This window comes from Mariniphaga sediminis (assembly GCF_003573545.1).
Classification (GTDB): Bacteria; Bacteroidota; Bacteroidia; order Bacteroidales; family Prolixibacteraceae; genus Mariniphaga; species Mariniphaga sediminis.
Map to the genome: position 1 here is coordinate 57,672 of NZ_QWET01000013.1, position 57,671 is coordinate 115,342.

Here is a 57,671-nt window from a genome sequence, read left to right on the forward strand (position 1 = left end):
TTATTTCGTCTTTACATGGTAATTCATGCTGACCACGAAGGAGGAAATGTTTCTGCACATACCGCCCACCTCGTAGGTTCGGCATTAAGTAATCCTTACTATGCTTACGCCGCTGCGATGACTGGTCTGGCCGGACCGTTACATGGCTTTGCCAACCAGGATGTTATTCACTGGATGTTCCAGATGATTGAAGACCTTGATACGGATACGCCTACCGACGAACAGGTAGCAGCCTATATTAAACAAACACTGGAAGAAGGCCGTGTGATACCGGGATACGGGCATGCCGTACTGCGCAAAACCGACCCGCGGTTTACAGCCCAGCAGGAATTCGCCGATAAATACATTAAAGACGATTTCATGATAAATCTTGTGAATCAGTTGTACCGCGTAGTACCACCCATTCTTTCGAGCATCGGCAAAATTAAAAACCCGTGGCCGAACGTGGATGCTTTCAGTGGTTCGCTGCTTTATCACTACGGAATTAAGGAATATACTTTCTACACTGTTTTATTTGGAGTTTCAAGGGCATTGGGTGTACTTGCGTCGCTTGTAAATGACCGTGTTTACGGAATGCCTATTGAGCGGCCTACCTCTCACCCACTCCAATGGTTTCGTGACCAGGTAGATAAAGAAAATGAAGGAACTGAAAAAAAATGCTGATGAATATATACCGTACTTAATTTATTAGCCTGTTGGCGGAATTATCTTTCAATACATTGAAATACATCTGACTTTGGCTGCGGAGATCAAAATCAGAATTTCAAGTAAAAAGAAATAATTCCGCCAACTCATTTAACTCCTTCTGTAAATATATCCTTCCTCCAAATTTGGAACATACCCCAAAATGCATTTCATCTAACATCAAAGATTAAACGCACCCTACAAAAAAATAATACAAGTGATTGTTTAATCTTAATCATCATTTGGAATTCATTTTCTTCTCTCTATCAATCATTTATCGATATCAAACCACTGGTTTTCCCTATAAATTAGCAGCCCGATAATATAAGAATCAAATCGCATTTTAACCAAAAGGTTAAACTTTTCAGTTAAAATGTTTGGCCAATAATTTTATTTACCATACTTTTGACCGCATGGTTAAATCGAATGGTTAAAATTTAATTTTCCACATCTTCCTGAGAGAAAGAATAAAATGAAGCACTAAATAATTTATTGGATAATGACTGAAATAAAGAAAGACAATACCGAGGAAAAAATTTTGAATGCCGCAAAAAAGGTTTTCACACACAAAGGAATGGATGGTGCACGGATGCAGGAAATTGCAAACGAAGCTGGGATCAACAAAGCGCTGCTTCACTACTATTTCCGGACAAAGGAAAAGTTGTTCGAAGCTATTTTCAGAAAAGTATTTCGCCAGGTTTTTCCCAACATCAACACATTGATAAACTCCGATCTTCCCTTCGAAGAAAAACTGGGGACTTTCATCGACAAATACATCGAACTGCTGATAAAAAATCCATTTCTACCTTCCTTCATTTTAAAAGAAATTCATCGCGATCCTGAATTCCTGGCTTCGGTAATAAAAAGTTCGGGGGTAAAACCACAGGAAATTTTCGGCATGTTTGAGAGGGAAATAGAAGCAGGCAAAATCCGCAAAGCCAACCCAAAAGATTTATTAATCAACATGCTTGCCCTGAGTATTTTCCCGGTTGCGGCCAAACCTCTCATGAAAATAATGTTTTTTGAAAATGACAATAAAGCCTACAACGATTTTCTTCTCGAAAGAAAAAAAACAGTGAAAGAATTCATTCTAAATTCAATTCTGATAAAATGAAAACAGTACTGCTGCTAATTTTACTTTTGAATGTCACAACCATTTTTGCCCAGCCTGCGGTTTCTCTTGATGACTGCTATACCTGGGCGCGTGAGAATTACCCCAACCTGAAACAGGTGGAAATTTGGCAGGAAATAACATCCCTAAAAATGGAAAACATTCAGACCAATTACCTGCCGCAGGTAATGCTAAATGGGCAGGCCACCTATCAGTCTGATGTTACCAAAGTGGACATTTCCATGCCGGGGATTTCAATTCCGTCGGTTTCAAATGATCAATATAAAGCATACGCCGAGCTGAAACAAAGTATTTGGGATGGCGGTATTACGGCAGCAAGCGCCAAAATGGAAGAGGCTGTTTTGCAAAGCACTCTCTGCCAGGTGGAGGTAGAATTGTATAAATTAAATGAACAGGTTTCCCAGGCTTTTTTTACCGCGCTTGCCATGGATAAACAAAAAGAGGTTTTAGCCGCCCAGAAAAAAGTATTGCTGGAAAAACTAAAAGCCGTTCAGTCGGGTGTCGAAAACCAGATGCTGGAAAAAACGTCTGTACTGGTACTGGAGGCAGAAATACTGAACCTGGAACAAAATGAACTGCAGTTGGAAGCGGGGAAAAGAACAGCCATCCAAATGCTCTCTATTCTGACCGGAATAACCATTGACAAAAGCACAGAATTAAAATATAATACAACACAAATAAACGCACAGAGTCAACTTTCGCGTCCTGAACTGGAGCTTTTTGAAGCTCAAAAAACAACATTGGAAAAGCAAAACGACTTACTGACCAAAAGTCGTAATCCAAAGATATTTGGCTTTGGGCAGGCAGGCTACGGACGCCCCGGTTTAAACATGTTAAATGAAAACTTTGACGCCTACTATGTGGTTGGGCTTGGGGTTTCATGGAATGCTTTCGACTGGAAAAAAACCAGCCGGCAAAAACAGGTACTCCGGCTGCAATCGGAAATGATTTCAAAACAGGAAGAAACATTCAATCAAAATATAAGCCTGTTGCTGGCACAACAAAACGAACAAATTGGAAAACTGGAAGAACTATTGAAAACAGATTCAAGAATGGTAACCCTACGTACTGAAATTGCCCAATCATCCGCCTCAAAGCTTGAAAACGAAACCATTACAACAACAGACTACATTCAGGATGTGCAGGCAGAAACCATTGCGAAACTCAATGCCGAACTACACCGGATTCAACTGAATGAAGCAAAAGAGAAATACAACCTCATTAAAGGAAAAGGTGTGCAGTAGGCAGTTTAAACGGACAGTCCATGTATTCAGAAAACAAAAAAACAAGAAACTATGAGAAAAAATTTATTTGTCGCAGCGCTGGCAGTTTTATTTTTTAGCTGTAATAACAACGATGAAAAATCGGATGCTTATGGAAATTTTGAAGCCGATCCGGTCATCGTTTCTTCCGAATCGTCGGGAAAAATCCTTCAGCTAAATATTGAAAAGGGGGGGAAAGTCGATGCAGGCTTTGTGGCGTTGATAACAGACACAGTTCAATGGAACCTGAAACTGAAGCAGATTGAAGCACAAAAAGCGGCAATTGTTGCCAAACGTCAGGCCATTCAGTCGCAGGTTGTGGTTTTCGAGGAACAGATAAAAAACCTGAGAACCAATGAAAAAAGAATAGCCCGAATGGTAAAGGATCAGGCGGCAACCCAAAAACAACTGGACGACATTACCGGGCAAATCAATGTTATTGAAAAACAGATTGAAAGTACCAAAACACAATTTACATCTGTGAACAGGGAACTGGATGTGCTGGAAACCCAAAAAGAAACCACTGAAGACTTACTGAGACGCTGTACGATAAAATCTCCCGCGAACGGAACTATTCTGGAAACATATATTGAACAGGGTGAACTGGCAACACCCGGTAAACCGCTCTTCAAAATGGCAAATCTGGAGGAACTGATACTCAAAGTTTACGTAAGCGGGGCACAACTTCCCCACATTAAAATCGGGCAGCAGGTGGACGTTCTTATCGACAAAACGGCCACTGAGAACCAGACACTCCGGGGAAAGGTAACCTGGATTTCGCCGGAAGCGGAGTTTACGCCCAAAATCATTCAAACAAAGGAAGAACGGGTAAAACTTGTGTATGCAGTGAAAGTAGCGGTTAAAAACGACGGCACACTGAAAATCGGAATGCCGGGTGAGATTAGCTGGTAGCAAGCCTACAGTATTTAGTAGACAGTATTCAGTAAACGGTAATCAGTGTATAGGTTGACAGTAACTTAATGGCAAAAGTATCACGATGGTTTTTAGAGATCTACATATCAACAAGAAAGGATTTCAATGGAGAATTATAACATCTCAGAAATACTCTCCCCTGAACCAAATCAAACGCTCATTGTATTCAACTTGCAGCAAAATAAATCACTAAATGATAGAAATTAGTCAAATATCAAAATCCTACGAGGATGTTCAGGCGCTAAAGGAAATCACACTTCAAGTAAATGAAGGGGAACTGTTTGGACTGATTGGCCCTGACGGGGCAGGAAAAACCACGCTGATGCGGATTCTGATGACCCTGCTCCTTCCGGACACTGGTGAGGCTAAAATGAACGGATTTGATGTGATAAAGGATTTCAAAAAGATAAGGCATATTGTGGGTTACATGCCCGGACGGTTTTCATTATACCAGGATTTGAGCGTGGAGGAAAACCTGAACTTCTTCGCCACAGTTTTCGGAACTACAGTAGAAAAAAACTACGACCTCATCCGCGACATTTATTACCAGATTGAACCGTTCAAAACGCGGCGTGCCGGGAAACTTTCAGGCGGGATGAAGCAAAAACTGGCGTTGTCTTGTGCACTCATTCACAAACCTAAAATCCTGGTGCTTGATGAGCCAACCACGGGTGTAGATGCAGTTTCAAGAAAAGAATTCTGGGAGATGCTGAAAAAACTGCAAAAAAAAGAAATTACCATCCTGGTTTCAACACCTTACATGGACGAAGCCACCCTTTGCGACCGGGTGGCCCTGATTCAGAAAGGGAAAATACTGGACGTGGATTCGCCCCGGCGGATTACCGAAAAATTCCCGCGAAAAATCATCCGGGCCCGTTCCGACGAAATGTACCGGTTAATTAATGATTTGCGGGCATTTAAAAAGGCAGAGTCTGTATTTGCATTCGGGCAGTATGCCCACTTCACAGGTATTGAGGATAATGTGGAAACGACAGAACTGGATATTTACCTCGAAAAACTAAATCACAAAAATGTATTGGTGGAAGAGATTCCGCCTGGAATTGAGGATGTGTTCATGAGTATGCAGGAGCAGGCAGTGAGCAGTGAGTAAGAAGAGTTGACAAAATAAAACGTAAAGACAAATTAATATGGATTATAGAGATTTGCATGTATACAGGAAAGCATTCAGCCTTGTAATGGAAGTTTATGAGATTTCAAAAAAATTTCTGAAAGAGGAAACATATTCACTCACGGGCCTGATGCGGAGATCGTCGTGGCCAACCTGTAGCAATGTGCAGAAGCGTATCGAAAGCGGAATTATCCAAAGTACTTTGCCATGCAAGCTGATACATTTTATGATTTTGAATCCGGAAAAATTCGGTAGCAGCAAGATTCTGTAAACTGATCACTGACTCATCATGGAAACTATTATTGCAGTAAAAAACCTGGTTAAAAAATTCGGAAACTTCATGGCCAACGACCACCTCACGTTTGATGTGCATAAAGGTGAAATTTTTGGGTTCCTTGGGGCAAATGGCGCCGGCAAAACAACGGCTATCCGCATTTTATGCGGACTCTCCTCTCCCACTTCGGGCGACGTGAATGTAGCTGGATTTGATATTTACCGAGAGACGGAAAAAATCAAAAAAAACATCGGGTATATGAGCCAGAAATTTTCATTGTATGAAGATTTGACCGTTTCGGAAAACATTCAGCTTTATGCAGGAATTTATGGGATTTCAGCAAAAAAAAGAAAAGAAAAAGAAGCCGAACTGCTGAAAAAACTGGGAATGGGAGAAGCCCGCGGAAAACTAATTGCAGGACTTCCATTGGGATGGAAACAGAAACTGGCTTTTTCGGTAGCTATTTTTCATGATCCCAAAATCGTATTTCTTGATGAACCCACCGGCGGTGTTGACCCTGTAACACGCCGAAAGTTTTGGGACCTCATTTACGAAGCAGCCAACAATGGTATTACGGTATTTGTAACGACCCATTATATGGACGAAGCCGAATACTGCGACCGCGTTTCGATTATGGATGCCGGAAAAATAGAAGCGCTTGATACCCCGGCAAAGCTGAAAGAAAAGTACCAGGCCAGCAATATGGACGAAGTGTTTTTACAAATAGCAAGATAGCTGCTAGTAACAAGTAGTGAGTAGTGAGTAGGAAAGATTCAGAAGTAAGATTCATCTCAAATAGCTGAAATGTTAAACTTAAATCAAGTATCATGAACAAATTTAAAGAATTAAAAGTATGGCAAAAAGCAATTCAACTTGTAACAAAGATTTATTCTCGCACATCAAATTTTCCAAAAGAAGAAATGTATGGAATTGTTTCACAAATCAGAAGATGTGCTGTTTCTATTCCTTCAAATATTGCAGAAGGTGCGGGTAGAGGAGGCAAAAAGGAATTTTCTCATTTTCTGGACATTGCCAGAGGATCTTCATTTGAATTGGAAACACAATTAATCATTTCTAAAGAACTTGGATTTTTAAATCAATTCAATTTTGACAACTTATATTCAGAACTGGATGAAATTCAAAAAATGATAACCGGATTGCAAAAAAGTATGATCTAACTACTAACGACTAATGACTCAGTTACTCTCTTTTATAAAAAAAGAATTCTTCCACATTTTTCGCGACCCGCGAACCATGCTGATTTTGTTCGGGATTCCCATTGCCCAGCTACTGATTTTCGGGACAGTGATAAAAAGTGAAATCCGGGACGTACACATTGCCATATACGACCAGTCGAAAGATGTTACAACACAGGAAATTACCAATAAACTGCTGTCGTCAGGATATTTTATACTTGATAAAAACCTGGAAAACACCAATGATATCGATGCGATTTTCAGAAAAGGGAAGGTAAAGGAAGTGGTCGTGTTTGGAAGTAATTTCAGCGAAAAACTAACCAAAGAAGGCAAAGCAGATGTGCAACTCATTGCAGACGCATCCGATCCAAATACCGCCCGGCTGGTGGTTTCATACACCAGCGGAATTATCAACGACTATGTAAAAAAGATGCACCCCAACCTGGAAATGCCCTTGCAAATTCAATCTGAAGTTCGCATGTACTTTAACGAAGAAATGAAAAGCGCCTATATGTTTGTGCCGGGGGTAATGGCGCTTATTTTAATGCTCATTTCCGCCATGATGACTTCCATTTCCATCACCCGGGAAAAAGAACTCGGAACCATGGAAATACTGCTGGTATCACCCCTCAAACCGGGACAAATTATTATCGGCAAAGTACTGCCTTATCTGCTGCTGTCTATCGCCAATGCTTTTGTAATTGTTCTTATCGGCAATCTTGTTTTTGGTGTACCCATTTCCGGTAGTTTTATCCTGCTGATGCTGGAAACCATTCTGTTTATTATGATGGCCCTCTGCCTGGGAATTCTCATTTCCACCGCTGCTAAAAACCAAATGACAGCCATGTTTATTTCGATGGTTGGACTGATGCTCCCCACTATCATTTTATCCGGATTCATTTTTCCTATTAAAAATATGCCGGAAGTTTTACAGTGGCTCAGCCACATTATGCCGGCCAGGTACTTTATCACCATCGTCCGCGGTATTATGCTCAAAGGTGTGGGAATTCTTTTTGTGTGGAAGGAGACCCTGATTCTGATTGGAATGACTCTATTTTTCATTGTGTTGAGTGTGAAAAAGTTTAAGATAAGATTGGAGTAGCCAATAGCTGTAAGTAATAAAATAAAATTGTGAAGAATTTAGCATTAAAGAATAGTCTCAAGCGACAAACGTCTGGTAAAAATAACTTGAAATAAAAGCGGGAAGCATTCGTCTATGAAAACGATAATATACATACTTCAAAAAGAATTCCGGCAGATATTCCGGAACAAAACCATGTTGCCTATGATTTTTGCGGTGCCATTGATACAAATGCTGGTCCTGGTTTTTGCTGCCACATTCGACATGAAAAAAATCGACATGGTGGTGGTTGACAAAGACCTGTCCGAAACATCACGGGAGCTGATTGCCAAATTCGATGCCATTCCGTTCTATCACCTCGCCTTTGCGGTACCCGATGAAACTCTTGGTGAAGAAATGCTTTTAAGCGACGACGCTGATGCTATTCTGGTAATTCCTGCCAACATGGAACGCAGCCTCATCCGCGATGACAAAGCCCGGTTGCAACTGCTGGTAAATGCTATCGATGGAAACACCGCACAACTGATTTATGCTTACTCATCGCGAATTATTGGTCACTTTAACAGAAACCTGGTGGCCGAATGGAAAGGGATTCCTGAATTTACACCGCCCACAGAAATAAAAATGGCAGAAAGCTACTGGTACAACACCGAACTCGACTATAAATGGTACATGGCCCCTGGCATTCTGGCTATTCTGGTTACCATCATCGGAATGTTTATGTCGGGAATGAACCTAGTACGCGAAAAAGAAATTGGCACCATCGAGCAGCTTAACGTTACGCCGGTAAAAAAATACCAGTTTATCATCGGTAAGCTGGTTCCGTTTTGGGTAATTGCCCTTTTTGACCTCGCTTTCGGACTGTTTATTGCCTGGCTGGTGTTTGATCTCCCCATCGTTGGTAGTCTGTGGTTGCTTTTCGGAATGGCTGGTGTTTATCTCGTAGGGGTTCTTGGACTGGGACTATTCATTTCTACCATTACTGATACCCAGCAGCAGGTAATGTTTGTAAGTTTCTTTTTTATGATTGTGTTTATTTTGATGGGCGGCATTTTTACACCGGTGGAAAGTATGCCGCACTGGGCACAAACGGCAAACTTGGTCAACCCTATTTCCTACTTCATGAGAATCATGCGGAATATCATTCTCAAAGGCTCAGGATTTATCGATTTAATGGAAGAATTTCTCTCGCTGACCGCTCTGGGAATTACCTTCCTGAGCCTGGCCATTTGGCGCTACCGGAAAACCACATAACAAGTGTTTCATTTTTCACAATACAGGAGAAACTACGAGTCACTTTTAAAATCCGGTGGACTTTTGATATTTTTAAAGTGCATTGAAATGGCGGCTCAATGGCCTTTTTTCATCGAAACCGGCATTAAGATAAAACCTTAGTGAGACCGGGAAGCTCCGAAGACATGAGGAGATCACCCGGCCGAAGTTAGGTTTTATGAAGATGAAGATCCCCGGTAGGGAAAATAGATCTATTCATGTAAATCAAGAATTGAACCCACTTCGGGGTTCTTTTCATACCCAATTCATTACCATGGGTTTTACCCGTGGCTATTATTGTTTAATCCCTTTCGGGATAAAGAAATGTCCGAAGGACATAAATAAAAATAGCCCCGTGCGAAGCTCGGGGAAGGCAATGCGGGGTAAAGACGCAACCCCGGAGTGGGTTGAATTTTTGATAATCAGCGAATGTCAACTTTTGATTCGTATTATTCCTTCATATTCTTATCCCACTAACATTTTTAATATGTTCTGACTTTAGAAATCAAATAGGAGTGTTAGAAATGTCACGTTCATTCTGTGGGAAGTGAAATACAGGATACAATATTCCGCTAAAAAAACTATTCAACATTGAATATCATTGATTTTCAACCCCCGGATTCTCTTGTATCATTTTAAGCGCTTCGTCAATATATATTTCACCGGTAAATTCACCCAACGAGGTGCGACTGATGTAGTTGTATCGTTCGAAACTGTTAAAATCTTCCTTCACAAGAATATAACCAAAGGCATCGTTGGTGAGGCCAAACAAAAAGGGCTGGCTGGTTTTCATATTCCGTTTCAGGTAAAAACCAATATTGGGTAACGCTTCACCGGGAATGGTAAGTACCTGCGCTTTCCCAATATTTAACAGGTTGAGCCGGGTAGAAATCTTGCTGAAGTCCCCGGTTGGAGCAGATTCTTTTAAAAGCAGGGAATTTTGCAATGCCCACTGCATGGCCTCCGATTCAACGGGAAATTCAATTCTTTTCGATGCGCAGAATAATTCGGGATTCTCCTGTATCCCCGCTGGGTTGATAATATCCAACGCTTCGTCGGCCAGCAGGTACCCGATACGGATGCACTCTTCCCAGTCGTTGGCTTCTTCTCCGTTTTCACGGCGATTATCAGCTGTGACCATCCCGCCCTGTGCGCTGTTCATAAAAATGGCCACCCCGCCTGCTTTCGATTCAATCCGCTCGTACAGAGGCCCGCACAAATCGGGACTAACAAGTTTACGTTTGGTCCCCAGTATTTCGGGGTGGGTAGCATAGTTTACCAGTGTAGCAATGGTTTTTCCTTTGTTATTTCCGGATGCTGAAATACACTGAATAACCCCGCAGCGCGGATCATATAACCGGGGAGCATAGTAGTTATACGCAATTTTACCTTTCGCTTCGCCTACCGCGGTTTTCAATACTGCCGGTTCCAGGTTTGCAATGGCTTCATTTACGGCATCTGCCATCTGACTGGCGCACCAGTCCAAATATTCCAAATCAGCACCAGTATTTCCTTTTTCATCGGTAAAGGCATATGCATCAGGAGCGCTGTGCGTATGAGTAGCCCCAATCAGAATATTTTCAGGCAGAATCCCCTTTATTAATTTCCGGGAACGATCGCCCAGCACTGCCGGCCAGCCCAGGTTGTCGATACTCACAATGGCAACTCTCGTTTCGCCTTTTTCCAATACCAATGCCCGGACAAAAAGGTCACCCTTTTTCCCGACAGGCATTTCTGGAACGCCCATACCACCTGAAATAGGGAGCAGTTCGTGCGGTGTAACTACCCGTTTGGCAGCACCGGCTTTAAAAACCTGGGCATGCAGGGCAGATACCGAAACAAAACCGGCTATAATAATTGCTATTAAAATTTTCATTTCCTGTAGATTAAATCAATAAATATAAATCGGGTTGGTATAAAGCCAGGGAGTAAGTGTACCGTTCACATCTACGTGTATCTCCATACGATACGCACCTCTCTCCAGTGGTTTATTCCAGGTATATTCATATGTTTCTGCGGAAGTATCCACTGTTTCCCCGTTTCGCAGCAGTCTGAACCGGCCGGGCAAGGGAGAGATTGCATGCAACGAAGCAGCCTGATTTATGGATACAGAATCGCCCAAAATTCCGCTGGTTTCATTCCCTGTGTTTTTCGACCAGTACAGAAAACCTTTGGCATCGCCAAGACTTTTGAAAGCGGCATAAAGGTGTCCGCGTTTTATGTTCGAAGAGATGGAAGAAACAGACAGAGTATCAGCTAACACATAATTGGTAATGTACCCAAAACCTTCGTTATACGTGTCAATCATAAACCGGAAAACCCAGCCGTTCTCATCCGGTTCGTGGAAAAGCCAGCTATTCCAGAAATTAACACTGACCGTATCGAACGGGTTAGCATTGGGGCCCACCCATTGGATGAATCCATTATCCATTTTCCGGGCGCGGATATTCATATTTTCATGCGTATCAACTGCAGAGTAGCCGAAAATCTTTCGGTGGTTATTGAGTGAATCCCAGCGTGCCAGAATGGTTTTCTGTTCATCAAATACCTCCCGCAAAGCCCAGTGCCGGTATCTTTTTCCGTTTACCAAAAAGTTGGCAATGTGAGGCAGCCACTTTTCATCTTTTACATCGGTATGAAAATTATATATCTCCATGCCCTGGTAAAAAGGATTGCCCCAATTATGTGCCTCCTCCGTATGAACGTAAACTACCATTCCGCCGGAAGAAACCACCTGTTTTATCAGGGTATCTTTATCCGTTCCCCAGTTAATAACGGCAGAGTCCAGTGGCCATACGCCCAGTTCCTTTTTTTCGCTGCCCGGTTCAATAAGCACACCATCGAACATCCCACTGTAACCGCGCGGAAAAGTATCAAGATTGCCGTGCGGATGGTCAGTCAGAAAGATAAATTCGATGCCGTTGTTTTTTGCAGCAGGAATAAGATCGTGGAGCGTTCCTTCGCTGTCATGCGACCAAAAGCTGTGAGCATGTAAGATGCCCCGGTAAGTATTAAGTTCGGTCATTCGGGGCGGTTCTTTCCGGAGTTTATTGAAGGCAGCTACCTTCTTTTCCAGCCCGGGATAAGTTACCAGATTACGCCAGATTGGAGGAATAAAAAGAACGATGAAAATAATTAGCAACATCCCAAAAAACAGGAATACAAAATATTTCACCCCTTTAAAAAAAGAACGGAGCACTTTCATTATAACATGATTATTCTTTTATGAAAAGTCAAAAGCAACAGAGGCAAAAAAAATGAAGCAGGCAGTATTATTTGCCTGCTTCATCTAAGTGGTTACATCTTATTTAGTAAGGTTTTCCCGTACCCTGTAATAACCACATTTTCGACCAGGCACTATTGTTGCTCGGGTCATTCCCTTTGTATTGAGTAGGTTCCAGCCGGGAAATAGCTTCTTCAGCATTTACTGTATTTTTAGCTATTTCATCTGCATAATGATAGTAGAAACGAAGTGGCAGCGCCTCTCTCCTGGCTGATTCTCCTGTTTGCAATTCCGGCAAACCCGTTCTCCGCCAGTCAAACCAGGACTCAGCCGCAGCTGTCCAGCTTGCTATCCACTTTTGTTCAATAATACTTTCCAGCCCCGAATAGGGAGCGCCAGCAATATACCCATCGAATGCATCGCCAAGGCCCCAGGCATTAAATGATTCCTGAATTCCAGAAGCATAATGCTCATCAGGACTTCCAGAAATCCAACCATACAAGGCCGCCTCTGAAAGAATAAAATGAACTTCGGCAGCTGACATAAGCCGCATCAGCAATAAATCTCCGTTGGTTTCTTTATACATGTCATTTAACTGCGAACAATGCGGATTATAGACGGCCTGATCGAGATTGGGATTTAGATTGTACTGAGGAGCCGCATAAATTGATGGAGGTATTCCTACATATTCCGTGTCGAAGTCAACACCAACCCCCCATGCTTCGGTATAATCATCAATAATATCCTGTGAAACCTCCCGGATACCATTTACAATCCTGTCAATTTCTTCTCCCTCAACTTTTTGAAGCGGAATCTCAATTTTATTGGCATAAACACCCAGACGTGGGTCGTTTAGTTCCTGCATGGCTTCTACCAATGTAGCGCACATTTTTACGCGAAAATAGGCTCCTCTGGGGTCTGTATCATAAACGGTATTTGTAGGCCAGGAGTCAGAAGGTGATGACCCGATATAGTCTATTGTTGCATCATCAGATGCACTCGTAATTACCGGGTATGTACCGGGATCTGAGGCGATTTTACTAATTCCTTCCTGGGCAATGCCAGATTCTTTTTCCGAAAGCCGCATGTAATAACGCAAAGCCAGGGAATTAGCCAGTTTTCTCCATTTTGATGCACTGCCGCTATATATTAAATCCTGTGTCGGGACAATATTCATATAAGCTTCCTCCCCTTTTGACAGAAGGGTGTTGGCATTTTCCAAATCAGCCAGAATTCCAAGATATATATCCTTTTGCGGATCAAATACAGGTTTAAAATATCCTTCACCCTCTTCAGCTTTCAAGGCTTCGGTGTAAGGTGCATCACCCCACAAATCGGCTATTAATCCAAAAGTATAAGCTTTCATGACCAAAGCAACTCCCTGGTGAAATTCATACTCTCCCTCAATTGCTTTCTTATGGAACTCATCAATATTTCTTAGAATTCCGTAGTATCCCGACCAGCTTTTACTACCAATACCCCAGTCATAATCATTATGCCCACCTGACCAACCGTCTTTCTGGGTATGCTGCATTACACCGGCAATATCGCCAACTCCCAGGCCGACAACCTGCTGGCCAATTCCTACAACAAAAGTGGGCATTAAAAGGTTAAGATCGGCAATGGCCGGATCTGCTCCGTTTGGATTGATATTCAGTTCATCGAGATCCTTGCAGGAGAAAAAAGAAGCAAGGATTATAGTCAATGCAACTACGAAACTGTTTTTTATTTTATTCATGATAATAAATTTTAGCGTTTAAAAAGAAAAACCCAGTTTAAACCCAATAGGAACAACCCAGGGTTCAGCATTGTATCTTTCAACTCCCTGGTTGAACCTGCCGTTTCCTTCTGCCTGATAAGCCCTTTCCGGATCAACTCCCATTTCAGAATCTTTCGTCCACAAAATAATATTGCGGCTGTATAATGAAAGATTTATATCCTGCATACCCAGTTTCTGCGAGAACTTTTGAGGTACCATATAAGTTAATGATACTTCCCTTAGCTTCACATAATCTGCATCAAACAGGTTGGCTTCACCTATATCCCATGGATAGCTCACCACATAAGGCAAAAACACAGTGCCTTCACCTCCCAGGTTTTCCTGTTCCAAAATAAATTTCCCGTTTTCATCGTGGTAGCCAATTACCCCCGGAGCAAAAGTTCCGTCGTAAACAGTCACTCCACTGAAACTTTCCGGAAATCCTCCAAACTCAGGGGTAGGTCCTCCAACTGGTCTTAAATCATCGCCCAGTAACAATTGTTCTTTGTTGGCAAGAACCCAGTCACGCAATGCACCGCTGGCAGCGCCGCCCAAATCTCCCGGATGAACCAGTCCGTCGAGCCATACTTTTGACATGGAATCTTCAGATAAATATCGGAATGACTGAGACACGTACTGACCTCCAGATCGCCAGTCAAAAGTCATGTTTAAAGTAAAATTTTTGTATGTCAGGGAAGATTGTAGTCCCATAATAAAATCGGGGTTATAGTTTCCTACTTTGGAATATTCATCTTCCCCCTGCCATTCGGCGTCAAGTCCACTTCCAAGTATTGGAAATCCATAATACTCTGAATCAGGGTCAGTTACCCGCATCACCTTCCGGGAGTATAAATTACCTACACGTCCGTCATGATAAATATCATCAGAAGTATTCATGAGACCATCAGGGCCAGCACTATTCCCTTTTACATAACCTATATTTCTAACTCTTGCCTGATCCCAGAATTCAACAAACTCCAATTCTTCTGATAATTCCAGTATCCTTGTGTCATTTTTCGTAAAATTAAGATTGAGGTCCCATTTCCAGTCCCTTGTTCTTACAGGAGTCAATCCTATCATAAATTCCAAGCCTTTGCTTTGCAACAATCCCGCATTTATATTAATACTGCTAAAACCTGTTGATCCTGCAAGAGGAACATAAAATATCTGGTTCCGGTTGTCGATGGTATAATATGTTCCTTCAAACCGTAGCCTATTTGAAAACAATCTGATATCTGTTCCAATTTCCCATGACGTTGCTATCTCCGGCTTAAGGTTAGGACTAAGCAGCCCACTAGCTTTTGCTAACCTGACTGCGTCACCCCACTGGCCTGCATCACCGTAGGTTGCTTCTAACCTGTATGGGTTTGTATCGTTTCCTGCCTGAGCCCATCCTCCTCTAATTTTTAACATATCAACCCGGTCTCCCAGATTTAAGATCTGATCGGCCATTAAACTTAGCGATGCTGAAGGATAAAAGAAAGAACGTTTACTTGCAACAAGAGTACTCGCCCAATCATTTCTGGCTGTCAGGTCTATATAAGCAATTTCTTTCCAGGCCAGGTTTGCCAAGGCATATAGACTATTCATTTGTCTTTGGCTTTTGTAACTGGAGTAAACCAAAGATCCTGAACTAATATTTCCTACAGTGAACAGGTTGGGTACACTCAACCCTGACCCCGACTTGGAAGAATTACTTACACTTTGCGATTTCGCATAACGGACATTTCCTCCGGCCGATGTTGTTAAAGCGAAGCCATTCCAGGAATCTTCATAAGTAAACAAAAAATCCATATTACGTTCCAGGCTAACCGAGCTAACAATTCCATAAGCACCGTTGTTGGGCTCTTTCGTATAGCCGGGAGCTATTTTGGTCTCACGTACGTCGTCTGTTTTATTCAGTACCATGCGTCCCATCAAGCTTAATTTGGACGATATCTCCCAGGTGGCCATTATATTGCCATATACCCTGTAACGGTCAAAACTATTGTTTACATCGTTAGCAAGAAAATACGGGTTTTCGTGTCCCCCCGAAACACGTTTTATATCGTTGCCCGAACCGTAGTCCTTTAATTTTGTGATATCAATATTGGAAGGATGAGAATAGACCCATTGCAGTGGATTTGTTCCCCGGTTGGAAGCGGGTCTGTTATCAGCCCAGCTATTGGTAAAGTTGATATCAGAGCTAATGGTAAGATTTTTTCGTGGGGTTGAAGAAGCAGACAACGACAAACTGTTTTTGTTGAGATCGGAATTGGGAATCAACCCATTGTGAACCATGTTTGTAACCCCCAACCGGTAATTAACAGCTGATGAACTGCTTGAAATTGAAGCCCCGTTGGTTGTGGTAAAAGCATAATCGTTAATAAAATTTCTGAAATTGTTGGGATAAGAAACAACTTCCGTAGGAACACGCACTCCATTAGCATCTAAAGGAGAATCCCATTGTACAGCCCAATAGCCTTTGTCATTTTCCGGCCCGGCCCCTGTTCCTTCAATAGGATTTATTTCCGGCAACACACCACCTCCCACATTTTCAGGGCGATACGAGAAAAAACCGGATGCAAATTGGGTATGTACTCCCAGAAATCGAACCGGGAAGTCCATAACGGTATTGGAAGTAACTGATACCTTTAATCCTCCCTCTTGTGCTTTTTTAGTAGTAATGAGCACGACCCCGTTCCCCGCACGGGAGCCGTATAAGGCGGTAGCATTCGGGCCTTTAAGGACAGAAACACTTTCAATACTTTCCGGATCGAGGTCGGCAATCGCGTTTCCATAATCCACACGGTTATCAGATCCAAAACCACCCACATTGTTTACGGTATTAGACATGGGCACACCATCCACCACAAAAAGGGGCTGGTTATCATTACTTATTGAGGTAGCTCCCCGAATAACCATATTTACAGAAGAACCAGCTCCCCCCGTTGAACTGATGGTTACCCCGGAAACTTTTCCTGCCATAGAATTTAATACATTTTCCTGGGCAACTCTGGTTAACTCTTCACCGCTGACTTTTCCTACAGAAAACCCCAGTGATTTTTCTTCGCGTTTTATCCCCAAGGCGGTAACAACCACTTCTTCCAAGGCTTCAATACTTACCTCCATTACAATATTGATAGTACTTCTGCCCTGCACAGCAACTTCTTGCGTTTTAAATCCGATAAAAGAAAAAACCAGTGTTGCATCATTCGCTACTTTTAGGTTGTAATTTCCATCCATATTGGTAACAGTACCCGCTGCGGCACCTTTAACTGCTACGCTGACTCCGGGAAGGGTAAGTCCATCCTCAGCAGAGGTTACCGTTCCTGTTACATTTATTGTCTCCTGGGCAATGGCATCAACAGCAAAAAGGTTGATGAGTATTCCCAACGACAATATACAGGCGAAAATTCGGCCATTTATATGTATTACTTTTTTTATTTTCATAATGAATAAATTTAAAACAGGTTTCAATTAACGACGTCGAAACTGAGTACCAGGGCATTCGTGTTTATGCCAATAATCTGGACAGGATCTGAGCCTGCTGCCATAAACATTATTAATTGCATGCGTGAATCGGAAATGGATTTTACTATTACTTTACGCTGAAAATCGCGGAATCCGATAAACTCTGTACCCGAAAAATCCAATGTCATCACATTATTGAAAGTGAGAGAATAGGTGGGTGGGCTATAAACAGAAGACACCGTAAAGTCTTCATTTTCAGAAAAAGTAAACGTAGCTCCGGTTTGAGGAGTGTATTTTGCAATACAAAGTCCATAGTCCTTTCCATTTGCATTGACAACATTATCATAACTTCCTCCGCTTAATACCAATTCGTATACGAGACCACCAAAAGAAGCGCCATCTTCTTTTACATCATGCTCATAGCTGCCGTCATAGTGAAAGGTAAACTCGTCCTTGTAAACATCACCCATTGCAAACTGAGCACTGAATATTCCATCAGATAACGGTTTTGGAGTACCCTCTACAACACTTAAGTCAGCATCAGCATTGGCAAAGTAATCTCCTGCCGCAACATGACCAGATGTCAGCTTCCAGGTTTTTCCGTTGTAACCATCGGCGGTATGATCGCCGGTCAGCAGTGCATAGGGTGTAAGTTCAATGGCCAGGTTCACTTCTTTGGCAACCGAATTTCCGGCACCATCACTGGCCGTTAATGAGGCCACATAATAACCGCCTTCCTCGTAAACATGGACCGGATTTTTTTCTGTACTGGTGTTTCCGTCACCAAAATTCCACGTCCAGTTTTCAGCGCTGTGGGTGAGTGCAGTAAATGCTACCTGTTTTCCGGCAATACTGTGAAAAATTTCCGCGGAAAGAGGGAAAGTCGGTCGGGATTCATCTTCTTTACATGACGATAACACACACATCGTCAGAATAGAAAAGATCAAGATCAAAAATTTTAGTTTTCGTTTCATAGTTCAAATTATTGGTTAATCTTCTACTTATTTACGCATTCTTCAATAGAATGTTAAAATATTTTAAAACAAATATCTGTCAACGGCTACAGAACTTCATTCTCATCGGCTACAAACATCCGTGTACTTATAGAATAAATGTCGCCGTTTTTATCGGGATACAAAAGGTCAATGTAAAATGCTCGGAACCCGGATTCGGGATAACTAAGGGTAACTTCAACCACGCTGTTTTCTCCTTTTGGCAAGTCTTTTTTTATGAACTCGTTATCCCTGAAATCCCGGTCATCCGAATCTACAGTCCATAAAACCACACCCGCAAGTTCTTCTTCCGAAGCATTGACATGCAGGAGAATTTCGCGCCCGTTTTCTTTAATTTCCCAGCTACATTCAGGGTATCCTTTCCTTTCAAGTGTTTCACCGAAAAAAGCACTCAAAGCCTGAACAGCCTGCTTCTTATCTCCCAGACCATGGCCTGCGTTGGGAACATAATGAAGGTAATTTTCACCGGGAATTTGATCTAAATAATTTTTAACTGCATCTACAGGCCAATATTCATCGTTGGTCCCGTTAAAGATTAGTTTGGGCATGGTCAATTTTTTCCGGTAAGAATACGGATCGATCATAGTTGTAATTTCCTGCCCGTCGGGAGTATTCACATCCTGTGCTATTCCCAGCCTTACATAATCTGCAATCTGAATACTGTAATCCCCCCATGCTTTCACATGATAATCAATATTCACGGGCATGTTCAGCATGTCGATCACCATTGGGGCAATGGCTTCCACGCGTGGATCGCTGGCGCCGGTGAGCCAGGTGGTCCATCCCCTTTTCGATGCTCCGGAAACCACAAACCTGTTAATTTCGTGCTTTAAGGTCTGCGACGAAAATTCCTGAACAGCATCCATTGCCCGGACAGCGCTTTTTACCATCGGGAACAACAGTGGCCAGGTCAAGTCTTTATCATTCCTGTAGTTGTGGAGGGTTAAAGAAATAATCTCATCTTCGGTAAGATCATCAAAAAGTGGCTGGTTCGGGACCTGGAAAACCACGACTACCAAAGCATTGTTCTTTTGTGCGACCATTCCCATCATCTGAATGGTGCCATCGTCTGGTTTTTTCCAGTTTGGCATTTCATTTTTGTTACTTCCTCCCGTAATAAAGAGGAGCGCGCCATCGTAATCAATTTTCTCCGGCACAATTACCGCAACCTGATGCTTCCAGGTATATTCCCGCCATTTTTGGGAAGTCACCATCAGGTTGTAAACTTTTAGTCCGTTTTGTTCATAAGAATCGGCCAGTTCCCATTCAAACGATTTGTCGTTGTTTGCCAGGTAGGATTCCAAAGCTGTTTCCGGTGTTACAGCCCGGTTAGACGAACAACCCCACATCAGGGAGAGAACCAGCAATAGAATTACTGAGAGTTTAATAGTTCTGTTCATAGGTATTCTTTTAAAGTGAATTCTGTTGCTTGATACCAAATATATACAGAATACCTGTTCTTTTCTTGTTGAAAATTGTTTTTTTTACATGGAATTTTAACACAAAAGAAAAGATGGAGTAGTAAAAATACTTTTCGTGGTTAAAAAGTAATTATTCTTTCTGCACTTACTACCGGCATTTCATTTAAATCCTGCAGGGCATTAATCAGGCCTACTTTGGAGTATTTGGGAAGATTTTCCAATGTTATTCTGCACTCAAAAATTTTCTTTTCATGAAGCAACCGGGCTCTTTGAGTACCGGGCAAAAGCGGCGTATCGGGCGTCCACCAGCGTAATCCGTCAAAAAATACCACATTGGCAGTAAAACTGTCCGTAACACACCCGTTTTTTACAATCAGGATATCGTCGCAATCTCCCCGCTGCGCAAATAATTCCTCCAGCAATCTCCGGTCAGTATATTTGAAATCATAATTAACTGAAGAGTCTTTTACTAACCTCAAACTATCAACCGGTCGGTACTGATGCGGCAGAAACTCAATCTTTTCAATTTTGCCCGCATAAATCACTCTGCAACGAAAAAGGCCATTTTTACACTTATTTGGGATTTTAAGGATTTCTTCGAGGTGTATTGTATCTTTCAAACCATAATAATTCCTTCGGGCCTGGTCGAAACGAGCCTGGTGAAACGGAAGATTAAACAGTTTTCCGTCTTTACATTTGATCGTCTCAAGCAATAGGGACATACACCTTCTTTTTCATTTCTTCATACTCGGTTTCCGCATGGCTCATAAACGTGATACCGCCACCGCTTTTGTAAACCAGGTGTCCGTCCTGATTCTCCAAAAAACGAATCAGCACACAACTGTCCAGGTTTTTCCCGTCAAATACTCCAAAAACACCCGTATAGTAACCTCTTTCGTAGTTTTCAGCTTTTTGTATAATTTCCACTGTTTTTTTCTTCGGAGCTCCGGACACAGACCCTGCAGGTAACATCGCAAACAGGATATCGCCAATTCTAGAGGCGTAGTTTTCCGGCAAAGCCCCTGTGATTTCAGAACTTACCTGCCACAAATCTTTTTGGGCGGTATGAATTCGTTCCAGGTACCTAAACCTTTCCACGGTAACATTTTCAGCCACCAGACTCAGGTCATTACGAATCAAATCAACTATCGTATTGTGTTCTGCCAGTTCCTTCGAATCGGAAAGAATCAGCTCCTCGGCTTTTTCCGTTTCCGCATCAATGGTCCCTTTCATGGGAAACGATGCAATTTTTCCGTTTTTAATTTTCACAAAGGATTCCGGAGAGAAACAGACAAATTGATTCTCCAGCAAGATTTTGTATGGTGCTTCACTGAGGTAAAAAATTTCTTCCAGGGACAGGTTGGTTTCAACCGGTGTGGGTTGGGTAAAATTTAACAAGTAGGTGTCTCCCTTATGGATATGTTCCAGGACTACGTCAAATCCTTTTTTATATGTTTCAAAGGTGACAGGATACGAATTCCACTGCTTCAATTCAGGTGTTTCCGGGGGATGAACAAAATTAATAGTACCTGGTGTTTCCCATTTTATTTTTCCCCTGGCTTCTTTCCATGAAAAAATCAGCGGTTGCTCCATTAGAAAATCAATCAAAAAAACAAAAGGTTCTCTCTGACTTCCAAAGAGATTCATCTGTTCTTGTATGGTTTTCCCTTTTTTCATGAGCGTCCAAAGGTAAAAAAAATTGATTCACCATGACTGTGAAGAAAGTATGACTTTCCGGCAAAACAACAGGGTACAAAAACAACCAGCCCCCTCTATCTCAAAGTCGCGATTGTTGGGATACCCGGTTCAGGAAACAAAAAAATTTTAAACTATTGAAGTAATCTCCCGTTTATTACAGAAAGAAAAGACAATTCATAACTTCATTATTTTAGGATGAAAAAAGTAGGACTCGTATTACTTTTTGTGGGCCTGATCGGGTTACTGTATTTTGGGTACCAGGCTATTCAGGATTCCGAAAGTTTTAATGTTTTGGGGGTGGATGTGGCTGTTAGCAAAGCAGACTGGACACCCGTTATTTTTAGTGGCGCTATTACTCTTTTGGGAATAATCCTGGCCCTTGCGAGGAAAAAGCGCTAATTTTTCTCCATTTTTGGTCTCATACAGGTTTACCTTATTATTCGAACCAAAGGTTGAACCCTCTGCAGGGGTCGTCTCACACCTACCTCACTACAACGGGTTTTACCCGTAGCTATTCAAAATAATTGTTTAATCCCTTTCGGGATAAAGAAGTGTCCGAAGGACATAAATAAAAATAGCGCCGTGCGAAACTCGGGAAAGGCAATTCGGTGTAAAGATGCAACCCCGGATTGGGTTAATTTTCTGACAATCAGCTAATATTAACTCTTGAATAGTTTCCAGGTAGTTCAACTTTGCTCAAAGGCTGTACAAAAAGGCACATAAAAAAAAGAGGAACTCTTTAGTCCCTCTTTCTGAAAATACTGCAAAATCAAATGTGCGGATTGCCACCCCTGCCCGATGAACAGGCAGGCACACCTCCGCAGCCTCTTTATATGCCTTTCGCGTTCCTGTCCAACTGTTCTTCTTCGGTAAAGTCGTTTTCAGGGGAGTACCCCGCCAACGGAAGAATACGTTCATGAATGGCATCTACAATCCATTCCGGCTGAGGGAAGAAGTAATCTTCCAGCTCGTGGGCCGGTGTAATCCAGTTGCGGGATCCTACTACTACCGGCGGAGCATCGAGGTAATCGAAGGCCAGTTCGGTAATATTCGAAGCCAAATCACGCATAAATGAACCGCGCGCTGAAGCGTCGCCTGAAATAACAATCCGTCCGGTTTTTTTGATTGATTCGATGACCGTGTCGTAATTAAACGGCACCAACGATCGGGCGTCTATAACTTCGGCAGAAAGGTTATATTTTTCTTCTAAAATTTTAGCGGCATCCATTGCCCGGTAAAGTGTAGCGCCAATTGTAAGAATGGTCACATCACTACCTGCTTTTTTAACATCGGGCTCGCCAATCGGAATTTCGTAGTACCCTTCCGGTACCCCCTCTTCGTGGAACATTTCGCCAATGTCGTAAATTCGCTGGCTTTCAAAGAATACTACCGGATCGGTTCCCTGCAAAGCAGCATTCATCAACCCTTTAGCATCGTAGGGCGAAGCCGGGAATACCACTTTTAACCCCGGAATGTGTGCGGCAAGTGCTGTCCAGTCCTGCGAGTGCTGTGCTCCGTACTTGGAGCCTACCGAAACCCGGATAACCACCGGCATTTTCAATACATTTCCACTCATGGCCTGCCATTTCGGGAGTTGGTTAAATACTTCATCGCCGGCCCGTCCGAGGAAGTCGCAATACATAATTTCGGGAATTACACGACCGCCACACATGGCGTAACCGATTGCGGTACCTACAATGGCTCCCTCCGAAATGGGCGAGTTGAAAAGACGGTGGTAAGGCAATGCTTCGGTAAGGCCGCGGTAAACGGCAAATGCACCACCCCAGTCACGGTTTTCTTCCCCGTAGGCTATCAATGTAGGATCTTTGTAAAACCTATCCACAATAGCTTCAAAAATTCCGTCGCGCAAGGCATAGGTTTTTATTTTAGAATGCGGTTTTCCGTTCGCGTCAAACATGAACCGCTCTTTTTTGGTAAGCTGTTGTACCCTTGGATTCTCTTCCATTGGATGATTCACTTCGGGCTCACGATCTTCCATCCTGTCAACCGATTGGTCGCTAAACATCATTTCGCCAATCAGGTTCGGATATTTTTTCATATCCATGCGCGGCGAAACATCATCGTCGATAGCCAACTTCAGTGTTGAAGTAATTAAACTTTCCGTTTCACTTTTAATCTGTTCCAATTCTTCTTTGGTGGCAATTCCGGCATTTACCAGCTCATTGCCAAACCACACGATAGAATCCTGGCTTTCCCAGGCTTCCACTTCCTCTTTCGAACGGTACGAAGAAGCATCGGAAGGAGAATGCCCGCTGTATCTGTAGGTCAGTACATCAAGAAGCACCGGACCACGTTTTTCATCTATAATTTTTTTCTTGCGACGGTAAGCGTCGATAACAGCCAGTGGGTTGTACCCATCCACGCGCTCGGCATGCATCTGGTCTTTATTCAAACCGGCGCCGATGCGGGCTGCCACTTCATACCCCATGGTTTCCCCACATGTTTGGCCACCCATTCCATACTGGTTGTTTACAATATTGATAATAAGCGGTAGTCCGCCTTTCATATCATCGTCCCACAAGGTTCTGAACTGATCCATGGTGGCGAATGTCAATCCTTCCCAAACAGGGCCGCACCCCATGGAAGCATCGCCGATGTTAGCCACTACAATTCCTTTTTTGCGGTTCACTTTTTTGAACAGCGCAGCCCCCACTGAGATATCGCCTGAGCCCCCCACAATGGCATTATTGGGATAAACGCCAAACGGTGTAAAAAAGGCATGCATAGAACCGCCAAGTCCTTTATTAAATCCTGTTTCGCGCGCAAAAACTTCTGCCAGTGTTCCGTAAAGCAAAAACTTTACTGCCAGCTCTTTGGTTGTGCCGGTGTGCCCTGCTTTCACCGGTGCCAGCGTGACCCCGTCAAAATGGGTTTCCATGATTTTTTCCAGCGTTTCATCGTCGAGCTTTGCAATGGCCGACAAACCTTTGGCCAGAATTTCGCCGTGACTGCGGTGCGATCCAAAAATAAAGTCCTCCACATCAAGGGTGTAGGCCATACCCACTGCCGCAGCTTCCTGTCCGATGGAAAGGTGGGCAGGGCCGGGATGATTGTATGGGACCTCGTTGTATTCACCCCTTGTTTTAATGAGGTTCAACATGGTTTCAAACTCACGGATTACCACCATGTCATTAAATATGCGCAGAAAATCTTCCTTTGTAAAGTTTTCCTTTTCCTGCTCAATTGTTTTATTGTATTGGTTTACCGGAATGGGATTAAATTCCAGTTGTTTTGATTTCCTGACCTCGTCAGGATTTATGAATTGATTTTTAGGCATTATTTAAACTTTTAACATTCAACTTTAAACGGATAAGTTCTCAATCTGATCTTTAATCTCCGCAAGGAAGCGGGTAGCTTCACCGCCGTCGAGGGCCTGGTGATCGTAAGTGAGCGACAGTCCTATCATGGGGACAAAAGCGTAAACGCCATCCTCAATTTGCTTCGGACGCGGAATAATGGTACAAACGCCCAAAATAGCCGTTTGCGGCAGGTTAATGACCGGTGTAAATATTTCGACACCGTAGTTCCCCAGATTTGAAACCGTAAAGGTAGCGGCTTCCGGGCTCAACAGGTCTGGATTAACGTTTCCATTCCGGGCCTGTGTAGCCAATTGTTGCAGTTGGTAAGAAAGTCCGGTTATGGAAAGATCATCGGCATTTTGAAGCGCCGGAACCATTAATCCGCGTTCAGTATCCACCGCCAATCCGAGATGCACTTTCTTAAACCATTTCATTTTGTCGCCCAGGTAATGTGTATTTACCTGCGGAAACTTCTCCAGCGCACGAATAACAGCAAAACAGACCAAATCGTTGATTGTTACATTCTGGGAAACATTTCCATCGGCGTATTCTTTCTTATATTTCTTGCGTAATTTTAAAATCTGCCGGGCATCAGCGCTAAGATGGTGTGTAAGCTGTGCCGAATTTTGCAGTGACTGATGCATAGCTGAAGCAATCAGCTTGCGAATGTTCGGAATGGATTTTACTTCGAAATCCGCACCGGTTTGCAACACTTTCGGGGCAGCAGGTTTTACAGCCGGTTGAACTGGTTCCGGTGTTGCTGCCTTTGGTGTTGCTACCACTTCGCCAGCCTTTTGTGCCGCTACTTCCACATCGCGCGCAATAATGCGGCCACGCGGCCCGGAACCTTTCAGCGACTGAACATTCACGCCCATCTTTTCCGCCATGTTCTTTGCCAGCGGAGAAATACGGATACGCCTTTCTTCATCCGTTTCTTCCACATCGAATTCAATTACTTTGGACGATTCTTCATCCTTTTTTTCCTGCTCCGGCTCATCTTCCTTAACTACCGAAGCACCTTCATTTCCTGGAGCAAACTCATCTGTACTCTCTCCTTCTTTCCCAATAACCGCTACATTGGTAAGCACCGGCACTTCATCTCCCTCTTCAAAGAAGGCAGCCAGCAAAATACCATCGGCTTTGGCCTCTTCTTCAAAAGAGGCTTTGTCGGTTTCATAAGAAAAAAGCAAATCGCCTTCACTCACTTCCTCCCCCACCGACTTGTACCATTGTCCCATTATACATGATTCAACAGATTGGCCCTGGCGGGGCATTAATACGGGTATTGCCATTTTTTTTAAATTATTTTAATCAACTTGTTAATACAAATATGCTCAATTAGATTCTCAGTTATTGCAAATCTATCAATCATTATTTATTCTAAAATACCTATTAAATATAAGGTATTTAAATTATCAGTTTCAAATAATGATTTTGGACGGTGTAAAAGTAAAAATAATAACTTGTAAATACAAGTTGTCGTAATATTTTAAATTATTTTTTAACTTTGAGGCATGATGGAAAACGTACCACAATACAGAAAGCTATACGAACTGCTTCGGAAACACATTCTTTCCGGGGTATATGAAGAAGGAAGTTTACTCCCTTCTGAAAATGAATTGTGCGCCGTTCACGGCATGACCCGTCCTACTGTTCGGCATGCACTTGACACGTTGGTTAAAGACGGCCTCATTCTGAAAAAGCAGGGAAAAGGAAGTATTGTGCGGAAACCCCCTCAAAATATAGGCATTTTGTCTATTTCAGGAACTGCCTCAGCCATCGGAGTCCGCTACCTAAAAACGGATATTCTGCAAAAACCTGAAATCAGACAATGGCCCGAAACATTTGCTTTTAACTTATCGGAAGTCGAAAAAGAATCAGGATGTATTTTTATGGAACGGCTCCGGTATGTAGACGGCAAACCGGTTTTTTACGACATCAACCACCTTCCGAACATGAACCTGCCACGATTTACCAGCCGGTCATTTGAGAACAAGTCACTTTTCGAAGTGTTACGTAAACATTACCAGGTAACCATCCTGGGCGGCGAACAGCAATTGAAAGCCATTATTCCCGACAAAAAAATCAGGACGTTACTGCGGCTAAAAAACGGGCAGCCTGTACTTTACATCAAACGAAAACTATTCACGAACAAGGAAGGGTTTAACATCTATTCCACCATCTATTTTAATTCGGAAACACACACCATTTTCGGTTCATTCTAATTTTCCTGTCAAAAATTTTTGTCTCTTTTTATCTAAATCCTATTTTTGCCCAAGTTTCAGTTTCGGAACTGAATATCAGAAAACAGAAATAAAAAAGAAAAAATGGCGGATTGAAAACAAGGTACGTCATTTCATTGTAAAATGAAACAGGTAAATTTTGGGAAACGAAATTGAATTTACGGAAATATCCGAACCGTTAAACATAAGGGGGGAACAAGCCACTTTTGTAAATGAAAAATACGGTGATCACCCGCGTAATACATTCGACATTTGGCTTGCTAACTCTGAAACCCCCACCCCGCTTGTCATCTATATTCACGGTGGTGGTTTTACCGGCGGCGACAAATCCAAATACTTTGGCTCAGAAGATTTGGTCCGTTTTCTGGACGCGGGAGTTTCTGTGGCCACCATAAACTACCGGTTTATGACCGAAGCACCTTATGGAATTAAGGCCAGTTTTAATGACTCCAAGAGGTGTCTGCAATATATCCGACATCATGCGGCAAAGTATAATATTGACAAAACACGGATAGCCTGCTCGGGCGGCTCAGCCGGTGCCGGAACAGCTTTGTGGCTGGCTTTTAGCGATGAAATGGCCGACCCCGGGAATCCCGATCCGGTATTGCGAGAATCTACACGCCTCACCTGCGCAGGGGCATTTGCAACGCAATCAACTTACGATATTTTTCAATGGGAAAAAATTGTGGGAGTCCCCATGTCGGAAACCCCGAAGAAGCGGCAGGCCATCGCGACGGCTTTTGGATTGAAAACGGTGAACGGCACGGATTTACTCGAGTACAAAGAAATCAGGAACGAACTCGACTTCCTTAATAAAATGGATAAAAACGATCCGCCTATTTTTGTCTATAACAAACATAAAAACGGCATTCCTTCCAACGATGATGAGTTAAACCACCATCCTCTTCACGCCAAAGCCATAAAAAATAAAGCAGGAGAAGTTGGCCTCGAAGCAGTTGTGTATGCCCCGGAAATAGGAATTATCGATCCATCGGGAAAAGACCTGGTAGAATTTTTTCTGGAAAAGTTCTTTCCGGAGAATGAATAAATATTCGCCCAAAATGTATACTTTCTCAAAATTCTTCATAAAAAGATAAAAAACCAATAAATTCCTTCTTTCGCATAAAACACTACAAAAAAGCCACTTACAGCTATTCTCACAAAAAAGGAAGAGATGTAAAAAAAATTTGATTGGCTACAGGTGCCATTTGTGCAAAAAAAATACATCTTTGTGACCGGTAAACAGATTAAAATCATTTAAAAATGAAAGTCTTAAAATTTGGCGGAACATCAGTTGGCTCGCCTGAAAATATGCGGGCTGTAATGGAAATAATTACCGACGGCGAGAAAAAAATCGTTGTGCTTTCAGCTATGTCGGGCACCACTAATGCTTTAGTGGAAATTGCAGATCTTCTGTGGAAAAAGAACAGGGAAACTGCCGGGATTCTCATTGGGGATCTTGAATCGGGCTACAAAAAGGTAGTAAAAGAATTGTTTGAAAAAGACGAAAATAAAAAGAAAGGGATGAAGATTATCAAATCTTCGTTTAACACCATAAAATCTTTCACTTCCGGAAGGTTTACCAAGGTAGGTGAAAATACCATTTTGGCCCAGGGCGAGCTCATTTCGACCCAACTTTTTACCCTGTTACTGAACGAAGAAGGATACCAGGCGAAATTGCTCCCTGCCCTTGACTTTATGCGGATCGACGAAGACAAAGCTGCTGACTCGCAATACATTGGCAACCATATAGACAAGGTTATAGAAGAAGTTGGAGATGCCGATTATTACATCACACAAGGGTACATCTGCCGGAATGCTGATGGAGATATTGACAACCTGCAGCGTGGCGGCAGCGATTATACAGCTTCATTGATTGGCGCAGCCATAGATGCCGAAGAAATTCAAATCTGGACTGATATTGACGGGTTTCATAATAACGATCCACGGTACGTGGAAAATACAAAAAAAATTGATCAGCTTTCATTTTATGAAGCGGCTGAGCTGGCTTATTTCGGGGCAAAAATACTGCACCCGCAAACCGTGTTTCCGGCGAGGGTACAAGATATCCCGGTACGGTTGAAAAACACCCTGAATCCTTCTGATTCCGGTACTCTTATCACTTCAAGAACAGCAGGAACAGGTATAAAAGCGGTGGCTGCAAAAGATGGAATTACAGCCATAAAAATTCGTTCTGATCGTATGTTAATGGCCTATGGATTTCTCAAAAACGTTTTCAGGATTTTCGAGAAATACAAAACGCCCATCGATATGATCTCCACTTCAGAAGTGGCCGTTTCCCTTACTATCGACAACACGGAACGTTTGAAAAAAATTCTCAATGATCTCGATAAATTCGGAACGGTAGAAGTAGATCATAACATGACAATTATTTGTATTGTAGGTGACATTATCGGCGAGGAAAAAGGCTTTGCTTCAAAACTTTTCAATGCCCTGGACGGTATCCCCATCCGAATGATTTCTTATGGAGGAAGCCGCTACAATATTTCGGTGCTGGTACCAAACTCGCACAAGGAAATAACATTGCAGGCACTGAGCCAAAACCTGCTGAATAACGGCGATTAAAACAGAAGAAGCTGCTTTCTGCATTTTCCGGTACGGTAAGGAAAAAGTTTTCCGGGGAATCGGCTTAAAAAGTTAATTTTACGGCCAGTTTCTTTGCCAATGAAAAATAAAGAATTACTGGCCTACGGGTCGGCGCTGGGCGCAGCATTTTTTTGGGGCTTCTCCTTTGTGTGGTTTAAAATTGCCTACCTGGCATATCAGCCCATTACGGTGGTGCTTTTCAGGCTTGTTATTTCGGCTGCACTTATCTGGGTTATTGCCTGGGTTTTGAAACGGCTGCAAAAACCCACAAAAAAAGATTTGGGCCTGTTTGCCCTGATGGCATTTTTCGAGCCCTTCATCTATTTTTTGGGAGAAAGTTATGGATTGTTGTATGTCTCTTCCACAGTGGCTTCGGTTATTGTGGCTACCATTCCGCTTTTGTCGCCCATTGCCGCCTGGTATTTTTTCCGGGAAAAGGTTCGCTGGAAAAATATAGCCGGATTTATCTTTTCCTTTTTGGGGGTAGCCCTTGTGGTACTCGACCGTTCTTTTCGGTTCGACGCTTCTCCACTGGGAATAGGACTTGAGTTTGTTGCGGTTTTTGGGGCTATCGCCTACTCTATCGTATTACGGTATGTGGTTCCGCGCTACAACACACTCACCATTATTGCTTACCAGAACCTTATAGGTATATTCTTGTTTTTACCTGTTTGGTTTTCAGTAAGTTTTAATGATTTTCTGGCTACTCCCTTCCATCCGCAGGCATTCAGGGCCATTGTACTGCTTGCGGTTTTTTCATCTACCCTGGCGTTTGTGTTTTTCACCCAAAGCATCCGGCAAATCGGGGTAAACCGTTCCAACACTTTTGTAAACCTTATTCCGGTTTTTGTGGCCATTCTCTCCTTTTTTGTTTTGAAAGAAAAGTTAGGCGTACAACAAATAGTTGGTATCCTGGTGGTAATCGCCGGGCTATTCCTGGCTCAGACCCGAAAAAAGAAACTACCTAAACAAAAAAATATTGAAGTACATTCTATCTAAAAAATGCAGCAGATAAACTACAAAACACCGGAAGAGCTTCAGTTTCTTACTGAAAAAAGCAGGCAGGAAACGGCCTCATTCATCAGGAAATTAAAAAAGAAAAAGCCCAAAAATCTGGACGATGTAGTACACGAGCTGCACCACGAAGCATTTGACTCATTCAGTTGCCTCGATTGCGCCAACTGCTGTAAAACCATTGGCCCCCGGCTCACAAACAAGGACATTGACCGGCTGGCCAAACATTTAAAACTGAAACCTTCCGTTTTTCTGGAACAATATGTAAAAACCGATGAAGATGGCGATTTTGTTTTTAAAGAGCGACCATGTCCCTTTCTGCTTCCCGACAATTATTGCATGGTGTATGCCAGTCGCCCCAAAGCCTGCCGCGAATATCCGCACACGGACAGAAAGCGTTTTTTGCAAATACTAAATTTGTCGCACAAAAACTGTGAAACCTGCCCTGTGGTTTATGAAATCTTTGAGGAGTTGAAAAAAAAGTAATATTTCAATACATTTGGCGTTTTAAGAGGATATACAAAAAGCGAATGAACCGGAAAATTTACCTGATTACTCTTTATATATTATCTGCTTTTATTGGCAGGGCCCAAATAGGAGGTGAAACAACGTACCAGTTTCTGGAGCTAACCAACTCAGCCAGGATGGCTGCTTTGGGAGGGACACAGATAGCCCTTACAGATACTTCGGATCTTAACCTGCCATTTCATAACCCGGCATTGTTACACCAGGGCATGCACCATAATGTTCTGGTTAACTATGTCAACTACTTTGTAGATATTAACTACGGTTATGCATCGTATGCACGTAAATATGATGGAATCGGGAATTTTGCATTGGGAATGCACTATATTAATTACGGCGATTTTAAAGAAGCCACCGAACTGGGAATACTTACGGGAAATTTTTTTAATGCAGCCGAATATGCCCTGAACATGATCTACTCCAACCAGTACAAACGGCTTAGTTACGGAGCCAATCTTAAACCTGTTTTTTCGGTTTTTGAAAGTTACCGCTCGTTTGGCCTGGCAGCCGATTTAGGGATCAACTTCAGCAGCAAAGACAGCCTTACCCATGTGGCTTTGGTAGCAAGAAATATTGGCGGACAGATTACTACCTACTACAATAACGGGGATCGCGAACCCATTCCATTCAACCTGCAGGCAGGAATCAGTACCAGGCTCAAATATGCTCCGGTTGTTTTTTCACTCACCATGCAGCACCTTACCAATTGGGATTTGGCATGGAATGAAGATGCAGAAGAGGAAAACCTCGAAAACTGGTATGAACGGCAGGAAAGTTTTGCCAAACAAATCATGAGGCATGCCGTATTTGGCATTGAAATACTTCCATCCGACAATTTTACAATCCGGGCGGGGTATAACTACCAGCGGCGACAGGAGTTGAAATTTAAGGAACGCCTTTCCACGGTGGGGTTTTCACTTGGGTTCGGGCTAAAAATAAAAAGGTTCCGGCTCGACTTTGCCACTTCCCGTTTTCACCTGGCCGGTTCTTCCAACCTGCTTTCTCTTGCCATAAATCTGAATGAATAACTTTAATTAAAAGACAACCGGGTCTGATTTAAAATCCTTTTTTATCTTTGTCCTAAAAGCAAAACTAATGACCGAAAAAAAGATTGTAATTGCCATCGACGGGCATTCATCGTGTGGAAAAAGTACATTGGCCAAATCGCTGGCCCGTGAATTGGGATACGTATACATTGACAGCGGCGCCATGTACCGGGCAGTTACTCTTTACGCCCTGCGTAAAGGCTTGTTTTTAAACGGCCAACCCGACAGGGAAAAGGTCATTTCCAGGTTGAAAGAGATAAAAATTACTTTCGACTGGGATGAAAAAGCAGAAAAGAACACGACGTTCTTAAATGGTGAAAATATTGAAGAGGAGATTAGGCAACTGGAAGTTTCGCAAAACGTGAGCCCTGTCAGCACCATTGCCGAAGTGCGTCATGAAATGGTGAAACAACAACGCGAAAATGGAAAAAGCAAGGGAATTGTGATGGATGGCCGCGATATTGGCACCGTAGTTTTTCCCGATGCTGAGTTGAAAATTTTTATGACGGCATCGCCAAAAATAAGGGCACAGAGGCGCTACCTCGAGCTAAAAGAAAAAGGACTGGAAGTTGATTTTGACGAAATACTCCAAAATGTAGAACAGCGTGATGCCATCGACTCCGGCCGCGAGGTAAGTCCCCTGAAAAAGGCAGACGATGCCATTGTGCTCGACAACAGTAACCTCACGCGTGAAGAACAGTTGCAATGGAGTTTGAACAAAGCAAGAGAAAAAATGGAGGAGAAATGAGAGTTGAAATTGACCAACGTTCCGGTTTTTGTTTTGGTGTAATTAAAACCATTCGATCTGCCGAGAGCGAACTGAAACACAGCAACAAGTTATATTGTCTTGGCGACATTGTTCACAACGGAATGGAGGTAGAGCGCCTCGAAAAAATGGGGCTTCATTCTGTTTCAAGAGAGGAATACTATCAGTTAAAAGATTGCAAAGTACTCATCCGGGCGCACGGCGAACCCCCGGAAACTTACGAACATGCCCGGAATAACAATATTGAACTGATTGACGCCACCTGCCCCGTAGTTCTGACACTTCAGGAAAAAGTAAAAGGATCGTACGAAAAAAGCAAGGCGCAAGACGGGCAGATAGTTATTTTCGGAAAAAAGGGACATGCTGAAGTAATTGGCCTCGACGGGCAAATAGATAACAAGGCGATTGTTCTGGAGAACATAAATGACGTAGAACAGATAGACTTTTCGCGTCCCGTATCCCTTTACTCCCAGACAACCAAAAGAGTAGAAGATTTTTATGCCATTGCCGACAAGGTGAAAACAAGCATGAAGCCAGGCATTCCGGTGGAAATTAAAGATTCTATCTGCCGGCAGGTTTCCAACCGCGTACCGCACCTCAAAAAATTTGTGCTTAATTTCGACCTCATACTGTTTGTGGCCGGCCATAAAAGTTCCAACGGAAAATATTTATACACCATTTGTAAAGAAGAAAACCCGAGGACTCATCACATTTCGCGCACTTCCGAAATTGACCCTGCATGGTTTGAAAATGCTGAATCGGTAGGAATTTGCGGTGCAACGTCCACGCCCAACTGGCTGATGGAAGAAGTAGCCGACTGGGTCACCCAGCGATTCGATTGATCAGGGATTTTTTTGTTTCTTTGATGAAGCAAAAATAAGACCCATGCCCGAAATGTTTGCCCAGGTTATTTTACCCCTCCCGCTGCACGATGCATTCACGTATCGTGTGCCGGAACAATGGCACGGACAAATCAGGCCAGGGCAACGGGTTGTAGTACAGTTTGGCGCAAAAAAGTTTTATGCCGCGCTGGTATTTTCCCTCTCCCAAAGCGCTCCCCAAAATATCGAAACAAAAGAGATTATTCAGCTTTTGGACGAGGAGCCGGTGGTTTTACATCAAAATTTTGAATTATGGAAATGGATGGCAAGCTACTACTGCTGCACGCTGGGCGATATTTTCCGGGCCGCTCTTCCGCCAGGGTTAAAACTGGAAAGCAAATCGAAAATTATGCTGACCGGCAACGAGGAAGAACACCCGGTTTCTGAAAAAGAATTCCGTATTCTTGAGCAGGTTAAGCAGGATGTTTCCTCCCTTGAGATACTGCAAAAAAAGCTGGGAAATAATTTTTCTTACTCGGCATTAAAATCACTTCTCGACCGGAATATCATTCGGGTAGAGGAAAAAATAAATTCAAAATATAAACCTAAGACAGAAACGTATCTGAAATTTCACCCCCAAATAACATCGGAAGAAGTTCTGGAGCAAAAAATTGAAACGTTGCAGCGCGCAAAAAAACAGGAAGCACTGCTTTTTCTTTTCTGCGAAAAAATCCACGCCTTTCAACCGGGACAAAAATCCTTTATCAGTAAGAAAGAATTGTTGAAAGGAGCCGAATTTAGCGCTTCTCTTTTAAACGGTCTCATAAATAAAAAAATAGTAAAATCTTTTCAGCAACAGGTTTCGCGCATTGACGAAAAACGGGAAAAGCAAGCAGATTTGAACCTGTTAAACAGGCACCAGCAACAGGCGCTGGAAGAGATAAAGAACTGTTTTGAAAAAAATCAGGTAGCGCTGATTCACGGGATTACGGCCAGCGGTAAAACGGAAATTTACATTCACCTGATTGATGAAGTACTGAAATCAGGACGACAGGCGTTATACCTGCTTCCGGAAATTGCCCTTACCACGCAAATTATTGAGCGGCTGAAAAATGTATTCGGATCGAAAGTAGGAATTTATCATTCGCGGCTAAACAGCCAGGAGCGGGTGGAAATATGGAAAAAGGTATTACAATTCCAAACCAATCCGCAACAAGGTTACCAGGTCATTCTGGGGGCACGCTCAGCGCTGTTTATGCCCTTTTCAAAACTGGGACTTGTTATTGTGGACGAGGAACATGAAAACTCATTCAAACAGTTTGATCCGGCGCCCCGGTACCATGCCCGCGATATGGCCGTAGTATTGGGGAAACAAAATTCGGCTCACATTTTACTTGGCTCTGCCACCCCTTCGTATGAAAGTTTTTTCAATGCACTCACCGGAAAATACGGATTGGTAAACCTCACAAAAAGGCACTCGAATGTAGAGCTTCCAGAAATAATCATTGCCGATTTAAAACGCGCATGGAAGAAAAAACAAATGCGATCGGTACTCACTCCCGAGCTTTTTGGATTAATGGAAGAGGCGCTTCAAAACAAGGAACAGATTATTCTTTTCCAAAACAGAAGAGGATATTCTCCTTTTGTTCAGTGCTTTACCTGCGGATGGATTCCCCGGTGCAAAAACTGTGAAGTAAGCCTCACTTATCACAAATACAAAAAAAGGCTGAATTGCCACTACTGTGGTTTTAGCATTGCCATGCCCCCGGAATGCCCTGAATGTGGTTCACCCGAAATAAAAACACGGGGATTTGGCACCGAAAAAATCGAAGATGAACTGAAACCGCTTTTTCCAGGGGTTCAGATAGCCAGAATGGACCTCGACACTACCCGGTCGAAAAACGCCTTCGAAAAAATAATCAAAAACCTGGAAACGAAAAAAACCGACATATTGATTGGCACACAAATGGTGACCAAAGGACTTGACTTCGAGCATGTAAGTGTTGTGGGCATTTTAAATGCAGACAACCTCATTAACTTCCCCGATTTCAGGGCGCATGAGCGGGCCTACCAGCTTATTTCACAGGTGAGCGGGCGGGCCGGAAGAAAACACAGCCGGGGAAAAGTGGTGGTTCAGACCGCACAACCTGAGCACCCATTGGTGGAAATTATCAGACGGCAGGATTACACCAACGCTTTCAGGGAACAAATGAAAGAACGCCAGCTGTTTAAATATCCGCCATATTACCGGTTTATTAAACTCATTGTAAAACACAAAAATCCGGAAAATGTAAACCGGGTAGCCGGTCAGTTGGCAGACTTGTTACGCCGGAACAGAAACATGAAAGTACTTGGGCCCGAGTTTCCGCTGGTAAGCCGTATCCAGTTGTGGTATCATAAGGAAATTTGGTTAAAAATAGATCCGCTCCTGCCACTCGATGAAGTAAAAATATTTGTCGCACAGGGAATCGAAACCGTTCGCCGGCTTAAAGAAAACAGCAGCTGCATCATCAACATTGATGTAGATCCTGCCTGAGAAGCAGGATAAACCTCTTTGGCCGGCTAAAACTATGCACGGCCTTTCCCCGATTCTCATTTTTTCTTAGTTTTGTGCTTTTTATAAAACCGGGTGAACGAAAAAGAAGTCAATCGAATATTTGAACAATTCCACCAAATGCGTGCAATTGTTATTGGCGACGCAATGGTTGATACCTATATGTGGGGCACGGTAGATCGGGTATCTCCCGAAGCTCCCATTCCTATTGTTTCTGTCACACACCGCGAAAGCCGGCTGGGCGGCGCTGCCAATGTCTCCTTAAACATCAGTGCGCTGGGCGCTGTTCCCGTATTGTTTTCCGTAATAGGCGACGATGACAAAGGGCGTAAATTCCAAAAAATGATTCGGAAGAATAACCTGCCGGAACACGGAATTTTTATGGATCCCAATAGGGTTACTACCGTAAAAAGCCGTATCATCGGGAAAGGACAACACATTGCTCGGGTTGACGAGGAATCTACCGGGTTAATTGATGCATCGATTGAGCAGATGCTGGCTGACGGAATAAAAAAAGAAATCGAATCCAACAAAGTCGATGTTATCATTTTTGTGGATTACGACAAAGGGGTGATTACTCCCGGTCTTTTTGAAGAAATAAACAATGTTGCGCAGAAAAAGGGGATTCCCGTTGCCGCCGACCCTAAAAAACGAAATTTCCACCACTACCGGAACATCGATCTTTTCAAACCCAATTTTAAGGAGTTTATGGAAGGGACCGGTGTAGCCCTTGAAAAAGGAAACCTGGAGGCCTTGCGGGAAGCGGCCCATGTTTTCAGAAGAAAACAGAACTTCAAACTTATTTTTATTACACTCTCGGAGTTAGGGGTTTTTATCAGCAACGGCGAGAAAGAACAATATTATCCGGCTGTAATCCGCCACATTTCTGATGTTTCGGGAGCAGGTGATTCGGTCATTGCGGTGGCCGGACTTACAATGGCCGCCGGATTAGCGCATGAAACTATGGCACTGATGTCGAATATAGCCGGCGGATTGGTTTGCGAAAGCCCCGGGGTGGTTACTGTCGACAAGAATCAATTGATACAGATAATGAAATCACAAAAAATATAAACTTTTTAACTGCTCAATTCCAGCGTCTTAATCAGTTACTAACGAGCGATGTCAAAAAATACCTTTATGTGGTTAAGGCTAATTTATTAAATTTGAAACCGTTCATTAAAACAAAAAATTAATGGGAAAAATTATATCTCTGGCAAACCAGAAGGGAGGGGTAGGAAAAACCACTACCACCATTAACCTGGCGGCGAGCCTGGCTGTATTGGAACAGAAAGTACTGATAATTGATGCTGATCCGCAGGCAAACTCTACCTCAGGATTCGGGTTTGATGTTAAAAATGTGCAGTCGAGTATTTATGAATGTATTGTGGATGAGATTGATCCGGAAAAGGTTATTCTCAAAACCGATGTAGCCAACCTCGATATCATTCCTTCTCACATCGACCTGGTAGGTGCCGAGATTGAAATGCTCAACATGCCCAACCGGGAAAAAATACTTCGTGGGACGATCGAAAAACTAAAAGACACCTACGATTTTATTTTTATCGATTGTTCTCCTTCGCTTGGTCTGATTACCGTAAATGCACTTACAGCATCTGATTCGGTAATAATTCCGGTGCAGTGTGAATATTTTGCGCTCGAAGGATTGGGAAAACTGCTGAATACCATTAAAATTATACAGAACCGGCTCAACCCTGAATTGGAAATTGAAGGTTTTCTTCTGACGATGTTCGACTCACGACTGAACCTTTCGAACCAGGTTTATGAAGAAGTGAAGCGTCACTTCCAGGACATGGTTTTTGAAACAGTCATTCAGCGAAATGTAAAGTTAAGCGAGGCGCCAAGTTACGGGAAACCGGTGGTACTTTATGATGCCAGTTCGCGGGGAGCAATCAACCACATGAACCTCGCCCGTGAAATTCTTCAACGAAACGGAATGACGCGCATGGCGCAGGAAAGTAAAATCATTAACAGTTAATATTATTGGGCTATGGCAAAAAGGAATGCACTGGGAAGGGGCTTGGGAGCGCTTATCGACGATGCGGAGAAAATGAAGCAGGCCGGTATCAGCGAAATTGAACTTACTAAAATTGAAGCGAATCCCTTTCAACCGCGCTCAAAATTTGACGAAGAGTCGCTTGAAGAACTGGCGGCATCCATCCGGGAGATAGGGCTCATTCAACCTATTACCCTGCGAAAAAACGGATCCGACAGCTTTCAGATTATTGCAGGTGAACGCCGCTTCAGGGCCGCACAAAAAGCCGGAATGGAAACTATCCCGGCCTACATCCGCCACGCCAAAGATGACGGAATGCTGGAAATGGCGCTGGTAGAAAATATTCAGCGCGAAGATTTGGATGCCATCGAAATTGCGCTCAGTTACCAGCGATTGATGGACGAACTTGAATTTACACAGGAAGACCTGAGCGGACGGGTAGGTAAAAAACGTTCCACAATTGCCAATTATCTTCGGTTACTAAAGCTTCCGGCTATAATTCAGAAGGCGCTGCGCGAAAAAGAGATCAGCATGGGACATGCACGGGCGCTTATTAATATAGAAGATGCCGATGTGCAGGAAATGATTTACCAGCAAATCGTAAAATACGGCTTTTCGGTTCGAAGAGTAGAGGAAATTGTGCGGAGCCTCGACGAAGAAGGCCTGCAACAAAATCAATCCAGAAAAAAAGAACTACCTAAGGAATACAGGGATTACAAAGGGCAACTGGGAAAATTGCTGGGATCGCGTATTGGTATTTCGGTGAATGAAAAAGGCAAAGGGAAAATTGTAATTCCTTTTAAATCAGGAAATGACCTTGAACGAATTGTTAAAATAATTGAAAACAATAAATAAAACACCCCTTCCTGGTTCTCTCTGCAATGAAACTTCTATTTTTGGGCAAAAAATTACGAAGCGTGATTAAAAGAGGGTATCTGTTGAAAAATATACTGATAGTAATCCAGTTGTTGGCGGTACTTAACCTCCAGGCGCAACTGGTGGATACTGATACCCTGAAAACAGTGAAAAAACTCCCTCCGGTGGAAGAAGAGGAAAAAGTACACTCGCCCCGGAAAGCAACCATTTATTCAGCTATCCTCCCGGGTTTGGGACAGGCGTATAATAAAAAATACTGGAAAATCCCAATCATTTACATCGGCTTTGGAGCTATCGGGTATTTTATCGACTGGAATAACGAAAACTACCAATTGTTTAGAACAGGATACCGGCATCTTACCGACGATGATCCGGAAACACAGGATTACCTGAAAATAGAAGCGGTAAGACGAAACAATTACGATTTGAACAATCCAACCCAATTCAATAATCTAAAAACCGCACTTTCCAAACAACAGGATTATTACCGGCGTAACCGCGACTTATTATTTATTAGTATTGTCGGATTTTACGGGCTGAATATTATCGATGCCAGTGTTGATGCCCATCTTTTCGATTTTGATATCGGGGATGATTTGACCATGAACTGGCAACCTTCGATGTTGAATATCGATAATAATTTTATTTATTGCGTTAATTTTAGATTTAATTTTTGAAGTATGTGGAAGATTTTGGTGACGTATGTTGGAACTTTGATAATTGTTTTTTTTACACAAATACTGGCGGCGCAGGAGTCCGGAAGACCAAGAGTGGAAATGCCCCCTATAAAAAATCTGGAACCTGAACTGATAGCCAGGATTGCTCCGGCTTCTGTTCCTGAGGACTCAACAATTACAGCTTCTTCGCAAATTAGTTCCGACACCCTTTCACTTGAAAATATTTCAATCCCGGATGAAGACCTGAACGATATTTTTTCAGAAAAAATGGATAGTCTGGTGAATACATGGTATATCAAAAATATGTTTCACTTTGATTCTTCCGAGGTCCGTTTCACCAATGTTTACCCTACCAATCTACCCGACTCCGTGTACATAGCCCGGTTGAAAGAAACGCAACAGGTTATTGACCTGTCGTACAACAAGGTGGTTAAAAACTTCATCCAGTTATATACCGAAAAAAGACGCGACCTGGTAGAAGTGATGCTTGGGCTTTCAGCCTACTACTTTCCCATTTTTGAAGAAACACTTGACCGTTACAATCTGCCACTCGAACTGAAATACCTTCCCATCATCGAATCGGCCCTGAATCCCAAGGCTCTCTCGCGGGCAGGCGCCAACGGGTTGTGGCAATTTATGTATGGAACCGGCAAACAAATGGGGCTGGAAATCAGCAGTTTTGTGGATGAACGCCGCGATCCATTAAAATCCACAGAAGCAGCAGCAAAATATTTTAAATACCTGTATGATACGTATGAAGACTGGTTCCTTGCTATTGCCGCATACAATTGCGGCCCCGGCAATGTAAACCGGGCTATTCGCCGGGCGGGAAACAAGCGCAATTACTGGGAAATTTATTACAGGCTACCACGCGAAACCCGCGGCTACGTGCCTGCATTTGTCGCGGCTGTTTACGTTATGAACTATTACAAAGAGCACAACCTGCAACCACGAATGCCCGAAATGCCATTAAAAACGGATACTGTTTTCATTCATGATTTCCTGCATTTTAACCAACTGGAAGCAACGCTCAACATAGAAAAAGAACAATTGCGTTCATTAAATCCCATGTACCGAAGGGATGTAATTCCGGCTAAACCCGGTAAACCCTATCCCCTCACCCTCCCCACTCAAAAAATTATGGATTTTATTGATTTGGATACTGCAGTTTTTGCCTACGAACGTGAAAAATATTTTCCGGACAATACACTGGTGAGCCCTTCCAGTCCTTCTTCCAATTATTTTACTCCGGCTGACGTGGAAGGAAAAGCCAAAATTTTATATACGGTAAAAACAGGCGATAATGTGGGCTTTATCTCATCGTGGTTCCGGGTACGTACTTCCGATTTAAAGTACTGGAACAATATTCACCGAAACCTGATTCGCGCAGGACAAAAGTTGGTAATTTATGTCCCCAAAGATCAAAAGGAGAAATACGAGAAAATAAATTCCATGACCTTTTCCCAGAAACAGGCATCCATCGGGAAATCTGCCGGTGTTTCAAGCAGCAACAAGCAGCAATCCAAACCACTGGATCCCAATTATGAATATTACACCGTTAAAAATGGCGATACCATTTGGGATATTGCCAAACGGCACAACGGAATCTCGCCCGACGACATTGTAAGACTTAACAACCTCGGTAACGGCACCAACCTGACCATCGGACAGAAACTAAAAATTAAGCCCAAAGGAAACATCTAACCTTTTCGGGTACCGAAAAAGATATATTTTAAGAGGTGGCTAAAAAAATGGGGAAACCCTTCAAAGAATTTACCCATTCCTAAATTTTTAAGCCAAAGTCCCTGCAGATTCTTGCGGGCATTACAATTTATAGTCAATGCGCATTTCGTCACAATATGAAATAAATTGATTTAGCATTTCCTGCCATTGTTTTTGATTGAACATACAAACGACTTTATTCTCCTTGTCATACACCAAAGTGTATTTAAATCCTAATTGTTTCATAGTCCTCACTTGTACACCCTGAATGTGCGTTACCACTTTATCCTCATTTTTATATTCTTCGGAGAACTGGTTAATTTCTGTCAAAAAACGAAATGTTTCTTTTGCGTTTCCTTTGAAATATTTCGTTTCATAAGCTCCTTTAGCCCAGTCATCAAAATAAAGTTGATACCCCCACAATGAAAATGTGTTGATATTATTCTCCTCGGTTGATTCAATAACCTTCCAATGAGAAAGATACGTTTCGCTTACTTTATCCGAAAAAATAGTTTCCAGTTTGTAAGTCTGCGAAAATAAATTTGTAGAAATAATACAAACTGCAGCAATTAGAATTATTCTTTTCATCTTGTAATATTTTATATATTATTCAACTTGTTGTCAATATTTTAACACCCTGCCAAACATCTCAATTTGTCATCTGATTATGATAATGTTCCAAATTATGCAACCGGGTTAACTGCGTCTAACTAAATATATCTGTTCCACATTTTGCCGTCACAAGACCCGACACGCAGAAACAAAAAAAAATTACTGCCCCTCTCCTCGGGGGGCAGTAATCCCATAGAAATACGTTTAGTACGTTTTGCGCGAACCAGGTTAGTTCGTCTTAAATTTATATTTTACTTCCGAAAGTTCTTGATTGGCCTTTACAATTTTCTGTTTCAGGCTCTCCTTGTAGCCAATCATTTTTTGCATCAATTCATCATTGCCGGTAGCCATCATTTGTACAGCAAGAATAGCTGCATTCATGGCGCCGTTTACGGCAACTGTGGCGACCGGAATTCCCGGAGGCATTTGCAGAATAGCCAAAATAGAATCGAACCCGGCCAAACTGGCATTTATTGGAACCCCGATTACCGGCAGCGGGGTCATGGCGGCAATCACACCCGGCAGGTGTGCTGCCATTCCGGCGCCGGCAATTATCACCTTCACACCACGATCCTTAGCTCCTTTTGCAAAGGTTTCTACTTCTTCCGGTGTACGATGTGCCGAAAGGGCATTCATTTCAAACGGTATTTCAAACTCATCAAGCAACTTTGCCGCTTTCGACATCACATCCAAATCGGACGTACTCCCCATGATAATGCTTACTTTTGCTTCCATCTTTTCTATCTTATATTTTTAGTTAATCAATTTGTTTTGTTATTTTGTGGCATCAAAATTTTGAGGCGAAAATACAGCATAAAAGCTACTTATAAAAATAATTTTTTCCACGAATGAAAAAAATCAAAATTCACAACAAAAACTTTAAACTTTTTATTTCTCATGAAAAAATCCTTTCCGCAGTTGAAAAAATAGCTGATTCTCTGAACGAAAAGCTGAAAGGGAAACAACCATTGTTCATTTGCATATTGAATGGATCGTTTATGTTTGCGGCCGATTTATTTAAAAGAATGGAGTCGGTTGAAGCTGAAATTTCATTTGTAAAGCTGGCTTCATACAAAGGTGATAAAACTACTGGCGAAGTGAAACAACTCATCGGATTAAGTCAAAATATTGAAGGGCGTACGGTGGTAGTACTGGAAGATATTGTAGACAGCGGGATAACCATCGAAAATATTCAGGAACAGTTGCGGCAGTTGAATCCGCGCGAAGTGATTATAGCAACGCTGTTGTTGAAACCCGATGCACTAATAAAGAAAGTGCAGTTAGATTATGTTGGGATGGAAATCCCAAACGACTTTATTGTGGGCTACGGCCTCGACTACGATGGACAGGGGCGAAACCTTGCAGACATTTTCTCTATTATTAACGAATAACAAAACAATATGCTGAATCTTGTATTATTTGGTCCTCCAGGCGCAGGAAAAGGCACACAGGCCGAGTTTTTAATTAATTCTTTCGGTTTAATTCACCTGTCCACCGGAGATTTGTTGCGCAGCGAAATAGCTGCCGGAACAGAACTTGGATTGAAGGCAAAAGCAAACATGGACAAAGGGGAACTGGTTCCCGATGAAGTCGTTATTGGAATGATAAAAAGTAAACTGGATGCAAACCAAAATGCCAAAGGTTTTATTTTTGATGGCTTCCCCCGAACAGTCGATCAGGCCAAAGCACTCGATAACCTGTTAAACGAAAACAAAACGCCCGTTTCGGGAATGTTAAGCCTGGAAGTCGAAAAACAAGAGCTTATAGACCGACTGCTGGAACGAGGAAAAATTTCAGGAAGGGCCGACGACCAGGACCAGTCTGTTATTGAAAACAGAATCAATGTTTATAACAAAAAAACCTTGCCGTTAATTGAGTATTATAAAAAGCAGGGAAAACATTTCGGAATAAACGGAATGGGGAGTATTAGCGATATTGCAGGACGATTAAAGGAAGTAGCGGAGAATATATAAAATGGTAGAATCGAATTTTGTCGATTATGTAAAGATACACTGTAAATCAGGGCACGGTGGAGCCGGTTCGGCTCATTTGCGACGCGAGAAATTTGTCCCGAAAGGAGGTCCCGATGGCGGCGACGGTGGACGCGGGGGGCACATAATTCTCGAAGGCAACCAGCATAAATGGACCCTGCTTCACCTGAAATACAGTAAACATGTTAAGGCCGGGAATGGAAATCCCGGCGGTGCACAGCGTAAATTCGGAGCAGACGGAGAAGACATTATCCTTGAAGTTCCGCTCGGAACTATTGCCCGTGATGGAGAAACCGGTGAATTTTTGTTTGAGATTACAGAACATGGCGAGCAAAAAACACTGATGGAAGGCGGCCGGGGCGGACTGGGAAACGACCACTTTAAATCCTCTACAAATCAGACACCGCGCTACGCCCAACCAGGAGAACCCGGTCAGGAAGGATGGAAAATACTGGAACTAAAAGTGTTGGCCGATGTAGGTTTGGTAGGTTTCCCCAGTGCGGGAAAATCGACGCTGTTGTCGGTTGTTTCAGCGGCCAAACCCAAAATTGCAGACTACCCCTTTACAACCCTCACTCCCAACCTTGGAATAGTGAACTACCGCGATGAGCAATCGTTTGTAATGGCTGATATCCCCGGAATAATTGAAGGGGCCAATGAGGGAAAAGGGCTGGGATTACGTTTCCTGCGTCACATTGAGCGCAATTCGATGCTGCTGTTCCTTGTTCCGGCCGACAGCCCGGACCACCTGAAAGAGTATCACATTCTGCTTAACGAACTGGAAAAATACAATCCCGAACTACTCGACAAACAGCGGCTTTTGGCTATCAGCAAGTCCGATATGCTTGACGAAGAGTTGAGTAAGGAAATCAGTACTGAACTAAAAGATGTACCGCATCTGTTTTTTTCATCGGCAACAAGATTTAACATCCCGCAGTTAAAAGACAAAATCTGGCAAATTTTGAATAGTTAATGGATTTATTACAAAAAATATTAGAATTCGACACGGAACTTTTTTTATTTCTCAACGGTTTTCACAGCGATTTCTGGGATACTATCATGCTGATGGTCACCCGCAAAGAAACCTGGATTCCGTTTTACGCCGTAATCCTGTTTTTTATTTTTAAAATTTATAAAAGTAAATGGTGGCTTGTTTTGCTTTTGTTAAGCATAACAATCCTTTTTAGCGACCAGCTGTCTGTATTGCTGAAAGAAACAATTCAACGGTTACGGCCCGTACACAATCCTGAGCTGGAAGGACATGTACATAATGTACTGAGGAAAGGAGGGTTACACGGATTTGTTTCATCGCATGCCGCCAATGTTTTTGCCATTTTTGCTTTTACCACCCGTTTGTTCCGCAACCGGGGCTACTGGTTTCTAATTCTTTTATGGGCAGTGGTTGTCTCCTATTCACGCATTTATTCCGGTGTGCATTACCCGCTCGATATTCTGGGCGGCGCTTTGCTTGGCTGGCTCATCGGAATGGGAACATACAAAGCGCTTATGTTTCTTGAAATCCACTTTTTTCTGTTCCGAAACCCAAAAATTGAAACAACCAACCTTTTGCCCCTGCAAATGGGAACAATATTGCTTGTTTTTTCCATCCTGACAGCTACCATTTTTATAATGGCTTTTATCCTTCACCGCTATAATTACTTATAGATGAACGAATCGTATACGTTTTATTCTCAAAAGGCAAGCACGTATTCCTTTAAATTAAAATCCGTTTCATTTCAGATAAAACGGTTTACCTGGTACCGGCTTACTTCCTTTCTACTGATTTTTATCCCTCTGACAGTTTGGGGTTGGAACGGATGGTTAACAGTGGTGGCATCGTTAATTCCTGCAGCCACCTTCTTCTTTTTAGTGAAAAAGAATATTCAGCTTGAAAAACAAAAAAAGAAGTTCCAGGTACTGAAAAAAATTACCGAAGACGAACTTCTTGCGCTGGAGCACCGGTTCAGCCATTTTGAAAACGGGGAAGATTTTCTGGACACTTCTCATTTCAATTCATACGACCTGGATTTATTTGGCGAAGGCTCCCTGTTTCAGTTTATCAACCGCACTTCCACCCTAAGTGGCCGGCAGCGGTTAGCGGGTTGGCTGCAAAATCCTCCGCTGACCAAGTCAGAAATAGAACAAAAACAGGAAGCCATCCGCGAACTTTCGGCCATTCCCAACTGGAGGCTGTATTTTCTGGCAAACGGACACCTGTTTAAAGAAACGGCCGAACTAAATGAAGAGATCAGGAGATGGTCGGAGACCTCTCTCAACCTGAACCGCTCCGCCGGAATCCGCCTGCTTACCGTTGTCATTCCGGTGCTGACTATCCTTTCCATAATCCCTGCCGTTTTGGGAATGACCAACCTTTTACTGTTTCTGATGATTTTTATCCAGTGGGGGTTGCTGTTTTCCATGACAAAAAGGATAACACAGTATTACCAGTTTTTTGGAAGAAAATCGGAATTACTGGGAAAGTACATGCAACTGCTGGAGTTTATTGAAGAACGGGATTTTAAAGCGCCCTACCTGGCAGAACTTCAAAAAAAAGTGCGCAACCCTGACCGGGCAAGTCATATTTTCCGTCATTTAAAAAAATTGGTCAGCCAGTTTGAATACCGGCAAAACGTGGTGGTTACCATACTACTCAATTCTATATTTTTATGGGATGTCCGCTGTGTTTATAAGCTCTGGGACTGGCACCGGAAAAACCGGAAAAAGCTTACCGCGTGGCTTGATGTTATTGCAGAAACCGATGCACTGATTAGCCTGGCCAACCTGGCATACAATCAAACACAATTCATTTACCCAAAAATTCATGAAGGTGGTTTTACTTTCCACGCCAAACAACTGGGGCATCCGTTGCTTCATGCAGAGAAAAGGGTCTGCAACGACCTGTCCATAACCGGCTGGTCGAAAGTGGGAATTATTACCGGGGCCAACATGGCAGGCAAAAGCACGTTTCTTCGTACAGTGGGCGTCAACCTGATACTTGGGCGCACAGGAGCGCCGGTTAGCGCGCAGGAGTTTGTCTTTACCCCGGTGAAAGTGTACACCAACATGCGGACAACCGATTCCCTGTTAAAAGACGAGTCCTACTTTTTTGCCGAACTGAAAAGAATAAAAGCAGTGCTGGACAGGTTGGAGAATGGTGAACGTATTTTTGTTATTCTCGACGAGATGTTGAAAGGAACAAACTCGGTGGATAAGTTAAACGGCTCAAAGGAATTAATTCGAAAATTGCTGGAATTAAAAGCGGTGGCCCTCATTGCAACCCACGATTTAAAAATCAGTGAAATGGAGAACGAATACCCGCAAATGGTATTCAACAAGTGCTTTGAAATAAAACTGGAAAATAACGAAATGATTTTCGATTATCTTCTCACCGATGGCGTTACACAAACCATGAATGCTACCTTTTTAATGAAAAAGATGGGAATAATTTAGGTGACAAATATATGCAGAAATCGAGTCAATGTTTATCGGGCGGAGGGTACAGGATAAAACCTGTTATGTAGCAGATTTGCTCAAAATTCATTGCAAATTTACGCAAATTTGTAAGCGCAGAATTACAAGTAGATATTAGAGAGTACAGTAATCATTTCGAAACCGGAAAATAAAACAACAAATATGAACTCAAAAGAACAATTTTTAAAAGCCATAAATCACCGGCAACCCGATCGCGTGGTCATCGACTTTGGCTCTACAGCGGTGACAGGTATTCACGTACATGCCATTTCGCGATTGCGCAGGCATTTTGGATTGCAGCGAAAACCCATTCGTGTGATTGAACCATTCCAAATGCTGGGTGAAGTAGGCTGGGAACTGATTGACTCCATCGGCATCGACGTAATCGGTGCCTGGGGAAAAAACAATATGTTCGGATTTAACAACCATGGTCCTTATAAAGAGTGGAAAACCCCTTGGGGACAGCGGGTAATGGTACCGATGAACTTTAATGTTTCCTACAGCGAAGATGGGGATGTATTGATGCATCCCGAAGGCGACACTTCTATCCCGCCCTCAGCCCGAATGCCTAAAACCGGGTATTTTTTCGATGCTATTATCCGACAGAATCCCATTGAGGAGGAGAAGTTAAATGCAGAAGACAACCTGGAAGAGTTTGGACTGATTTCCGATCAGGAGTTGGAACACTGGCGGGTAGAAATTGATAAAGCTTACTTCTCAGGGAAGGCGGTTGTTGCAGCTTTTGGCGGGACCGCGCTCGGTGATATTGCCCTGGTTCCGGGAATGCAACTGCGCAATCCTAAAGGTATTCGTGATGTGGCAGAGTGGTACATGAGCACCATCAGCCGTCCGAAACACATTAAAAAAATCTTCGAAAAGCAGGCTGAAATTGCTATTGAAAACCTGCGTCGTATTTATGCGGTTGTAGGAAACAAAGTGGATGCCGTATTCATGTGCGGAACCGATTTCGGTACACAGGATTCCACTTTTTGCTCGCTGGAACAGTTTGAAGAAATTTGGCTGCCCTACTATAAAAAAATGAACGACTGGATTCACTACAACACACAATGGAAAACCTTTAAACATTCCTGCGGGGCTGTGGAACCATTTCTTGAAGGGTTTATCCGGGCCGGATTCGATATTCTAAACCCGGTACAAATCAATGCCGCCGGTATGGAACCAAAAAAACTGAAAGAAAAATATGGCAGAGACCTTGTTTTCTGGGGAGGCGGAGTAGATACACAAAAAGTGTTACCTTTCGGAACTCCTCAGGAAGTAAGGGAGCAGGTGCTGAGAAACTGTGAAATTTTTATTAAAGACGGTGGTTTCATCTTTAATACAGTTCATAATATACAGGCCAATGTACCTGTAGAAAATATAGTGGCTATGCTTGAGGCAATAAAGGAGTTTAACGGAAGAGGAAGAAATTGACCGACGCCAGGCAGAATTCAACACAGAATGAAACGACTCAAGCTTCGCAGCATATATTAAACAGAATTTGAACTTAACAACATTTTATATTGTTCACTTATTTTTAAACCAACTAAAATGAAACAAGTACCGGGAATAATCCTTTTCTTATTGTTTTTTAATTACTTAAGCGCGCAGAAATACGACGCTACCTGGGAGTCTATTGATAGCAGGCCCGTTCCGGGGTGGTTCGAAGATGTCAAGTTTGGAATTTTTATCCATTGGGGCGTTTATTCTGTACCCGCCTGGGCACCTGCCGATGCTGACATCGGTATTTATGCCAAATATTCTGAATGGTACTGGAGTAAAATCAATAGTGACACCGACGCTGGCAAACTGTTTCGTGAATACCACAACAACATGTATGGTGAAAACTTTAAATACCAGGATTTTGCAGCCGGTTTTAAAGCGCAACATTTTAATCCGAATCACTGGGCCGATGTGTTTAAAAAAGCAGGTGCCAAATATGTTGTACTTACCTCTAAGCATCATGAAGGCTTTACACTTTGGCCAAGTGATCAAAGCTGGAACTGGAACAGTGTTGATATTGGCCCGCACCGTGACCTGTGTGGCGACCTGACCGATGCCGTAAAAAGGGCCGGGCTGCACATGGGATTTTATTATTCTCTTTATGAATGGTATAATCCTCTGTACCACAATAACCTTGAAAAATATGTAGACGACCACATGATTCCGCAAATGAAAGATTTGGTCACCCGCTATGAACCAGACATTCTCTGGACCGACGGTGAATGGGATCATCCAAGTGAAAAGTGGAAAAGTACTGAATTCCTCTCCTGGCTGTATAATGAATCTCCGGTGAAAGATCGTATAGCTGTGAACGATCGCTGGGGGAAAGAAACCCGGGGGGTCCATGGCGGTTATTATACAACCGAATATGATCAGGTACACGGAAATGTTGGCATTGGAGATGTTCAACAACCATGGGAAGAGTGCCGTGGAATCGGCACTTCTTTTGGATACAATCAAATAGAGGATCTTGATAATTATATGACGTCTGACCAACTGGTGGACTTGCTTATTGAAAAAGTAGCTGCCGGCGGCAATCTGCTACTCGATATTGGGCCAACTTCCGACGGTCGAATTCCGGTCATTCAGCAGCAACGCCTTCTCGACATGGGCACCTGGCTCACTATTAACGGAGATGCCATTTATGGAACCCGCAAATGGGAAGGAGCCACAAACAATAATTCCCCAAATGTATATTTCACAAAAAAAGGGAACAACCTATATGTAATATGTACTGAATTTCCTGAAAAACCAGTTTTAGTAAAAGGAATAAAAAAGGCTGAAAAAATTTCGCTCCTTGGTTTTGACGGTAAAATACGGGCTAAAAAATCGGGAAATACATTATCAATTACTCCTCCATCACTTTCTCCATTAACCAATCCCAGTCAATATGCCTGGGTATTTAGAATTGAAAATGTTGAATAAAAACAAATAATAATGAGCAAAGCAAAACAATTTTTAAAGGACCACAAGCTAACAGCTTCGGAAATAGATATTCAAAAACTGACCGACCTGTTTATACGTGATATGGACGCAGGCTTGCAAAACAAGGAAAGTTCGTTGATGATGATTCCCACTTATATCGAAACCGGTAAGGAACTAAAACCTAATCTGCCGGTAATTGCCGTTGATGCGGGCGGAACCAACTTCAGGACTGCGAAGGTTTACTTCGACGAAAAAATGCAACTGGTAACAGAAAACCTGAAAAACACGAGTATGCCTGCTGTTGATAAAGAATTATCAAAAGAGGAATTTTTCGAAAAAATGGCAGAATTCCTGGAAGAATACAAAGCAGAGTCGGAAAAAATAGGTTTCTGTTTTTCTTATGCAGTTGAAATGTTTCCCAACAAGGACGGAAAACTGGTTGAGTGGAGCAAAGAAGTAAAAGCGCCTGAAGTGATTGGGGAAATGATTGGAAAGAAAACACTGGAAGCAATGGGTACCCCTGAAAAGGAGGTGGTTTTACTGAATGATACGGTTGCTACCCTGCTTGCCGGACAGGCTGCCACTGCCGCAAAATCGTATGATACCTATATTGGATTTATTCTTGGCACCGGAACCAACACTTCCTACATTGAATCCAATAAAAACATAACCAAAACACCGAATCTCGATTTGGAGAAAAACCAGATCATTAATATTGAATCAGGCAACTTTGACAAGGTGCCGCGCACTGATATTGATGTGCTGTTTGATAACCAAACCAAAAACCCGGGACGCTATTCGTTTGAGAAAATGTTTTCGGGAGGTTATTTTGGAGGGCTTTGCACTACTGCACTAAAAGTTGCCGCCAATGAAAATGTTTTTTCCGAAGCATCAAAAAATAACATTATTGCGTTAGCAGAACTTACTTCAGAGGAAGTGAACAAGTTTGTCTGTGGAATCAATCCGGATGAAAATATACTGGGAAAATCCCTGGTTTCCGAAGAAGATAAAACAGCAGCAGCCGAAATTATTGAAGGGATGATTGAACGATCTGCCAAACTTGTGGCGGGCAATCTTGCTGCCGTTATCTTAAAAACAGATAAAGCAAAAACGGCTGAAAAGCCAGTGCTCCTGACAATCGAAGGTACAACTTTCTACAAATTGAAAAATTTTCAAAAAATGTTTGAAGGCTTTCTCCAGGAGTTCCTTTCCGGTAAAAATGAGCGTCACTACGAGATTGTTGAAGTAGCAAACTCCAGCTTGCTGGGAGCTGCCATTGCAGGTATAGTAAATTAATAAAAGTTTATCCCTGACAGGGTTACGAGTCCTGTCAGGGATAAAGAAAAAAGGATCAGGCCAGGTACTTCGATATAACCGAAAACAAATCTTTTTGCATTAACGGTTTGGCCAGGTAATCGGTACACCCTGCTGCCAGTGCTTTTTCCCTCTCGCTTGCAAGGGCATAAGCTGTTTGTGCAACAATAAATGCCGTTTTATCCAGTTCCTTAATCTTTATGGCTGCTGAGTATCCATCCAGCACAGGCATTTTTATGTCCATCAAAACCATATCAATGCCGGGGTTGGTTTTATACAACTCCACAGCTTCTTTACCATTCGTTGCAAATAGTACTCTTTTACACTTACTTTCCAGCAATTCGGAAAGATAAATACGGGCCACTTCATCATCTTCAGCTACCAGTACAGTCAGTCTGTTTAACATTTCATCCGGTGTCAGAAAAACCGAAGCAGATTCTTCTACTATATCATTTTCAACACAATCTTCACACGGAATCACAAAACTGAAGGTACTCCCCTTCCCTTCTTCGGAATTTACCTCAATGTTTCCACCCAACATTTCAACATACGACCGTGAAATGTATAGTCCAAGCCCGGCGCCTCCATTTTTACCTGTACGGGAAAAACGACCGAATATATTTTCCTGATCCGCTTTTGCAATTCCCATACCGGTATCTTCCACAAAAAATTCTATCGTTTTATCCTTTTCCCTGCAACCAAAAACGATCTGCCCATTCTCTGTATATTTCAGGCTATTTCCAATCAGGTTACTAAAAACGGCGTACAATTTTTCCTTGTCGGTTGCTATACTAACATCACGTACCTCCAAGGATGTATCTACCTTTAATTCAAGTCCTTGTTTCTCCGCCTCAGGCTGAAAAACGGCAAAAAGATATTCGAATAATTCACTTAAACTGGTCTTCACCTTGACCGGAGCTACAGCACCCGATTCAATTTTTGAAACTACAATCAAATCATCAATTATATCAAGCATCCGCTTTCCGCTGCTTCGTATAATTTCAACATATCGTTGAAGGTTCTCAGGTGTAACCTCCGGATTAAGCAAATCAGCAAATCCTATAATTCCGTTCATGGGAGTCCGAATCTCATGGCTCACATTTACCAAAAAGGCTGAATCCAAAGGTACGTCTTCATTGAACCACCGAGATTCATCAGCAAATTTCCCCTTCAATTCCACCTCCGTCGGAATTTCAAAAAAAGCAAGACGAAACATATACTCCCCATCTGAACTTTCATCGCTGGTTATGCCAAAAAACCGTGCAAAAAAATGGTTGTTATTCGTGACAATTTTCAGATTATAACCATCTTCAAAATTATCAGCTTTCAGATTTTTGATTAAAAAGTTATATATGTCGAGAGAATCCGAAGCAATATAACGGGTAAAATCGGTACCCTTCAATTGGTCGCGATTGGATTGTAATAGTTTTTCGGCCTGGAAATTGGCATCAACTATTTCGTGATTACGATCAAGGATCAGATAAGATACCGGCGCATTATAAAAAAAATCGGCATAACGCTCCCTGTCTTTCAGAAGGTTTTTCAGTAGTTGATCCAACTTTTTGTCCAGCCCGGGTGGTAGCTGAGGCATCGATAATACCTGGTCAACAATCTCCTTCAAATCCCTTATATGATCCTCAAATAAACTCTTATAAACTTCCCGGGCATACTCCTCCCTGGAATTGTTTGGTGCAGTAACAAACGCTTTTTTCATAACAGAAAACCATTAATACAATACGAATATATCCATTTTATCAGAAAATGCGATACAGTAAATAAAACGATTTCAAAATTGAGTGTACTCCGGGATTTAACATTTTTAGCATTGGTACTCATTTTCCAATGCTTTTGACAAATCACCAAATTTTCATTCCTCCCCCCAAAAAGGTAGCCCAGGGAACAATTTCAGCCTTGATTTTGCGTTTGTGGTTAATAATATTGGGTAAGCGGGTATGTAGAACAAAATAATGGAAAAGAAAAAAGGGCAGCTCATCAGCTGCCCTCAAATGTTAACCCCCAAACACACAAGCAATACAGAACGTATTGCCTTACAAATGTAGCAAAACTTTTTCATTTACAAAACCTTCACATTTTTTTCTGGAAAAAAAAATCATTTCAGCAATTGCAAATGATAAAATAATGTACAAGAGATGCCAGGCCCGCTCCTGCAACCGGGCCCAAAACAGGTATCCAGGAGTACTGCCAGTCAGTATTGTCTTTATTTTTTAATGGCAGCAGGGCATGAACTATTCGCGGCCCCAAATCACGAGCAGGATTAATAGCATATCCGGTAGTTCCCCCCAGGCTAAGCCCGATGGAAAATACCACCAACGCCACAGGCAGCGCTCCCAATGACCCCAACCCTACTTTTGTACTGCCACCTAAACTCTGGTATTCCAGTTGAGGTAAAGTAATCAGTAATACAGCCAAAACAAGAACAAAGGTTCCTACCGCTTCAGAAAAAAAGTTATTACGAAAATGCCGGATGGCAGGTCCTGTGCAAAAACAGGCTTTTTTTGCCCCGGCGGTAGCAGTAATGCTAAAATGATGCCGGAAAAATACATAAACAGATAATGCCCCCAACATAGCACCAAGCATTTGAGCCAGAATAAATGGCGCAACTTTAGCCCATTCGAATAAACCGCTAAACGCCAACCCCAACGTAACGGCGGGGTTAATATGGGCTCCGCTGATATCAGCAGTTGACAAAACAGCAACAAACACAGCCATAGCCCATCCTGCTGTAATAACAATCCATCCGCTACCCTGACTATGCGTTTTATCCAGATTAACATTGGCTACGACACCATTGCCCAATAAAATCAAAATAAATGTACCGAGAAATTCTCCAAAAAATTCTATCATTGTTTTTCAGTATTAGTCTTTAGAAAAATAAATTTTGTCTTTTTTCAATGCCCCTCGTACCAGCCTTTGCTGCGTTCTACCGCTTTTCTCCAGTTAGCAATCACTTTTTTGAAAGCGTCCCTGTTTTCCGCTGGTTGAAACCGTCGGTCAACCTGCCATTGCTTTTTCACTTCTTCCATACTTTCCCAGAAACCGGTAGCCAGGCCAGCCAGATAGGCAGCTCCCAATGCCGTCGTCTCTGTCACCTTTGGCCTTACGACATCGGTAGCAATGGCGTCGGCCTGAATTTGCATCAGCAGGTTATTCACTACTGCGCCCCCGTCAACCCGGAGTTCATGTAACGAAATTCCCGAATCCTTTACCATCGTCTCAATTACCTCCATGGATTGTAATGCAATGGCTTCCAACGCTGCCCGCGCAATATGGGCTTTGTTGGTACCCCGGCTCAACCCGGTGATGGTGCCCGCTGCGTACTGGTCCCAGTGTGGTGCTCCCAATCCCACAAAACCGGGCACAAATGAAACCCCGTCGCTGTCATCCACTTCCAGGGCAAGCTCTTCAATCTCTCCTGAAGATTTGATAATCCCCAGTTGGTCGCGAAGCCACTGAACCACAGCCCCGCCAATAAAAATGCTCCCCTCAAGGGCATAGGTAGTTTTTCCTCCTACCTGCCAGGCAATAGTAGTAAGCAAATTGTGTTTTGAAGCAATGGGCTTGCTTCCGGTGTTCATCACAACAAAACAGCCTGTTCCGTACGTATTTTTCACCATCCCTTCTCCGGAACACATCTGGCCAAACAATGCTGCCTGCTGATCCCCGGCGATGCCGGCAACCGGAATTTCCTCACCTAAAATATCTTTATCCGTATTTCCGTAAATCTCACTGCTTGGTTTTACGTTGGGCAACATTTGTTTCGGAACACCGAGTATTTCCAAAAGCTCGTCGTCCCATTGCAATGTGTGAATATTGAACAATAGTGTACGACTGGCATTGGTTACGTCCGTTATGTGAAGTTTTCCGCCAGTGAGTTTCCATATCAGCCAGGTATCCACCGTGCCAAAAGCCAGCTTACCTGCCAGCGCCTGTTCACGGACACCTTCCACATTATCGAGTATCCACTTGATTTTTGTTCCTGAAAAATAGGCATCGAGCACAAGGCCTGTTTTTTTTGCGAAAGTGTTTTCCAACCCCCGACTTTTTAGTTCGTCACAAATACTTGCTGTACGACGATCCTGCCACACAATAGCATTATAAACCGGTTCGCCTGTTTCCCGATTCCAGACAAGGGTAGTTTCGCGCTGATTGGTGATGCCAATGCCGGCCACCTCTGAGGGCGAAACCTTTTGCTTTTCCAACACCTCGCGGGCCACTTTCAACTGTGTTTCCCAAATATCATGCGGACGGTGCTCTACCCAGCCGGGACGAGGATAAACCTGTTCGAATTCCTGTTGTGCCATTCCGGCTATTTCTCCCGAATGGCTAAACAGAATAGCCCGGTTGCTCGTAGTGCCGGAATCAAGCGAAAGAATGTATTTCTGCATGGGTTCAGATTTTTAATTTTAGAAATGATTTATGTTCGTTGAAAATACAACATTCGCGCAAATTAAAAAGAAAATTTTATAATCTTCCTATCTTTGCCGGCCGAAATAGAGGACAATGAATATTAGTACAAATAAGGTTGCTGTTATCGGAAGCGGAAGCTGGGCAACGGCTTTATCAAAAATGTTGCTTGAAAATGTAGGGCAAATCAATTGGTTTTTCAGAAAAAAAGAGACCGTTGAAAGGTTTAAAAAATTGAAAAGTAATCCGCGATATCTGCAAAGTGTAGAATTCGATCTTGATCGCATTCAATTTTATACAAACATAAATAAAATTACCAGTGAGTCGGATATACTGGTTTTAGCTGTTCCGTCTGCCTTCCTGCCAGGAATTCTGGAAAAAGTTAAATCCGATCTCCGCCATAAATATATTTTGTCGGGTATTAAGGGTATTGTTTCGGAAGAGAACCTCCTGATGGTGGAATACCTGAACAAACATTTTAATGTACCGTTTGAGAATATGGGCGTCATTGCCGGACCATGCCACGCAGAGGAAGTAGCCCTTGAAAAACTTTCGTACCTGACCCTCGCCGGTCTGGATGAAAGCAAAGCAGCTAATTTTGCCCGTTTGGTAAATTGCAACTACATTTTCACATCGGTTTCCGATGACATTTGGGGAACAGAATATACCTCGGTCATTAAAAATATTATTGCTATCGGGGCGGGAATTGCCCATGGTTTACGCTACGGCGATAATTTTCATGCAGTACTGGTTTCCAACGCTATCCGTGAAATAAAACGATTCGTTGATACCGTTCACCCCATTAACAGGGACATTAAGGATTCGGCGTATCTTGGCGATCTGATGGTAACGGTTTATTCACAGTTTAGCCGGAACCGGATGTTTGGGACGATGATTGGGAAAGGGTATTCCGTAAAAAATGCGATTCTCGACATGGATATGGTTGCTGAAGGCTATTATGCTTCAAAGTCCATCTATGAGATCAATAAAAAGTATGGTGTATCCATGCCTATCTCCGAAGCTGTTTACCGGATTTTGTATGAAAATGCATCTCCGAAAAGAGAGATCGAACGGTTAACAAAAAAGTTGACTTAGCAATTACAGCATTGCCACGTTGTTGAAAAGAATAAAAAAAGGGAACCCGAACCGGATTCCCTTTTGTATTTTTTTACAATGATTCTCCAAAATCTTTTTTGAATTTGGCCAACAGTTTTTCAG

Annotated in this window: 50 protein-coding genes (2 of these 50 cut by a window edge); 34 read left to right on the forward strand and 16 right to left on the reverse strand. The window is 42.7% G+C overall.

What is annotated here, in order from left to right; translation table 11 throughout:
* The 10 genes from D1164_RS16165 to D1164_RS16210 form a co-directional block, all read left to right on the forward strand.
* Positions 1-663: the end of a citrate (Si)-synthase gene (locus D1164_RS16165; RefSeq protein WP_119350930.1), read on the forward strand. The gene continues 669 nt to the left of window position 1, outside the view; 663 of the gene's 1,332 nt are visible here — the last part of the coding sequence; its start codon lies off the left edge, out of view; the stop codon is at positions 661-663.
* Between the two features lie 520 nt (positions 664-1,183).
* On the forward strand, positions 1,184-1,798 hold the full coding sequence (locus tag D1164_RS16170) for a TetR/AcrR family transcriptional regulator (protein ID WP_119350931.1): 615 nt from the start codon (positions 1,184-1,186) through the stop codon (positions 1,796-1,798).
* Entirely contained in the window at positions 1,795-3,060 is a 1,266-nt protein-coding gene (locus D1164_RS16175) for a TolC family protein (RefSeq protein ID WP_119350932.1), read from the forward strand. Before D1164_RS16170 ends, D1164_RS16175 begins: the two co-directional genes overlap by 4 nt.
* 51 nt (positions 3,061-3,111) lie before the next feature.
* Positions 3,112-3,990: an HlyD family secretion protein gene (locus D1164_RS16180; RefSeq protein ID WP_119350933.1), complete on the forward strand. Its 879-nt coding sequence runs from the start codon at positions 3,112-3,114 to the stop codon at positions 3,988-3,990.
* Between the two features lie 214 nt (positions 3,991-4,204).
* Positions 4,205-5,122 carry an ABC transporter ATP-binding protein gene (locus D1164_RS16185; RefSeq protein ID WP_119350934.1) on the forward strand — a complete coding sequence of 306 codons (918 nt, stop codon included), beginning with the start codon at positions 4,205-4,207 and terminating at the stop codon, positions 5,120-5,122.
* Positions 5,123-5,159: 37 nt separating this feature from the next.
* Positions 5,160-5,411: a four helix bundle protein gene (locus tag D1164_RS16190; protein ID WP_206611036.1), complete on the forward strand. Its 252-nt coding sequence runs from the start codon at positions 5,160-5,162 to the stop codon at positions 5,409-5,411.
* Positions 5,412-5,429: 18 nt separating this feature from the next.
* Positions 5,430-6,149, forward strand: a complete 720-nt coding sequence (locus tag D1164_RS16195) for an ABC transporter ATP-binding protein (protein WP_119350935.1) — start codon at positions 5,430-5,432, stop codon at positions 6,147-6,149.
* A 92-nt stretch (positions 6,150-6,241) separates the two neighbouring features.
* Positions 6,242-6,592 carry a four helix bundle protein gene (locus tag D1164_RS16200; protein WP_119350936.1) on the forward strand — a complete coding sequence of 117 codons (351 nt, stop codon included), beginning with the start codon at positions 6,242-6,244 and terminating at the stop codon, positions 6,590-6,592.
* 13 nt (positions 6,593-6,605) lie between these two features.
* Positions 6,606-7,712, forward strand: a complete 1,107-nt coding sequence (locus tag D1164_RS16205; RefSeq protein ID WP_119350937.1) for an ABC transporter permease — start codon at positions 6,606-6,608, stop codon at positions 7,710-7,712.
* Between the two features lie 114 nt (positions 7,713-7,826).
* Positions 7,827-8,945, forward strand: a complete 1,119-nt coding sequence (locus D1164_RS16210) for an ABC transporter permease (protein ID WP_119350938.1) — start codon at positions 7,827-7,829, stop codon at positions 8,943-8,945.
* Positions 8,946-9,561: 616 nt separating this feature from the next.
* Here D1164_RS16210 and D1164_RS16220 read toward each other — a convergent pair.
* The 8 genes from D1164_RS16220 to D1164_RS16255 all read right to left on the reverse strand — a co-directional run bounded on the left by D1164_RS16220 (position 9,562) and on the right by D1164_RS16255 (position 21,479).
* A complete protein-coding gene (locus D1164_RS16220) occupies positions 9,562-10,839 on the reverse strand; it encodes a hypothetical protein (RefSeq protein ID WP_119350940.1) in 1,278 nt (425 codons plus the stop codon).
* A gap of 15 nt (positions 10,840-10,854) precedes the next feature.
* The gene (locus D1164_RS16225; protein ID WP_119350941.1) at positions 10,855-12,168 is read right to left on the reverse strand and encodes a CehA/McbA family metallohydrolase domain-containing protein; all 1,314 of its coding nucleotides are present in this window, start codon (positions 12,166-12,168) and stop codon (positions 10,855-10,857) included.
* A gap of 103 nt (positions 12,169-12,271) precedes the next feature.
* A complete protein-coding gene (locus tag D1164_RS16230) occupies positions 12,272-13,924 on the reverse strand; it encodes a SusD/RagB family nutrient-binding outer membrane lipoprotein (protein WP_119350942.1) in 1,653 nt (550 codons plus the stop codon).
* A gap of 18 nt (positions 13,925-13,942) precedes the next feature.
* The gene (locus tag D1164_RS16235) at positions 13,943-17,377 is read right to left on the reverse strand and encodes a SusC/RagA family TonB-linked outer membrane protein (protein ID WP_119350943.1); all 3,435 of its coding nucleotides are present in this window, start codon (positions 17,375-17,377) and stop codon (positions 13,943-13,945) included.
* A gap of 23 nt (positions 17,378-17,400) precedes the next feature.
* Positions 17,401-18,372, reverse strand: coding sequence for a PKD domain-containing protein (locus D1164_RS16240; RefSeq protein WP_119350944.1), 972 nt, complete (start codon positions 18,370-18,372; stop codon positions 17,401-17,403).
* 86 nt (positions 18,373-18,458) lie between these two features.
* The gene (locus D1164_RS16245) at positions 18,459-19,811 is read right to left on the reverse strand and encodes a PhoPQ-activated pathogenicity-related family protein (protein ID WP_119350945.1); all 1,353 of its coding nucleotides are present in this window, start codon (positions 19,809-19,811) and stop codon (positions 18,459-18,461) included.
* Between the two features lie 140 nt (positions 19,812-19,951).
* On the reverse strand, positions 19,952-20,554 hold the full coding sequence (locus D1164_RS16250) for an aminotransferase class IV family protein (protein WP_119350946.1): 603 nt from the start codon (positions 20,552-20,554) through the stop codon (positions 19,952-19,954).
* Complete coding sequence (locus D1164_RS16255; RefSeq protein WP_206611037.1) at positions 20,538-21,479, reverse strand: aminodeoxychorismate synthase component I; 942 nt, start codon at positions 21,477-21,479, stop codon at positions 20,538-20,540. The genes D1164_RS16250 and D1164_RS16255 overlap by 17 nt, the downstream gene beginning before the upstream one ends.
* Positions 21,480-21,725: 246 nt before the next feature.
* Here D1164_RS16255 and D1164_RS16260 point away from each other — a divergent pair, with 246 nt between their 5' ends.
* Positions 21,726-21,929, forward strand: a complete 204-nt coding sequence (locus tag D1164_RS16260; protein ID WP_119350948.1) for a transglycosylase — start codon at positions 21,726-21,728, stop codon at positions 21,927-21,929.
* A 430-nt stretch (positions 21,930-22,359) separates the two neighbouring features.
* On the opposite strand, the gene D1164_RS16265 is transcribed toward D1164_RS16260, so the two are convergent.
* Positions 22,360-24,828, reverse strand: a complete 2,469-nt coding sequence (locus D1164_RS16265) for an alpha-ketoacid dehydrogenase subunit alpha/beta (RefSeq protein WP_119350949.1) — start codon at positions 24,826-24,828, stop codon at positions 22,360-22,362.
* A 24-nt stretch (positions 24,829-24,852) separates the two neighbouring features.
* Entirely contained in the window at positions 24,853-26,142 is a 1,290-nt protein-coding gene (locus tag D1164_RS16270; RefSeq protein ID WP_119350950.1) for a dihydrolipoamide acetyltransferase family protein, read from the reverse strand.
* A 222-nt stretch (positions 26,143-26,364) separates the two neighbouring features.
* Between D1164_RS16270 and D1164_RS16275 the strand changes: the two genes are divergently transcribed.
* From D1164_RS16275 to D1164_RS16340, 14 genes are all read left to right on the forward strand, one after another.
* Positions 26,365-27,075, forward strand: a complete 711-nt coding sequence (locus D1164_RS16275) for a GntR family transcriptional regulator (RefSeq protein WP_241558293.1) — start codon at positions 26,365-26,367, stop codon at positions 27,073-27,075.
* A 157-nt stretch (positions 27,076-27,232) separates the two neighbouring features.
* Entirely contained in the window at positions 27,233-28,141 is a 909-nt protein-coding gene (locus D1164_RS16280; protein WP_172594489.1) for an alpha/beta hydrolase, read from the forward strand.
* A gap of 215 nt (positions 28,142-28,356) precedes the next feature.
* Complete coding sequence (locus D1164_RS16285) at positions 28,357-29,679, forward strand: aspartate kinase (RefSeq protein WP_119350952.1); 1,323 nt, start codon at positions 28,357-28,359, stop codon at positions 29,677-29,679.
* Between the two features lie 99 nt (positions 29,680-29,778).
* A complete protein-coding gene (locus D1164_RS16290; RefSeq protein ID WP_119350953.1) occupies positions 29,779-30,699 on the forward strand; it encodes a DMT family transporter in 921 nt (306 codons plus the stop codon).
* A 3-nt stretch (positions 30,700-30,702) separates the two neighbouring features.
* On the forward strand, positions 30,703-31,200 hold the full coding sequence (locus D1164_RS16295; RefSeq protein WP_119350954.1) for a YkgJ family cysteine cluster protein: 498 nt from the start codon (positions 30,703-30,705) through the stop codon (positions 31,198-31,200).
* 44 nt (positions 31,201-31,244) lie between these two features.
* Complete coding sequence (porQ, locus tag D1164_RS16300; protein ID WP_119350955.1) at positions 31,245-32,267, forward strand: type IX secretion system protein PorQ; 1,023 nt, start codon at positions 31,245-31,247, stop codon at positions 32,265-32,267.
* Between the two features lie 67 nt (positions 32,268-32,334).
* Positions 32,335-33,033 (forward strand): (d)CMP kinase, encoded by a 699-nt coding sequence (cmk, locus tag D1164_RS16305; protein WP_119350956.1) that lies wholly within the window; start codon positions 32,335-32,337, stop codon positions 33,031-33,033.
* On the forward strand, positions 33,030-33,893 hold the full coding sequence (locus D1164_RS16310) for a 4-hydroxy-3-methylbut-2-enyl diphosphate reductase (RefSeq protein ID WP_119350957.1): 864 nt from the start codon (positions 33,030-33,032) through the stop codon (positions 33,891-33,893). Before cmk ends, D1164_RS16310 begins: the two co-directional genes overlap by 4 nt.
* 43 nt (positions 33,894-33,936) lie before the next feature.
* Positions 33,937-36,408: a replication restart helicase PriA gene (gene priA, locus D1164_RS16315; protein ID WP_119350958.1), complete on the forward strand. Its 2,472-nt coding sequence runs from the start codon at positions 33,937-33,939 to the stop codon at positions 36,406-36,408.
* A gap of 138 nt (positions 36,409-36,546) precedes the next feature.
* Complete coding sequence (locus D1164_RS16320; RefSeq protein WP_119351015.1) at positions 36,547-37,497, forward strand: bifunctional heptose 7-phosphate kinase/heptose 1-phosphate adenyltransferase; 951 nt, start codon at positions 36,547-36,549, stop codon at positions 37,495-37,497.
* A gap of 121 nt (positions 37,498-37,618) precedes the next feature.
* Complete coding sequence (locus tag D1164_RS16325; RefSeq protein ID WP_119350959.1) at positions 37,619-38,422, forward strand: ParA family protein; 804 nt, start codon at positions 37,619-37,621, stop codon at positions 38,420-38,422.
* Positions 38,423-38,434: 12 nt separating this feature from the next.
* Positions 38,435-39,295: a ParB/RepB/Spo0J family partition protein gene (locus D1164_RS16330; protein WP_119350960.1), complete on the forward strand. Its 861-nt coding sequence runs from the start codon at positions 38,435-38,437 to the stop codon at positions 39,293-39,295.
* An 83-nt stretch (positions 39,296-39,378) separates the two neighbouring features.
* Positions 39,379-39,993 (forward strand): DUF5683 domain-containing protein, encoded by a 615-nt coding sequence (locus tag D1164_RS16335; RefSeq protein ID WP_206611038.1) that lies wholly within the window; start codon positions 39,379-39,381, stop codon positions 39,991-39,993.
* Between the two features lie 3 nt (positions 39,994-39,996).
* Positions 39,997-41,697 (forward strand): lytic transglycosylase domain-containing protein, encoded by a 1,701-nt coding sequence (locus D1164_RS16340; protein ID WP_241558294.1) that lies wholly within the window; start codon positions 39,997-39,999, stop codon positions 41,695-41,697.
* A gap of 120 nt (positions 41,698-41,817) precedes the next feature.
* Here the strand turns inward: D1164_RS16340 and D1164_RS16345 are convergent, their stop codons facing one another.
* Together D1164_RS16345 and purE are read right to left on the reverse strand one after the other, a co-directional pair.
* The gene (locus D1164_RS16345; RefSeq protein ID WP_119350962.1) at positions 41,818-42,303 is read right to left on the reverse strand and encodes a hypothetical protein; all 486 of its coding nucleotides are present in this window, start codon (positions 42,301-42,303) and stop codon (positions 41,818-41,820) included.
* 252 nt (positions 42,304-42,555) lie between these two features.
* Entirely contained in the window at positions 42,556-43,062 is a 507-nt protein-coding gene (gene purE, locus D1164_RS16350; protein WP_119350963.1) for a 5-(carboxyamino)imidazole ribonucleotide mutase, read from the reverse strand.
* Positions 43,063-43,175: 113 nt separating this feature from the next.
* Between purE and hpt the strand changes: the two genes are divergently transcribed.
* The 8 genes from hpt to D1164_RS16390 all read left to right on the forward strand — a co-directional run bounded on the left by hpt (position 43,176) and on the right by D1164_RS16390 (position 52,010).
* Positions 43,176-43,718 (forward strand): hypoxanthine phosphoribosyltransferase, encoded by a 543-nt coding sequence (gene hpt / locus D1164_RS16355; protein ID WP_119350964.1) that lies wholly within the window; start codon positions 43,176-43,178, stop codon positions 43,716-43,718.
* A 9-nt stretch (positions 43,719-43,727) separates the two neighbouring features.
* Positions 43,728-44,300 (forward strand): adenylate kinase, encoded by a 573-nt coding sequence (locus D1164_RS16360; protein WP_119350965.1) that lies wholly within the window; start codon positions 43,728-43,730, stop codon positions 44,298-44,300.
* A 1-nt stretch (position 44,301) separates the two neighbouring features.
* Positions 44,302-45,291 (forward strand): GTPase ObgE, encoded by a 990-nt coding sequence (gene obgE / locus D1164_RS16365; protein WP_119350966.1) that lies wholly within the window; start codon positions 44,302-44,304, stop codon positions 45,289-45,291.
* Positions 45,291-45,983, forward strand: coding sequence for a phosphatase PAP2 family protein (locus D1164_RS16370; protein ID WP_119350967.1), 693 nt, complete (start codon positions 45,291-45,293; stop codon positions 45,981-45,983). The genes obgE and D1164_RS16370 overlap by 1 nt, the downstream gene beginning before the upstream one ends.
* Entirely contained in the window at positions 45,984-47,768 is a 1,785-nt protein-coding gene (locus D1164_RS16375; protein WP_119350968.1) for a MutS-related protein, read from the forward strand. It begins immediately after the preceding gene.
* A 183-nt stretch (positions 47,769-47,951) separates the two neighbouring features.
* A complete protein-coding gene (locus tag D1164_RS16380) occupies positions 47,952-49,220 on the forward strand; it encodes a uroporphyrinogen decarboxylase family protein (RefSeq protein WP_119350969.1) in 1,269 nt (422 codons plus the stop codon).
* Positions 49,221-49,337: 117 nt separating this feature from the next.
* Positions 49,338-50,714 (forward strand): alpha-L-fucosidase, encoded by a 1,377-nt coding sequence (locus D1164_RS16385; RefSeq protein ID WP_119350970.1) that lies wholly within the window; start codon positions 49,338-49,340, stop codon positions 50,712-50,714.
* A 12-nt stretch (positions 50,715-50,726) separates the two neighbouring features.
* Complete coding sequence (locus tag D1164_RS16390; RefSeq protein WP_119350971.1) at positions 50,727-52,010, forward strand: hexokinase family protein; 1,284 nt, start codon at positions 50,727-50,729, stop codon at positions 52,008-52,010.
* Between the two features lie 55 nt (positions 52,011-52,065).
* On the opposite strand, the gene D1164_RS16395 is transcribed toward D1164_RS16390, so the two are convergent.
* The 3 genes from D1164_RS16395 to glpK form a co-directional block, all read right to left on the reverse strand.
* Positions 52,066-53,742, reverse strand: coding sequence for a hybrid sensor histidine kinase/response regulator (locus D1164_RS16395; RefSeq protein ID WP_119350972.1), 1,677 nt, complete (start codon positions 53,740-53,742; stop codon positions 52,066-52,068).
* A 401-nt stretch (positions 53,743-54,143) separates the two neighbouring features.
* Positions 54,144-54,893 (reverse strand): MIP/aquaporin family protein, encoded by a 750-nt coding sequence (locus D1164_RS16400; RefSeq protein WP_119350973.1) that lies wholly within the window; start codon positions 54,891-54,893, stop codon positions 54,144-54,146.
* Positions 54,894-54,937: 44 nt separating this feature from the next.
* On the reverse strand, positions 54,938-56,434 hold the full coding sequence (gene glpK, locus D1164_RS16405) for a glycerol kinase GlpK (protein ID WP_119350974.1): 1,497 nt from the start codon (positions 56,432-56,434) through the stop codon (positions 54,938-54,940).
* A gap of 115 nt (positions 56,435-56,549) precedes the next feature.
* Here glpK and D1164_RS16410 point away from each other — a divergent pair, with 115 nt between their 5' ends.
* Positions 56,550-57,548 carry an NAD(P)H-dependent glycerol-3-phosphate dehydrogenase gene (locus D1164_RS16410; protein ID WP_119350975.1) on the forward strand — a complete coding sequence of 333 codons (999 nt, stop codon included), beginning with the start codon at positions 56,550-56,552 and terminating at the stop codon, positions 57,546-57,548.
* Between the two features lie 73 nt (positions 57,549-57,621).
* On the opposite strand, the gene D1164_RS16415 is transcribed toward D1164_RS16410, so the two are convergent.
* Positions 57,622-57,671, reverse strand: partial view of a tryptophanase gene (locus D1164_RS16415; protein ID WP_119350976.1) — the end only. The gene runs 1,411 nt beyond the window's last position; only the last 50 of its 1,461 coding nucleotides appear in the window; its start codon lies beyond the right edge, outside the window — the gene reads right to left on this strand; the stop codon is at positions 57,622-57,624.

Coding starts and splice junctions, on each gene's coding strand:
- D1164_RS16180 (WP_119350933.1), top strand. CDS start 3,112: ATGAGAAAAAATTTATTTGTCGCAGCGCTGGCAGTTTTATTTTTTAGC.
- cmk (WP_119350956.1), top strand. CDS start 32,335: ATGACCGAAAAAAAGATTGTAATTGCCATCGACGGGCATTCATCGTGT.
- D1164_RS16265 (WP_119350949.1), bottom strand. CDS start 24,828: ATGCCTAAAAATCAATTCATAAATCCTGACGAGGTCAGGAAATCAAAA.
- D1164_RS16245 (WP_119350945.1), bottom strand. CDS start 19,811: ATGAACAGAACTATTAAACTCTCAGTAATTCTATTGCTGGTTCTCTCC.
- D1164_RS16285 (WP_119350952.1), top strand. CDS start 28,357: ATGAAAGTCTTAAAATTTGGCGGAACATCAGTTGGCTCGCCTGAAAAT.
- D1164_RS16210 (WP_119350938.1), top strand. CDS start 7,827: ATGAAAACGATAATATACATACTTCAAAAAGAATTCCGGCAGATATTC.
- D1164_RS16195 (WP_119350935.1), top strand. CDS start 5,430: ATGGAAACTATTATTGCAGTAAAAAACCTGGTTAAAAAATTCGGAAAC.
- D1164_RS16370 (WP_119350967.1), top strand. CDS start 45,291: ATGGATTTATTACAAAAAATATTAGAATTCGACACGGAACTTTTTTTA.
- D1164_RS16200 (WP_119350936.1), top strand. CDS start 6,242: ATGAACAAATTTAAAGAATTAAAAGTATGGCAAAAAGCAATTCAACTT.
- D1164_RS16390 (WP_119350971.1), top strand. CDS start 50,727: ATGAGCAAAGCAAAACAATTTTTAAAGGACCACAAGCTAACAGCTTCG.
- D1164_RS16230 (WP_119350942.1), bottom strand. CDS start 13,924: ATGAATAAAATAAAAAACAGTTTCGTAGTTGCATTGACTATAATCCTT.
- D1164_RS16410 (WP_119350975.1), top strand. CDS start 56,550: ATGAATATTAGTACAAATAAGGTTGCTGTTATCGGAAGCGGAAGCTGG.
- D1164_RS16270 (WP_119350950.1), bottom strand. CDS start 26,142: ATGGCAATACCCGTATTAATGCCCCGCCAGGGCCAATCTGTTGAATCA.
- D1164_RS16225 (WP_119350941.1), bottom strand. CDS start 12,168: ATGAAAGTGCTCCGTTCTTTTTTTAAAGGGGTGAAATATTTTGTATTC.
- D1164_RS16240 (WP_119350944.1), bottom strand. CDS start 18,372: ATGAAACGAAAACTAAAATTTTTGATCTTGATCTTTTCTATTCTGACG.
- D1164_RS16260 (WP_119350948.1), top strand. CDS start 21,726: ATGAAAAAAGTAGGACTCGTATTACTTTTTGTGGGCCTGATCGGGTTA.
- D1164_RS16220 (WP_119350940.1), bottom strand. CDS start 10,839: ATGAAAATTTTAATAGCAATTATTATAGCCGGTTTTGTTTCGGTATCT.
- D1164_RS16375 (WP_119350968.1), top strand. CDS start 45,984: ATGAACGAATCGTATACGTTTTATTCTCAAAAGGCAAGCACGTATTCC.
- D1164_RS16235 (WP_119350943.1), bottom strand. CDS start 17,377: ATGAAAATAAAAAAAGTAATACATATAAATGGCCGAATTTTCGCCTGT.
- D1164_RS16310 (WP_119350957.1), top strand. CDS start 33,030: ATGAGAGTTGAAATTGACCAACGTTCCGGTTTTTGTTTTGGTGTAATT.
- D1164_RS16295 (WP_119350954.1), top strand. CDS start 30,703: ATGCAGCAGATAAACTACAAAACACCGGAAGAGCTTCAGTTTCTTACT.
- obgE (WP_119350966.1), top strand. CDS start 44,302: ATGGTAGAATCGAATTTTGTCGATTATGTAAAGATACACTGTAAATCA.
- D1164_RS16255 (WP_206611037.1), bottom strand. CDS start 21,479: ATGAATCTCTTTGGAAGTCAGAGAGAACCTTTTGTTTTTTTGATTGAT.
- D1164_RS16360 (WP_119350965.1), top strand. CDS start 43,728: ATGCTGAATCTTGTATTATTTGGTCCTCCAGGCGCAGGAAAAGGCACA.
- D1164_RS16290 (WP_119350953.1), top strand. CDS start 29,779: ATGAAAAATAAAGAATTACTGGCCTACGGGTCGGCGCTGGGCGCAGCA.
- D1164_RS16250 (WP_119350946.1), bottom strand. CDS start 20,554: ATGTCCCTATTGCTTGAGACGATCAAATGTAAAGACGGAAAACTGTTT.
- priA (WP_119350958.1), top strand. CDS start 33,937: ATGCCCGAAATGTTTGCCCAGGTTATTTTACCCCTCCCGCTGCACGAT.
- D1164_RS16175 (WP_119350932.1), top strand. CDS start 1,795: ATGAAAACAGTACTGCTGCTAATTTTACTTTTGAATGTCACAACCATT.
- D1164_RS16275 (WP_241558293.1), top strand. CDS start 26,365: ATGATGGAAAACGTACCACAATACAGAAAGCTATACGAACTGCTTCGG.
- D1164_RS16320 (WP_119351015.1), top strand. CDS start 36,547: ATGCGTGCAATTGTTATTGGCGACGCAATGGTTGATACCTATATGTGG.
- glpK (WP_119350974.1), bottom strand. CDS start 56,434: ATGCAGAAATACATTCTTTCGCTTGATTCCGGCACTACGAGCAACCGG.
- D1164_RS16340 (WP_241558294.1), top strand. CDS start 39,997: ATGTGGAAGATTTTGGTGACGTATGTTGGAACTTTGATAATTGTTTTT.
- D1164_RS16190 (WP_206611036.1), top strand. CDS start 5,160: ATGGATTATAGAGATTTGCATGTATACAGGAAAGCATTCAGCCTTGTA.
- D1164_RS16400 (WP_119350973.1), bottom strand. CDS start 54,893: ATGATAGAATTTTTTGGAGAATTTCTCGGTACATTTATTTTGATTTTA.
- D1164_RS16385 (WP_119350970.1), top strand. CDS start 49,338: ATGAAACAAGTACCGGGAATAATCCTTTTCTTATTGTTTTTTAATTAC.
- D1164_RS16395 (WP_119350972.1), bottom strand. CDS start 53,742: ATGAAAAAAGCGTTTGTTACTGCACCAAACAATTCCAGGGAGGAGTAT.
- D1164_RS16185 (WP_119350934.1), top strand. CDS start 4,205: ATGATAGAAATTAGTCAAATATCAAAATCCTACGAGGATGTTCAGGCG.
- D1164_RS16345 (WP_119350962.1), bottom strand. CDS start 42,303: ATGAAAAGAATAATTCTAATTGCTGCAGTTTGTATTATTTCTACAAAT.
- purE (WP_119350963.1), bottom strand. CDS start 43,062: ATGGAAGCAAAAGTAAGCATTATCATGGGGAGTACGTCCGATTTGGAT.
- porQ (WP_119350955.1), top strand. CDS start 31,245: ATGAACCGGAAAATTTACCTGATTACTCTTTATATATTATCTGCTTTT.
- hpt (WP_119350964.1), top strand. CDS start 43,176: ATGAAAAAAATCAAAATTCACAACAAAAACTTTAAACTTTTTATTTCT.
- D1164_RS16380 (WP_119350969.1), top strand. CDS start 47,952: ATGAACTCAAAAGAACAATTTTTAAAAGCCATAAATCACCGGCAACCC.
- D1164_RS16170 (WP_119350931.1), top strand. CDS start 1,184: ATGACTGAAATAAAGAAAGACAATACCGAGGAAAAAATTTTGAATGCC.
- D1164_RS16205 (WP_119350937.1), top strand. CDS start 6,606: ATGACTCAGTTACTCTCTTTTATAAAAAAAGAATTCTTCCACATTTTT.
- D1164_RS16330 (WP_119350960.1), top strand. CDS start 38,435: ATGGCAAAAAGGAATGCACTGGGAAGGGGCTTGGGAGCGCTTATCGAC.
- D1164_RS16325 (WP_119350959.1), top strand. CDS start 37,619: ATGGGAAAAATTATATCTCTGGCAAACCAGAAGGGAGGGGTAGGAAAA.